Source organism: Flindersiella endophytica, assembly GCF_054779015.1.
This window is the reverse complement of record NZ_BAAGYY010000002.1, coordinates 1-57,671: the sequence shown is the minus strand read 5'-3', so window position 1 is coordinate 57,671 and position 57,671 is coordinate 1. Positions and strand designations below refer to the sequence as shown.

The following is a 57,671-nucleotide window of genomic DNA, read 5'->3' as shown; positions in this document are numbered from 1 at the left end:
CGCGTGGACAGCCGATGCCTGGAGTAGGTACGCCGAAACGGCCTGGTGTGACATGGCACGAGCCAGACGCGACGCCGACCGGCGTCCCCCATCCGTCATCCACAGGGCCGAAAATCCGGACATACCGACCATAGGATTCGGCCCCGGATGGCCCGTTTGCCCTGGTCAGAGAGGGTAGGGCGGGCGGGACTCGAACCCGCGACCAAGGGATTATGAGGAATCCCTACCGGGTGCTCAGTGGCGCTGACGTGCAGCGATACAGACGCCACTACCGCCACAAGCGGTCAGAAACGCCACCGCTCTCCCCCATTTCGCACCACGATTGGTTCCACGGGCGCGCCTCCAAATACCCCGACGCTGGTACGGAACCAGGCGTCCGGTCTGGTTTGGCGCCGCTCGGCTCCGCGCCAACCTCATGTGAGGGAGCGGCGTGTGACTGGGACACTGACAGCCGCTTGGACGTGGGAGTCGCCGCCGATCCACGTCCTAGCATCTGACGAGTCCGGCTTCACCGTGGGCCACGACCTCGTGAGAGACGGCGGTGTGGCGCTCTGACCGTAAGGGGGTAGCGTCAGGGCCGAGAGGACGGCTGCCAACCATGAGCACTTACGGCGAACACCTACGCTCTAATTACACGGCTGCCAGCCCAGGCGAGGGCACCAAGGACCCCAGGCGATTCACGGGGCCACCGGACCAGTGCCGCAAGGGTGGGTCCCACCGTTGGAACAACAACGCGGAGCAGCCCGAAGCGCGGTTGAAGACCAGCAAGCCCGAACAGGACCTTCGGGTCCGGCTGGGCTCCTGCGTACGCTGCGGTGACACGTTGCTGGCCATCAGCTCCCACGCCGACCCGCGTTGGGCCGTGCACGAGCAGCTCACCAGCTTCCGTCCGGCCGAGGACAGGTTAGGAGATACGTCCTAGATCGCCAGGGCAGCACCCCCGGGTCCGGGCGACCGCCACGCCAACGCGACCATTCCCCACCGCCACGCCGAGGAACCCTCGGCCACTTCGACTATGAACCAACTCGTGAGCACACCCCGAAGAACGGCGGCGCCGGGAGTTGGAGCCCGCGATCGTCCGGCTCCGCTACTCCATCGAAATCCCGACAAGACCCGCCCATCCCAGCACGACACGGGCGGCGGCGACCACTGCGGCCGCGTCGTGGTGGGCTGGCGTCAGCACATGTCGGTTCCGGCAGATCAATGAGAGACCGCGCCGCTAGTTACCTCTGGGGTTCTCCACGGTGAACCACCGGACCTCGTTGTTATCTGCGAGCCTGTAATGACCCAGGATGTAACGCCGGGTCAGAGCGTATGGCTCGATCAAGCACCGTCAGGCCGTCCGCTGTACGTCCGGGCTGCCTGCCGCCAATGCCATTCCGATCGGCGTGGTCGAGTACCCGCCCTGGAGGCAACCGCAGTCGTAGGTAGAGCGGCACGTGTTCAGGTGCGGATGATGCGCGTGAGACGGGTGATGAAGAGGCTGCCGAGGAGCCAGCCAACTGCGATGGCGATCACCCTGGCGGCTTCGAGCCAGCCATGGGCCTGCCATCTGTCTGCGACCTTGAAGTCGACGAGGGGCAGGAAGGTGTCGATGGCGTAGGCGACAGCTGTCCAGATGTCGAGGCTTGCCGATGTTCCGGCTGGAATTTGGCGTTGCGCTGTTGGCCTCGCACTGGGAAGCGGGGTGGCTGTGGGTCTGCTGCACGAGTAGGTGACACCTGATCTGTGGTGCCGGAAGGCGCCGCTGAGAGGATGTGCACCGTGCCCAGACCGCATCCCAAGGAGTTCCGTGATGACGTCGTGGCTGTTGCCCGGCGTGGGGAGGCTCCGATCGCGCAGATCGCGAAGGACGTCGGGATCAGCGAGTCCTGTCTGCGTAACTGGTTGCATGCCGCGGATGTGGAGGACGGCCACCGTCCGGGTGTAACCGCGTCGGAGTCGGCTGGGCTGCGCGAGCTCAAGCGCCGCAACCGGCAGCTGGAGCAGGAGAATGAGATCCTGCGGCGCGCGGCGGCGTACTTCGCTCAGGCGCAGCTGCCGGGAAATGATCTACCCGCTGGTCCGTGACCTTGCCTGTCGTAGGCCGCTGACGGGGTGCCCGTCGCGGTGACCTGCCGGGTCCTAAAGCTCGCCCGCCAGCCCTACTACCGGTGGCTCGCGCAGCCGATCACTGCCCACGAGCTCGCGCAGGCGTATCTGGCAAACGCGTTGTTCGACGCCCACCGCGACGACCCGGAGTTCGGTTACCGGTTGTTGGGTGATGAGGCCCGCGACGCGGGTCATGTCGCGTGCGACCGGACGATATGGCGGATCTGCACCGCGAACAGCTGGTGGAGCGTGTTCGGCAAGAAACGCGGCAAGGACGGCAAGCGACCCGGGCCACCGGCTCACGACGATCTCGTGCGTCAGGTCTTCACCGCCTCAGCACCCAACAAGCTGTGGCTGACCGATATCACCGAGCACCCCACCGGCCAGGGCAGGCTCTACCCGTGCCCGATCATGCGCACGGTCAAGGACGTGTACTCCAACGCCGATCCTGGGGTACTCGATCAGCGACCATATGAAGTCTCGCCTCGCGGTCAACGCACTGGCCTCAGCGGTGTCCCGCCGTGGTGGTGACGTCGCCGGCTGCCGGGTGCACTCCGACCGCGGGTCGCAATTCCGGTCCCGGAAATTCCTGCGCGAACTGACCCGCCACGACCTGGTCGGGGCCATGGGGCAAGTCGCTTCCGCCGGCGACAACGCTGCCATGGAGAGTTTCTTCGCCCTGCCGCAAAACAACGTCCTGGACCGCCGCCGCTGGGCCACCCGCCACCAGCTACGCCTAGCGATCATCACCTGGATCGAACGCACCTACCACCGCCGACGCCGCCAGACCCGCCTCGGTCGACTGACCCCCATCGAATACGAGACAATCAACACCACTCAGGTCGCACTCGCCGCCTGAGAACCGCTGTCACCTGTCCGTGCAGCAGACCCGATCGACCTTAGTACGAACACAACCCGCCAGCACACGTTGCCCGGTCAACCACAGCGGGTCAACTGGACGCCGGGCTGCCGCCAGGTTTGGTGCACTCATATTCGGAGGGTTATCCCTACCGCGAAGACAGCATTCTCCTCGACGCCGCGACGGGTTCCTGGCGGCCAGTTCCCTAGAACGCGAGCCGCCCTTCGTACACACCTGATGGCACGGCGGTCGAGGCGTTGCCGTACACGCTGAGTCGCTTCACGCCCAAGGAAAGCAGGGCATCGGCACGCACAGAGGTCAACGTGTTCGGTGACACCGGAAGCCAGCGTCGCCGCCGGCAGCGATACGGTCGCCGTCATGCGTAACGTCATCGTGTCGCATCACCTGAACAAGCGCGGAGATGGCCGGGGCCGACCATTCTTGACATCGACAGCGGCCGAGCGCTGGCCCAGCTGCCGATCGAGAACGACGTCGCGATGCACCAAGCCGCCCCCCTCGGCTGGATCGATGACGACACCGTGCTCCTTCGGCTCGGCGCCTACGTCGTGGCCTGGACTACCGGACCGGTGAACTGCGTCGAGTCATCGAAGTTGTCGCCACCAACGACAGCTTCGCAGCCACCGTCACCGTGCCCGCGAAACCACAGAAGACGGCAACTGAGACCGCAGACTCGCCCTCGAGTGTCCACGCACCGTGGAGCGGAGCCGCCGATGGGGGACCTGGGGCCCCGAGTTCCCAGATCCCCTTCCATGCGTTGCTGCTCAGCCGCCGAGGACGTCGAACAGGTCGGTGTGGTCGTTGGTGCCAAGGATGGATTCGGCTCCTGGCCCGTTGCCCCAGTCGGGGACCACGGCGCCGGTGTGCTGCTGGCTGGGCGGGGTGGCGACCGGCTTGTTGCCTTCGCCGCCGAAGCCGGCGGTGCCGAAGGTCAGGGTGAGGGTCCGGCCGTCCTTGGTGGTCAGGTTGGTGGAGTATCCAGTGGGCAGGCCGCCGCCGGAGGCGTCCTCGGACACGATCTAACCGCCGTCGGGGCAGTGCGCAGCCTTCCTCGATCCGTGCCGCACTGGCCGCCGACAAGGTGCAGGTCCAGGTGGAGCGCCCGCAGCGGAGCGAGGACGAACGACCTTTCCGGGCCCCGCGCGGCGGCCAGACTCGGCAGCGAGGAAGGCCACCGGATGGGGCCAGAACTCGTTCTTACAGCCAGCCGCGATCCCTGAGGGAGAAGCACCCGAGCGTGGTACGCGGCGCCCCCCGGCTTCCACCCAGCCTCGAGGGCGCCGCCCATCACGTAAGACATGACGGTGCAGGTCTCGTCTGTTGATACGCGGGTCTTTGGCCGATGGTCGATCTAGTCGGCGGCGGGTGGGTCGAGGTGACGGAGTTTTGCGCGTACGTCGTCGGCGTCGGGATGGTCGAGTTGTTGGAAGATGTCCAGCGCGTGCTGCCAGGTGGTGCGGTCGGCGCCGTGGTCACCGATGGCGTGTTGGGTGTATCCGAGGTGGGCGAGTATTACTGCCTCCTGGTAACGGTTTCCAGTCCTTTGAAACAACTCAAGGGCGTGTCGGTAGCAGACGATGGCCTCTTGGTAGTGGCCAAGGTGGTGGTGGGCATAGCCGAGGCCGTCCCAGGTGGCCGCCTCTGTGGTGGGATCGTCGAGCGGCTCCAGAAGTCCGAGGGCCTGCTGGCAGTAGGTGAGTGCCCGCTGGTGGTGCCCGAGCAGCGCGTAGTACCAGCCGACGGTGTTGAGCGCATATGCCTGTCCCATCCGGTGGCCGGCGGCTCGGAACAGGCATAACGCCTGCTCGGAGTGGTGGAGCCCTTCAGCGTTGCGGCCTTGCGCCTCAAGCATCCGCGCGAAGATGAGATGGGAATGGGCTTGGCCACTGTGGTCGCCAAGCTCGCCGTACAGGTCTAGGGCCCGCCGTATGTGAGTGTGGGTGTCGCCGAAGCGTGCGAGCTGGTGGTAGGCGACGGCGAGGCTGTGATGGGTGCGGGCTTGTGCGTCCCGGTCACCCAGCCGCCCCGCTGCGCGCAAGGCGACCTCCGCGATGGCGGCAAACTCACGCCAGTGCCCCCGGCGATTGCAGTAGTCAGACAGGGTCCAGGCCAGTTGCCAGGTGTGGGTGTCGAACCCTTCCCTGGCAGCCTGGTCGAAGACGGTCAGCAGGATGGCGTGTTCGGTGCTGAACCAGGCCATGGCCTGCCCGTAGTCGGCGAGGTATTCGGGTGTCACGCCGGATCGGGGCGGAGAAATGATGATCGGATCTCGGTGCGGGCGGAGGAGCAGCGCTGCTCGGCGGCCGGTGTGCAGGTAGTGGTCGAGGATCCGATGCACTGCGGCGGCGCGTTCGATCTGGGTGTCGCGGGTGTGGGCGAGTTCGGCTGCGTAGGCGCGTAGCAGGTCGTGGAAGGTGTACCGGCCGGGCATGTGCTCGCTGATCAGGTGCGTCTGAGTCAGCTCGGCCAGAACGGGGCGCACCTGTTTCGGCGGGACGCCGGCCAGGCTCGCGGCTGCCGGTGCGGAGATGTCCGGGCCGGCGTGCAGGCCGAGGAACCGGAACAGCCGGGCTGCCGCCGGGTTGAGTTGCCGGTAGGACCAGGAGAACACGGCCCGTACGTCAGTCCCGGCGTCTGTGGCGGTGAAGGCGTCCAATCCGGCTTGGGTGTCGCGAAGGCCAGCGGCGAGCGCGGCCAGCGGGAATGCCGGGTAGGTGGCGGCGCGGGCGGCCACGATCGCCAACGCGAGTGGCAACCGGGCACAGGAGTCGATGATGTCGTCCACCGCCTTGGGCTCGGCCGCGGTACGTGCCGGGCCGAGGCGGCCGGCCATCAGCTGCCCGGCCTCGGTGGGAGTGAACAGATCCAGGGTCAGCGGCTGGGCGCTCTCGGCCACGATGAGGCCGGTGAGCTGATTGCGGCTGGTCAACACCACCAGACAACCCGCGCCACCGGGCAGCAGCGGGCGGATCTGGTCGGTGTCACGGGCATTGTCCAACACCAACAGAACCCGTTGCCCATCCAACAGACTCCGATACAGCGCAGCCTGAGCGGAGGGATCGGCCGGGATCCGTTCCGGCGGTATTCCGAAGGCGTCGAGGAATCGGCGGATTGCGTCGGCGGGATCCATCACCTGATCATCCGGGTCGAAGCCGCGCAGGTTGACATAGAGTTGGCCGTCGGGAAACCGGTCGCGTACGCGATGCGCCCAGTGCACCGCGAGTGTGGTTTTGCCCACCCCTGCTGTTCCCGAGACTGTCGAGATGGTGACGGCGGTCGAGTGCTTCTGGCCGGCGATGAGGATCTCGTCGAGTGTGCGCACCTGCGGCTCGCGGCCGGTGAAGGCGTAGGCGTCGGGGGGCAGTTGCGCGGGCACAGCCAGGTGGCTGGTTGTGGCTGCGAGCTGGTCGGGCAGCAACGGCGGGAGCTCGCCACGCAGGATCGACTGGTGCAGCGTGGCCAGCTCGGCGCCGGGGTCGGTGCCGAGTTGTTCGGCGAGCCGCGACCGTACGGCGGTGTATCGATCGATCGCTTCGGCGTCGCGGTCCTCGGCGTGTAGGGCGCGCATGAGCAAGCCCTCGAGCGGTTCCACGTAGGGGTACTCCGCGATGACTTCTGGGAGAGCGGCGATCACTGTGGCGGTGCGGCCGAGGCGGAGCTGGGCTTGGGCCCACTGCAGTGTCGTGTCCAGGCGCATGCGGCGCCAGTTCTCGCGCACCTGCGTCACCCATTCACCCTGCACGCCGGCCAGCGGAGTGCCGCGCCACAGCCGCAGCGCCTCGGTCAGCGCGTCCGCCCGCTCGGCGTCGGAACGCCGCGGATCGCGACAGGTCTCGACCAGAGACCGGAACTGATGCAGGTCGACGGCAGCGGGATCGACGTTGAGAACGTAACCGGCATACCGGCGTTCCAGGAGTACCGGCGGCTCGCCGGTGAGCTTGGCCGCCTGCTTCAGCACCCGGCGAATCCGGCTCAGGTATGAATAGAGGACATTGCGGGCCTCGGCGGGCGGATCGTCGTCCCAGATGCGGTCGATCAGCGTCTCGGTCGTGACGGGACGGCCGGCGTCGACGATCAGCGCGGCCAGCACCGCCTGCTGCCGCGGCGTCCCGAGGTCCAGTCGCCGCCCGGCAACAGTGAACTCCATTTCGCCGAAAAGCCGGATCCGCATATCCCCCCACTCCTGAACTGACTGAGTGGCTGATTGACCTGCTTGGCCTGATTGTGGGCGGCTGTCACCGGTTCTGCAAGGTCCGTGCAAGGTGTGGGACCAGGGTGCGGGCGGAACCTGTTCTGGCCGGGCCGACCGGTCCGGCGACAACAGATGAACCAACTCTCGGAGAGACATGCGCGTTATCGCGTAGGCAACTCTGCTCCTCGCCGCTCTCGGCGCTGGCACGGTCACTGCGCCGGCACATGCAGCCGACAAGCCGCAGCACTGCGTGGTGGACATGTCAGCCGCCAGTTCGCAGATGTGCGAGCGTAATACGCCGACCTGAAAGGATCGAGCATGACTGTTTCGAGCACGGCGACCGTCGCGGCAATGCAAGCCATTCCGGTGCAACCCGTGCCTCCGGCTCCCGCGCCTCCTGACCCGCAGACCGATGACGTTGTTGAGGTCGCGGGTTACGGCTCGCGCTATGACGGCGGGGGCGGGGCCTTCTTCTTCGAGACCACCCACATCACCGGCGCGACAGTCCGCTCGGTCAATATCACGGGCGCCACCACCTTTAATCCCGATCCCGGCGTCCCCTCGCCGATCGTGCTCACCGCAGCAGCGCACGACTTCGTGAACGGCCAGGCAGTCCTCGTGGAAGGAAACCCTCATGCCAACGGTGCTTGGTGGGTCGAGCGCCTCGATAGGGACCGGTTCGCGTTGCTGGGGTCGCAGGGCAACCCCGCACTCACCTCGGCAGGCACAGCCAAGAGCCTAACCGTGACGACCTCGGGTCCGCACGGGCTGGCTCTGGGCGGCCGCGCGGTCATCGACCGGGTCGCCTGGGACGGCGAGTTCTCGCTCAACGGTACCTGGATGAACATCGGAATGGGCAAGACATCGGAGTCGTTCACCCTCGCCCAGGCCCCGACGGGCTCCTACCAGTCCGGTGGGGTGGTCGGCGACGGCGGACTGACATTCCACTCCACGAAGATCGCCGGCCGGTGGGTGCGACGTCGCGACGACACCGAACTCAACGTCAAGTGGTTCGGCGCCGTCGGAGATGGCCAGACCGACGACACCGAGGCCATCCTCGCCACGATCCGCGCCGCGAGGACGACCCGAACGGGGGTCTATCTTCCCCGTGGGGACTTCAAGGTAACCGCGGAGATCAAGCTTCAGACCCATGGTGCCCTCCCCGCAGGTGTGTTCACCGATCTCGGGCTGTCGATCCGCGGTGAAGGGTCCGAGCAGAATGTGCACAACGGCACCATGCTCAGGGCTGGTCGGGCCGGAATGCGGTCGATCCTTTCGATCGACGCCCACCAGGTGACCGTCAACGGTATCCGCTTCAACTGCGCCGGCAACGCCGACCATGGGCTCTACCTCCAAGGTGCCTCGGGCCTGCACCTCGACGACGTGCACGTCACGTTTGCGGTCAAGGACGCCTACCGCGCCGTCAGAACCAAGGACTCCAAAGACGTCATCGCGGGAGACGCGAACAACGACAATGTGTACGCACGCGGGATTTACGCCGAGAGGTGCGGGACGATGTACTGCTCCCCCTCGGTGGCCTCCCGATACGGCAGTAAGCTGCCGGACGGCAGTATTCGGCCTAATCTGCGGGCGATCGTGCCAGCCGAGGGCACGGTGTCCTGCACGAAGGGCGACACGACGATCACCGGATCGGGGACCGACTTCACGTCGATTCCCGCCCGAGACGGGGATTTCATCCTCATCGGCGCCAACGATGACTCGACACTCCAGCGCCTGGAGATCGCCGAGATCGTTGGTCCGGGGGAACTCCGAGTCCACAGATTCGGCAAGCCATCGCTGAGCCTTAGCGGTCAGCCGTTCGCCATCGGGGTCGGTGATGGCTGGAGCGAAGAGACTCACCACGACAACAACCGGACCCGCATGGACGTCGGGCGAATCACCTACTGCGCGGGAAGCGGAGTCGTGTGCCGCGGTTCGTACGGCCCGATCATCGAAAACATGGATTTCCACGGAGGCGGATTTGCCGGCATCGTGATCGGAACCCTCGACAGCGGGCGCACCGTCTTTTTCAACACGCGGATCTCGAGCCCCTACTTCGAAGAAACGAAGTTCTTCGGGGGGTGCATCTTCCTTGCGCAGGCACGGGGAATCACCATCGATCAGCCAATGTGGCTCCGTCAGCCCGACCATCGCCGGCTGGTTATCAGCGACCAGGCCAGCGCCCTTTCCGGCATTATTGGCTTCCTGGCCGAGTACCCTCCCCTCGTGAGCTCCTCCGCACCCGGGGGTGGGGCCGGACTCCATCCCATCGGATCGACCACGAGCATCGACGTACCCGCCACGCAAGGCATAAACTTCACCAACGCCAAGACGTTCAGGCTGCCGAGTTCCGGGGCGCTCGACATCAATTCGACCCCGTGGACCGAGACGATCAAGATCCCGGACAGAACCAACAACGTCGCGGTGAATCGTGGGAGCCCCGCCGCGCCCGCGGACATCAGGGCAACCCCGACGTTCCCCGCAGGAGCCGACGGACAAGAACTCGCCATCTGCAACACCGGCATCCACCCGGTGACCTTCCACGACGGCCGAAAGCCCGCACTGCCAACCGGGCTCGTCCTGGACTGCGAACCTGGCGGGTCCGTGTCCCTCGCCAAAGGTCAGATCCTGGTGCTCTACTACTCGATCCACGGCTCCATGAACGGGATGTGGACCCAGCAAGGCGCGATCGGTATCTCGGTGCCGATCCTGTCCTCGCTCGATTGCAACGTGGCAGACCCAGCGGGCGGCGACTTGATCACCATTACGGGTGCCAACCTTGCCGACGCGACGAGCGTCCACGTCGGTGCCGTGCCGGTGCCGGCGTCGTTCTTCACGGCCAACACAGCAACGTCGCTCACGTTCCCGATGCCGGTGACGAGCGTCGGCACCCACAATGTGCTGGTAACGACCGGCCGGGGAGTGAGCAACATCCTGCCGATCGAGGCGTGGAGCCCCAGCCAAATTAACGGCATCGACGGCTACTTCGACTCGCGCAAGGGTGTCACAGTCACTGGCTCGGACGTCATCACCTGGACCGAACAATCGCGCGGCGCGGGCCACATGAGCTTCGAAGACCGCCGTCCCACCAGGGTCAACCGTGTCTTCGGCTCGCAGCCAGCGATCCGGTTTGCCAAGCCGGGGACGCCCCACAACGCTCAGTGCGTCAAGGCGCCCGCCGTCCGGGCACTGGACAGTGGGAGCAGCGTCTTCTGGGTCGGCAAGTGGACCAGCACCGACACAACCGCGACGCAGACCCCGAATGCGCCGCTCACCGTCGTTGGTGACCTGTCGGCAGTGGGGTACACGATGGCGGGCGCTAAGGGCGGGGAGTTGCGGCACTCGCAGTACACGGGTGCTGCCTACACCTTTACCGACCGCGGCAGCGGCCTGAACGACGGCACGACCCGGCTTGTCGGATGGACGCATGCAACCAGCGGCGATCTGAAGGCCTACGTCGGAACGACGCAGCGGGGCGCGACTGCCACCGGCATCTCCTACTTTACGCAGTTCAATGGTTGGAATGCGGTCGGCGGTGGCCACGGCGGCGACAACACCCGCGCAGATGATGGTTTTGAGGGGGATCTTGGTGCGGTGGTCATCGTCAACGGCGTGATCACTGGCACGGACATGACGAAGTTGCATACCTGGTCGCGAGCCGGCTTCCGAGCGGCTTAGCCTTGGCCCTTCGAATAGCGGCGGCCCGCGCTGCCGGGTCGTGAACGTGAAAGGGCCTTCTGATCTGGGAAGATCCGACTTGTCTCGGGGCAGATCGCCCTTCACGGAAGGCTGTGCGCTTCACTCCGTAGCCCAACACCTTGGTCACATCGTCAACGGTAGACGAGATCGGCTGGCTGGTCGGTCAGCTGATCAGCCGTGGTGGGTGGTGCTGGCCGGCTCGGTAGTCGTGCCAGTTGCGAGATAGTCAGTCCAACTGGCTGAGCGAAGTTTGCCCACACATAAGCCGTTCAGGGAGGGATGCCGAATAGGTCGGCGACCACGATCGGCGGCAGCCCGCTGACAGCCTCAATCATCGCCGTGTTGCGGCGGCGAGCGGCCTGCGTGCTGATCACGCCGGGTCGGGCGTCGCAGTTGAAGGTAGGGAATAGCGCTGCCCGGATTGCCTTCTCTGGACAACCCCCTCCCCTGCAGTGATGGCAGGCCTAGGCTTGAAGCCTTGGATCTGACCGGATGTTTCTGGGAGCTTCGATGGCTGACTCGTGGTTGGTATGTGATTCACACCGGCGAGAGTGAAGAGGTATGTCGCGATGGCCCGGTTGGCGTTGTTCGTGTCCTCGTCCAGTTATGCTGACGGCGGTCTGGCTGCGTTGCCGTCGGCGGCGCGTGATGCGGTCGAGCTTGGGGAATTGTTCGCCGATCCGCAGGTAGGGCCGTTTGTGGTGTCGACGCTGGAAAGCCCTAGTGCCCAGGAGATGCGGCTGGCGTTGGAGGATTTGTTTGTCGACGCTGCACGCGAGGACGTGGTGGTGTTGTACCTGTCGGGGCACGGTTTGAAGGACGTACAGGGCAACCTGTACTTCGCTGCGCACGACACGCGGGCAGACCGGCTGCGGTCGACCGCTGTATCGGCGGATCTGCTGTGTTCGTTGCTGAATTCCAGTCGGGCCGCAGGCGCAGTTGTGTTCCTCGACTGCTGTTATGGTGGCGCGTTCGCGCGCGGGATGGTGGCGCGGGCAGCTGGAGACCCCGATGTTGGTGAGGCGTTCGCCGCGTTGGGCGGCGGCGCCCGGGCGCGGGCGGTGATCACGGCCTCGAGTGCGATCGAGTACGCCTTTGAAGGCGAACGACTGGCCGACTCCCATGTCGAGCCATCGGTGTTCGCCTCGGCGATGCGCGACGGGATCGTCGGCGGCGACGCCGATCAAGATGGCGACGGCTGGGTCGGTCTGAACGAGTTGTTCGACTACATCGGTCAGCGGATCCGCCGGCTTGGTAAGCCGCAGACGCCGCATCTGTGGACGTTCGGCGCCAGCGGCGATCTGCGGCTGGCCCGCAGTCCACGCGGTCCACGCGCGTCGGTTGCCGCGCTGCCGGCCGAGATCCGAGACCTGCTGACCAGCCCAATCTCGGCGGCAAGGCTGGGCGCGGTGTCCGACTTGCAGCAGCGCGCCGAGGGCGAAGACCTGAGCATGGCCAGAGCCGCCATCTCGGCCCTCAATCAACTCGCCGACGACGACAGCCTGCGGGTACGGGCTGCAGCCTCCGCCGCGCTGGACGCGTGCACCCCGCGCGTCGACCCGCCCAGGCCGAGCGTCACCGTGGGAGGGACCCAGACCGTACGCGTCACCATGACCGGTCCACCTGTCGCGCTGGACGCCTTCATCGAGTCGCCGCCCGAAGGCGTGACGATTTCCACCGTTGGCAACGAGCTTGTCTTCCAAGCAAGCCCCGACGCGACGCCCGGCCAGGTCCAGCTCCAGCTGCGTTGGGCTGGCGGCACGGTACCTGTACAGCTGGAAGTCCAGCCACCACACGGATCGCCCGCTCCAGCAGGCAAACCCGCCCGAGCGAAGAATAGGGTCCCCGCCAAGGCCTCTCGCGCCACTGCACCGCACGAACCCAATCAGCCGACTGGCAAGTCTCCGGCGGTCAAACCCGTACCGGACGCGCCAACACTCGAGTCAGAGTTGCCGTCCACGCACTCCCAGAGCGACCTTCCTGCATTGCTGATCGCAGCCGGTGCGGTGTGGCTGATGGGCCTGTTCCTACCGATCACCAACGGCGGGTTCGACGGCTCACTCACCATGACAGGCTGGCCGGCCTGGCTGGTCGCCCTCTTCATCGGCATCGGAGTCGCTGCGATCGGGGCAGGCCTGGTTCGCACACTGCGCGCGGCGCTGCCGGTCTTCGTTGCCGCGGCCAAGGTAATCGCCGTCATCATGCTCGCGCTGTCGCTCTTCATACTCATCAAACTCGCCTACTACACCGAGTTCCCAGCAATGGGTTTCGCCGCCGTGCTGAACGCCGGGAGCACGCTGGTATACCTGCTGAACCTGGCCTGGCGCGCAAACCACCTGCATCCGGCCTCACGCCACGGCGACAGCCCCGACTGGCTGATCGCTTCCGGCGGACTGTGGATCCTGACCCTCCTCCTGCCCACTAACGACTACTACGGCAGCCCAACGCCACTGACCCACCTGCCAGGCGGATACCAGGCAGCGGTCCTGGCCGCCGGATTCGCAGCCGCAGGCATCGGCATCTACCGGCGCCGCCGGACCACCGGCCAGCTCAGCCTCGCCCTAGCCGCATCGCTCAGCCTGCCCCTCATAGCACTGCCATTCGTCGTACCCCGCGCACTCATCCCCGAAGACGTGGGCTTTTGGCTCGCAGCCATCGCCGCAACGCTGAGCCTCACCTGCGCACTGCTCTACCTGACCGACAGCGCACTCCAAATGCTCCACCGACACCAACACCCAACCCGGCCGGCGCCGTCAGGCGGAGAGAGCAAGTAACCGAACGGCGCGCCGGTCGTCGATCCGGGCCGACCTGTGATGCGAGCATGCCTGGCCTGTGCTCACCGCCCGACCACCACTGGAAGCCGCCCGTAACCCTGAGCCGTCTGCAGGCAAGAGCACATGACCTCTCGCCTCACCGGCGAGGCGGCACTTCGAATGTCCGACATTGCAGGTCAGGCCTCGGGAATGCGTCACGAAGCAGGGTGAACGAGTGAATGCTGTGGCGGCCAAGCTTGACGCGAGGTCGTCCTGTCGGCTCGGCCCCGGGACATCACCGGCGCAGGTGAGGATGCTCCGATGTCACTCGCTTGCGTGTCGTCGACCCTGGCCGCCTTGCCCCAGTGGTGCATGGAGCATCTGGGCAGCCCGCCAGCGGAGGAGATATTCAGATCCGGAACCTGTCTGCCGTCATCGGGCTTCGGCTGGCTGACGGCCGCGAGGTCGTGGTCAAGGTGCGTCCAGACTCGCCGCGAATAGCGGCCCGCGTCGAGGTCCAGCGCCGCATGTTCGTGGCAGGTTACCCGGGCCCCCAGCCGCTCACCGGCACCACCGCTTTCGGTGCCGACGCCGCGGCCGCGGATGCCTATGTCCCTGGCGGTGCGATGCTCCCGAGCGCCGCCTACGCCGACCGACATGCCGACAACGGCGGCGCGGTGGGTGTCAAACCGACCGGCGAGGACGCTCTCCACCTTCGCCGCGGCCGAGGTAGGTGAGGGCCGAGCTGAGATCGCGGGCCTTCACCGCCGCCAGATGTTCGCCCAGCCGATAGCCGTGTACTGCCGTTGTATCCCCGCCGACCGCCTGCCCTTCTTCAGGAACCCGGTGTCGTCGACGATCAGCACAGCATCCGGCTGTCCCAGATGCTCGACCACGTAGTCCCGCAGATCATCACGCACACCATCGACATCCCAGTCCGCACGCCGCAGCAACCGCTGCATCCCATCCGGACCGACTTCACCAGCCTGCACAGCAAGCGTCCAGCCGTTCCTCCGCTCCATACCCGCGACCAGCCCAGCCACATACTCCCGCGCCCTCATCCGAGGCTCAGCCCGCCCAAACCGAGCCGAGATCCGTGCATGCGCCTGGTCCAACTCCGCCATCACAAGATTAGTCACCACACGCAGAATCATCCACCACAGCACACAAGTGCCGTTGCAGTACTAGGTCGTGAATTCCAGGCGTATCGCATCGTTGTCTGTGAGCACGATTGTCTTGCCCTCCTCGAAGTTCCATTCCGCGGGGAGCAGGAAGTACTTGTCTCCTGACTTCTGGAGGAGCCGGAGCCCTTCGTATCGGTAGCCGTACGTCGATGCCTTTTCGGTGAACCGGGTTTCGTGGATTCCGGCCGCGTCGAGCTGCAGGTCTTTGACGGCGTAGACGATGACGCCCGTACGGTCAGGGAGCCCGGCCACGACCTGTTGCGCATAACCGCGCCCCACCACGCCGGCGTAGTTCGTCAGTTCCCAGAACAGCGTGAGCGTGATGAGAAGACCAATGAGCACTCTCGCCAAAGGTCGGTGCCAGCTCGCCAACGTCGCGGTCTCGTTGTGGGTTCCAAGGGCGGCGGAGATACGCCGGCGCATGGTGATGCCGTAGGTCGTGGCGAGGATGCCGACGGTGATGCTGAGCGGAAGAACCAGCTCTCCCCAAGCCGGCCAGATCCGGCTTGCCGCGACTCCGAGCAGAGGGAACGCGACCAAGCCGTAGGTCAGACCGCGAACGAGCAACCGCAGTCCAGTAAGGTGTTTCGCCTGGATGGCGGCGACAGCGCGCTCGTGCAGGAGCAGCCAGCCAACACCGATGGCAGCCACGATCAGTAGTGGCAACCACAACGTACTGACGCTGCCGAGCACATAGTCCTGCGTGGTCAAGTCGAAGACGGTCGCGTCCAGACCTAGAATCCGTGTCCCCACATAGACTCGTGCCCAGCCGAAGTACACCAGCGCCGCCGTGGCGATGGTCAGAGGCGGGCCGAACGCCGCTACCAGGCTGAGCGCCGAGCCCAGCACGCTACTGGCAGCCGGCACGTCCGGGACCGACGGCGACCTCGCCCTGGGCGAGTTCTGCCGTGACACCCCGATCGGTGTCCTGGCAGAACGTGTCCGCGGGTTTTGCGTACTCATCCCGTTTCTCCGGTCGTGTCAGAGGACGTAGGGGTCGGGTCCGCTTCGGACGGCGGCGGCTCCTCAGAGTCGCTGTCATCGGTCTTGCCGTCAGGTGCTTCGCTGCCGTCGAGGTATTCGAAAAGTACATCGCTGCTGCGGCTTCCCGCAGGGCCGCGGACGGTGATCTGCACTTCTCCCGGACTGGTCATCGGCGGTGAGACGACCAGAATGGAGTCATCTCGCGTGTCGCGCTCGAGGATCTTCGCGCTTACCCCACGGAAAAGGACTTCGGTCGCGGTGTAAAGGCCATTGCCGTAGCCATAGATCTTGAGCTCCGTGCCACCTTCAAGCGGGCCCTCGGTCGGCCCGATGTCCTCGATTCCCCACTCGCACACCGTTCCCGGTGTGGACGTGACCCGCACCCTGGGCAGACGATCGGGGAACTCGAGGAGCCGCCTCGCCAGTGCGACAGCGGCGAGATTGTGACACTCGAGGTCGTTGCCGGCGAGCTGGTCGAGTGCGCGGGTCAGCTCTTGCTGAGCGTTGTCCCAACGTTGCGTCTGGTTCTGGAACAGTGCCGCGCAGGCATTTCCCAGTCCTCGATAGAGCAACTCCTTGTCCTTGGCGGTTCCGGTCGAGTCCCGGCCCACTTGGTCACATCGATGATCGACCAGCGCCACGTACCACTTCTGGTCGTCGGGGATGTCCGGCGAGGCGGGTCCGATCGGCACCCAGGCCAGTTCTGCACCGCCTTTGCCGTTTCCTCGGGAGTCGTTACTGCCGGAGTTGTCGTCGCCGTCAGATTCGTTGCCGTTGGCGTCATCGTCCCTGGGCGGGTCGGGCCCGGCTGTCGCGGATGTGGTTTGCGCGTCGGTATCGGTCGCGTTGTCGGGATCGTCTTGTCCGCAGTTGACGAGCGTGACCGCCACCACAGCGGCGACGAGCAGGGTCCGCCAGGTAGATATCGTCTTCATGTTGCTCTCCTCGGGTGTGGTCGGGTTTCGATTGAGCTCTGGATCACCAGTGGGTACCGATTCGGGTGCCGGAGTTCGGGTGCCAGCCCTGCGTGCCGGTGACGTCGGCCTCGCCCTGACCGGTGTAGCGATACCAGCGGAGGTCGCCAACCTGATCGACGGCGAAGATGACGTGGCCGAATCCTCCGAGATCGGTGACACCGCCGAATACGTGCCGCATGTTCTGCCAGCCCCGGCCCACCGGGTTTCCGGAGTTGGGATGCCAGCCGAGCGCTCCTGACGGGTCGTTCTCGCCCTGGCCGCTGTAGGAGTACCAGAGCAGGTTGCCGTTGGTGTGGACGACGAAGACCACGTTGCCCGACCCGTGGACGTGCCTGGCGTTCTGCCAGCCGTTTCCTACGCGGTTTCCCGAGTTGGGGTGCCAACCCAGGCTTCCGGACGGGTCATGTTCGCCGTTGCCGCTGTAGGAGTACCAGTACAGATCGCCGTTCACATGGATGGCGAGCATCTTCATCCGGCTCGTGGATCGTCCCGCCTGCGGGAAGACGAATATCTTACGGAGATTCTGGGCCCCGTTGCCGATCACGTTGCCGGAGTTGGGATGCCAGCCGAGTGTTCCGGTGACGTCGCTTTCACCGTTGCCGGCGTAGGAGTACCAGTGCAGGTTGCCGTTGGGGTGAACCATCATGAGGACACCGTCGCCGCATCCGAACACGTGTTTCATGTGGCCGGCGCCGCGACCGATCAGGTTTCCGGTATTGGCGTGCCAGTTCTGCGCACTCGCCGGGTCGCCGACCGGTTCGCCGCGACCGTTGTAGCGGTTCCATTCCAAGTTGCCGTCCGCGGTGATGCCGTAGAAGATTCCCTGCATCGGCAGCCCGCTGTCGACCGGCGTGGTTCCGTTGCCGCCATGGGTCAGCATGAGGTGCCTGCTGCTGTCCTGGGTGGCTTGCTGGCGCCAGGCGACCTGAACCGCTCCGTCCGCACCGCCGGTGACCGTGACGTCCACGCCGGTGGACTGGCCGTCGCTCCAGGTCAGCGTCGGCGTCTGCTGCCCCGCTCGCCACACTCCCGCGCCGCCCGGAGCCAGATCTGGAGCGCCGAGATGCGCGACGCCGTTGCCCACTCCTTGCTGCACCCGCCAGATCAGCACACCGTCGTCGGGAAAGCCGGCGTCGTACTGCAGCCTTGGAGAGTTCGGGCTGCGACGCTCGATGATGAAGTACTCGGTCGCCTGTCTGGTCTCGTCCCACAGCAGAATGGCGCCGTCCACGCCGGTCGTGACGGGCGCGCTTCCACTGGCCGAGAGTGGGAATCGCCGTGGTTCGGCCCAGCCGAGCACGAGTTTGTGCCAGATGTCGAGGTGCACAATGCCTTGGTCGTTGCCGAAGAACGAGTAGGTGCCCATCAACGTCAGAAGGTTGTTGCCCAGGCCCGTGTTGTACATGTCCACGGTGCCCAGCGAGTGCGAGAGTTCATGGGCGATCTGATAGAACGGCGTCAACGGGCCGGCGCCCGCGACGTGTACCCGGATCGTCTCGTCCCATGGAGTCAGCGGGAACCGCTCGATGGTGAAGTGGACCGGATTGTTGTCCCGGTTCGCCGGCCACGCTCCGGTGATGTTCTCGACGAGCACGACGCACAGCTCATCGAATGCCACCTGATGATCGAGGTTCGTGTCGGCGTTGACGAAGAACTCAGGAGCCTGCGCGGCGACGCGACTCAGGATTCCGGCACTGCGGGCTTCCGGCCCCGGGTCGTCGGCGTAGGGCCCGAGTGAGATCGGTCCGGCAACCGCGACGCGATCGAACCAGAATCTGCCGTTGCTGATCTCGCGGAAGTATTCGCGGAGGCTCGCAGGGTTGACGGGGTCGTCGGTCGAGAACGGAGACGTCGGAGTTCCGAACCCCAGACGCTCGTAGTACTCCAGAGGATGCACGGTGCTGAAAGCAGGAAAGTTGCTGTACTCGCCTAGCACGATCAGCAGCGGCCGCCCGCCAGAGGCCTTGCGACCCAACTGCGTGACAGATCCGTGCCCGAAGGCCTCGAGGGTTGGAGCGGTAACCATGATGACTCCTGACGGCTGGTGCAATTGATTCATTGGTTCCACGATCCGGCATCGACCTGCTTGTGAACCTTGCAGCGACCTTGCGGACAGGCCAGGATTGAGCCGGAGCTGCCGTAGGTGAAGCGGTCAGCTGGGGGTGGGCTTATGGAGTTCCGGCTTTTCGGTGAGGTCGAACTGCGGGCCGCGGGGCAGTTGCTGGACCTGGGGACCCGCGGCAGCAGGCGGGGCTGGCGGCGCTGGTGGTGGACGCGGGACGTCCGGTCCCAGTCGAGCTGCTGGTCGATCGGGTCTGGGGTGACAGTCCGCCGGTTGGCGCCCGCAATGTGCTGTATTCGCATCTCAGCCGGATCCGGCAGCTACTGAAGCGGGCGGCCGCTCTCACCGGCGAGGCAGAGGCGCGGATCGAGCGGCGGCATTCCGGCTACGTCCTGGACATCGACCCGGATCTGGTCGACTTGCACCGATTCGGCCGGCTGGTCGAACACGGCCGCGACCCGCGGCGCACCGGCCCCGGGCGAGCGGGTGCGCTCGCCCAGGCGCTGGGCTTGTGGCGGGGCACCCCGCTGGCGGGCATCGAAAGCGAATGGGTCGCACAGGTACACGGCAGCTGGCATCGGCTCAGGCTGGACGCGGTCATGCACTGGGCACAGCTCGAGCTCGGACTCGGCCACCCCACCGCCGTGATCGCCACACTGCCCGACCTGATCGCCAAGTACCCACTGGTCGAACCGCTGGAAGACCTGCTCATGCGGGCCCTGCACGCGGCCGGGCGCGACGCCGAAGCCCTGGACCGCTACGCCCTCGTCCGGCAACGCCTGGCCGACGACCTCGGCACCGAACTACGCACACTGCACCAGGCCATCCTGCGCGGCCAGCTGCCACCACCCACACAACCGCCACCGGTCCTGCCGTCCGCAACGGGCCGGAGCCTGGCCACGCCGGCGCAACTTCCACTAGACCTGCACGGCTTCACCGGACGCGACAACGAACTCCACCAACTGGACGACCTGCTCACCATCACCACCGGCCAGCCGACGGCAGTGGTCGTCTCCGCCGTGTCGGGCACCGCGGGAGTCGGCAAGACCGCCCTCGCAGTGCACTGGGCCTACCGCGTACGCGATCAGTTCCCCGACGGTCAGCTGTACGTCAACCTCCGCGGATTCGACCCGATCGGACAGCCGGTCACACCGGCTGAGGCGGTACGCGGATTCCTCGATGCGTTCGAGGTACCACCGCAGCGGATCCCGGCCAGTTCGAGGCACAGGTCGGTCTCTACCGCAGCCTGCTGGCAAACCGACAGGTCCTGGTCGTTCCTGGACAACGCCCGCGACGCCGAACAGGCCCGGCCCCTGCTCCCCCGGGACATCCGGCTGCCTGGCAGTCGTGATCAACCGCAGCCAGCTCACCGGCCTGGTCACGATGGCCGGTGCCCAGCCGCTGACCCTGGACCTGCTTACGGTCGCAGAGGCAAGCGACCTGCTGTCACGGCGCCTCGGACAGGAGCGGGTGGCCTCCGAACCCCGGGCCGCTGACGACATCATCGGCTCATGCGTCCGGCTCCCCCTGGCCCTGGCCATCGTGGCCGCCCGTGCCGCCACCCATCCCGATTTCCCGCTCGCCGCTCTCGCGGCTGAACTACGCGAGGCGGGAAGCAGCCTGAACCAGTTCGCCAGCCCTGACCCGGCCACCGATGCACGTGCGGTGTTCTCCTGGTCGTACCGGCAACTCGAACCCGAGGCCGCCCGGCTGTTCCGGCTACTCGGCCTGCACCCCGGCCCGGACATCTCTCCGCTCGCTGCCGCAAGCCTCGTCGGCGTCCCGCCCCAGCGGGCCCGCCCGATCCTGGCGGAGCTGGCCCTGGCGCATCTGGTCACCAAACACACGCCCGGCCGGTACGGCTTCCACGACCTGCTCCGCGCCTACGCGGGTGAACTCGTCCACGTCCACGACACGCCGGTCGACCGCCAGGCCGCGGTGCATCGGATCCTCGACTGCTACCTGCACACCTCCCACGCCGCCGCCAGGCTGCTCAACCCGCAGCGGGACCCGCCTGCCCTTGCCCTCCCCCAGGACGGCGTGACACCCGACGACCTCACCGACCATGCGCAGGCGATGGCCTGGTTCGCCACCGAACATCCCGTCCTGCTTGCCGCTCTCGACCAAGCGGTGCGGGCCGGGTTGGACACCCACGCATGGCAGTTGGCCTGGTCGCTCGCTGACTTCTTCGAGCGGCTTGGACGCTGGCACGACTGGGCAGCCACCCAGCGCGTCGCTCTGGAGGCCGCCCGGCGGCTGGACGACCGGTTCGCGCAAGCGCGGGTGCACCGCATCGCCGCCCACGCGTACCTCCGGTTGGGCGGCTACGACGACGCGCACGCCCACCTCGGCCACGCCCTCGACCTGTGCACCGACCTCGGCGACCGTACCAACCAGGCTCACACCCATCTCAGCCTGAGCTGGGTGTTCGCGCGGGAAGGCAACGACGCCGAGGCACTCCGCCACACCCAATACGCCCTCGACCTGTTCCGTGCGGTCGGCCACCGAGCCGGGGAGGCCAACACACTCACGGCGCTCGGGTGGCACTACGACCAACTCGGGAACCACCAGCAGGCGCTCACCTACTGCCGGCAAGCCCTCGAACTGCACCAGCAACTCCACGACCGCGACGGCGAGGCCCACACCTGGGACATCCTCGGCTACGCCAACGACCACCTCGGCGATCACCCGCATGCCATCGCTTGCTACCAGCACGCCCTCGACCTGTACCGAGACCTCGGGGACCGCTACAACGAAGCCGGCACACTCACCACCCCCGCCACCACCCAACACGCCACCGGCGACCACCCCGCGGCCCGTACCACGTGGCAGCAGGCCCTGAATATCCTCGACGAACTCCACGGCCACGACGCCGAACAACTTCGGAGCAGACTTCGCGACATCGAGAACGCCTGACAACGCAAAGACATCCGGGCGCGTCGACCCTTCCGGGCCAATCCGCAACGGCATCCAAGACAGCCGATGGCAGGAGCCGCTGCCACCGCGCAGACCCGCCGCTCTCGCCAACGCCACATCCGTGCCTGTGAGTAAGTCCGCACCGGCGGCACAACCATCTCCGGAACCACCGACGCCGGCCGGCTTCCGGATCACGGAGTGGGTCGTGGATCCCTTACTGGAAAGGGACCTGATCAACCAAGACGAGACCAGGACCCACCCGACGGCCACGAACGTCAAGCTTGCCCACGCCAACTCGTCGATGTTCGTGGTCATCTCACCGCTGGATATTCCAGCCCACCCCTGCTGACCGAGCCAGAGGAGAACCTGGAGCCAACGACATCCCCTCGCAACACGCCGCCCGACCCAAAGGGCATAGAAACCGGATTACCCACTGGTTGCACGTTCCTGGTTATGACTCCAGACGCCGCTCCCGGTGTGCTCCCGATCGGCATCATCAAGATTCAAAAAGGCAGGTCAGGTGGTGTGCGTTCGACAGTCAGTAAAACCGTCGGCTTCGCCTACACTGGTTCGAACCCAGTACCTGCCACCACCAGTGGAAACGGCCGCTGACTGCGCGTTCAGGTCAGCGGCCCGTTCGTTTGCCGACTGGATCGTACCCGGCCGGCACCGGCCAAACTCGGCTGTCTACGGCTGTCTGTGCCTAATACCTGCCGAAATCCGGCGTTGGCCGCGGGCGGCCTACCGGCGTTCGTACGCCACGCACGGTTCGGCGGTTAGGTGCGTCGGTCCGGGATGTGCAGCAACGGAGGCGGCCCGCCGGGCAACAGCGAGGTAACCAGCAGTGAATGCCGGGCTGCTCCAAGGACAATTGAACGCAAGCGGGACGTCGACGCCGGGGGAAGAAGGGTGGGGCGTACCGCATCCAGGAGAGGGCGAACTCCGCGGCGACCAAGGCGCGACCCGCTGCCGCCAAGTCCAGCAGCAGCGCCACCGTCACCAATGAGTTACATGACAGGCCGAGCGCCTCGAGAAGAGCACTGCGGCAGCCGGTGGCTCATGGCCCAGACTCCCGGCTCGGCGGCTCGGCGTCGCCACATCACCACCGGCTGGCTGGCGAGTTGGAGAGCGCGAAGTGGATGAGGACGATGACGTCGAACTGCCGATCAGGCCGGCGATTTCAGATGCCCGACCTGACTCCGTGCTTCGATGGACCGGTTGCCGTCTCCGAGCTGGATACCTGAGCGGCTGTAACCGCGGCCTGCCTCGGCCGACGTTAGCTGCATGGCGAGATGGACCTTGCCTGTGACCAGGCGCCAGTTTGTAGCGGCGGTCGCCGTCTGCTATGTCGTCGGATTTCTCATCTGCATGGGCATGTCAGGCGACCTGTCGCTGCACATTGCTTTCCCGCACATCGCAGACGGCTACGACGTGGGGGCATGGATCGTCGGGCCGCTGTTCATCGGTTTCTGGGTGGCCTTCCCGTTGGCCTATCTGGTGGATTTCGTCCGCGATCCGTACGTCAGGGCGCGAGCGCGCGCGGATGGCGCTGAGCGGCAGGCCGAGCTTGCCGAGCGCCGGGCCGACATCCTCGACGAGAGGCTGCGCGGGCTCGGCCAGCAGCCTTGATGCGACGCGGCAAGGTGACCAGTGTGAGTTGACTTTCTGGCCGTTATGATCGAAGAGACGTGGCGATCGTTTCACTATCCTCCTCGACGTCGTCGGGACCTTCTGGTACGACAGGCGGATGACAGCGGAAGGCCCGGCAAGGAAGAGGATCGCCCATCCCCTTCATGGCATTCCACCTTGATCGAGGACGCGGTGGGCGGCGGTGCGGTCAATGCCTAGATGCGTCAGCAGTTGCCTCACTGGATCGGGGTACTCGCGATCAAGCAGTGCGCGGAGGAGATGTTCGGGGGCGGTACGCCGGGTCCTGGTCGTGGTCGCGTTCACCGCCTGCTTCACCACGGCCCTGGCGTTGGAGGTCAACGCGCTCACCGGCACCGGCGGGTGCTTGCGCGCGATGGGTTCCGCCGGTCGCCGGTCGACGATGAGCCCGATCGCGGCCAGGGCCTCCTCGTCGAGCGCGTCGAGGGCCGCGCGTGCGGTGTCGAGGTCGACGCCGAGCGCACGTGCCGGCAGCGAGCCGGGGTCGTGCAGCAGGCCGAGCAGGAGGTGCTGGGTGCCCATCCGCCGCTCGCCTCGCCGGCGGGCTTCCTCGATGGCCGCGGTGATGACGACCGCGAACGGGCTCTGCTTGGTCAGTCGCTGGAACACCAGACCTCACTTTCCGTATTTTGTGTGCACGGACTGGCGTGACATGCCGAGCGCGTCGCCGATCTGCTCCCATGTCCAGCCCTGCTCCCGGGCCAGCGCCACCGAGGTCGCCTCCACCTGTTCGGCCAACTGGTGCAGCGCGCCCACGGCTCGGAGCCCGATCGCGGGGTCGTGGGTTCTGATGCGCTCCAGTAGTTCATCAACCTCCATGCCTGTCAGTTTAGCTTGACAAACGGGCCTGTCAGTCTAGGCTGACAGGCATGGTGATGACTGATGTGGTGGTGGCCGGCGCCGGGCCGGTCGGCCTGATGCTCGCGTGCGAGCTGCGGTTGGCCGGCGTGCGGCCGGTGGTGCTGGAACGACGAGCCGAACCAGCCGAGATCCCGAAGGCCAACGGCCTGGGAGGGCAAATCATTGAGCTGCTGGACTACCGCGGCCTGCTGGACCGTTTCCGAGCCGAGGCCTCGTTCACCGGCAGATTCCCAGGCTTCCCGTTCGGATCGGTGCCGCTGAACTTCGCGCAGCTGGAACAAAGCCCGCTCATCGGAATGGCGATCCAGCAGCCACGCATCGAGGCGCTGCTCGACCGCCGTGCCGTCGAGCTCGACACCGAGATCCGGCGCGGGCACGAACTGCTCGCCTTCGCCCAGGATGACACCGGCGTCACCATCGACGTCCGCAGCCCTGAAGGGGAGTACCGGCTGCGTACCCGTTACCTGGTGGGCTGTGACGGTGCCCGCAGCCCGGTGCGGGAGCAGGCCGGCATCGGCTTCCCCGGCACCACCGACCCGGAAGTGTTGCGCCTCGGGCACTTTGCCGCGCCCGATGCGGGCGGCATCTTCGACGACCCTGAGATCGAAGTCCCCCGTATCGGGCGCCTTCGACCGGGCTGGAACCGAACCCCGACCGGCCGGTTGATCGTCACCACACTCCGGCCGGGCGCACACATCGTCGGCGTCCGCGAGACCGGCCACCTGCCCACCGACACGACACCGATCTCACAGGAGGAGTTCCGGGCCAGCGTCCGCCGGGTACTCGGCGCCGATCTACCGCTCGGCGAACCGATCTGGCTGTCCCGAACGGTCAGCCAGGCCAGGCTTGTGGAGACCTACCGCGCCGGCCGCGTACTGCTCGCCGGGGACGCCGCGCACCTGTTCCCCGCCGGCGGCTCCGCGCTCAACGTCGGCATGCTGGACACGGTCAACCTTGGCTGGAAACTGGCCGCCCAGATCCACGGCTGGGCACCACCACATCTGCTGGACACCTACCACACCGAACGACACCCAGTCGCCGCGCGGACCCTCATGCAGACCCGCGCCCAGGCGGCCCTCGACCGTGCTGCCGGCGAGGAAGGCGAAGCGCTCCGAGCTCTGCTCACCGAACTAGTCCAGTTCGAAGAACCCCTACGCCACCTGGGAAACCTGCTCCACGGCGCCGACACCCGCTACCCCATGCCCGGCGGCGGCAGCCACCCCCTCATCGGCCAGCTCACCCCCGACCTCCTCCTGACCGCTGCCGACGGTTCGCCCATCCAAATGGCCGAACTCCTGCACACGACCAAGTCGATACTCATCGACCTGACCGGCCATGATCTCGGCGAAGCCAACAGCTGGACCAACCGCATCACCATCTACCGCGCCCACAGCACACAACCCCCGGCCAAGGCGCTACTGGTCCGCCCAGACGGCCACGTAGCATGGGCCCACTCCAGCGACGCCAGCCTAACCGAAGCGCTCACCCATTGGCTCGGCCCAGCAACCGCGACCACCCGATAAGCACCATCGAACAGTGGTGTCCAAAACCGATCACCCAAACCGCAGCCCGGTTCGGACTGTCGCGCGTCAGAAACCGGCGCAGCCACCCGCAGGCAGCCCACACGCACCAACCCACATGAAGCTATTCCGGGACCTTGAATATCCAACTCCGCCGGTAAACCGTCGGAGGTAGGTCTACGTCGAGGCGCTAGGCGTGTGTGTAACTAGGGCTGGAATGAGCACAGCTAGTTGAGGGTGTGCCGTAACGCGTTGAGCCACTAGGCCAGCCCAATCGCCTAGGCCGTCGTAGCTAAGCTGCAACGCCGCCTTGGCGAGTTCGACCGCCTGTTCGTTTTGTTCAGCCTCTAGTGAGTCAGACTTTCTGGCATGGTCCGATGTGAGCGCGTCAGGAAGGATTGACGGCTATGACCAGGAAGAAGACGTCGCCGGTGCCGGTGGAGGAACGACTGCGGGTGGTGCTGTCGGTGCTGAGCGGGCAGATGACGATGGCCGAGGCTGCTCGGCGACATGGTGTGGCGGATGCGACGGTGGCCAAGTGGCGGGACCGGTTCGTCGAGGCGGGCAAGGCTGGCCTGGCCGACGGCATCCCAGGGCCGGGCACTGCTCAGGCGGTGGCCGAGCGGCGGCTGCGGGCGGAGAACGAGCAGTTGAAGCTGGCGCTGGCCGAGTAGATGGTGCAGCTGCGGATTTGGCAGAAGGGAGCCGAGCATGTTGGTGAGGTCCCTTCGCCGGCCTCGAAGCCCTAAGGGGGCAGGCTGGATGCCGGTTTCGAGGTTCGCGCGGTTGGCTGGCATTCCCTGAGCGTTCATATCGGCGGCGGCTGGCCCGGCTGCGCCGCGGCGCCGCGCCCAAGGGGCCGTGGCCGGCGCCGAAAGTGGATGCGGTGGAGGCGGTGGCCGCGAAATACGCCGCGGACTGGCCGGCCTGGGGTCACCGCAAGATCGCGGCGATGATACGCGTCGACGGCCATCACGTGTCCACGTCGACGGTGCAGCGGGCGCTACGGCGGCGCGGCCTGCTGCTGCCGCAGGGGTTCCGCGCCGATCGGAAGTCGTGGGCACAGGTGCGGCAGAAGGTGTTCCGGGACCCGCCGACGCAGCGGAACCGGGTCTGGCAGACCGACTTCCGCGAGTTCGAGACCAGCACCGGAGGGATCTGGCGGATCTGCGCCATCATCGACTACGCCACCAAGTACTGCCTGGCCATCACGATTTCCACGACCGGCCGTGGCGGTGATGCCGTGGACTGTCTGCGAAAGGCGATCGCGGAAGCTGTACGGCTGCTCGACCTCGACGATCTGCGCGCCGATCGGGGTGTCATGGACGTCGTGGACGCCGCGGGGGAGATCCTCGGTCAAGTGCCGGCACCGATCGCCATCGTGTCCGACAATGGGTCCTGCTTTCGTGGCCAGGTATTTGCGCAGGAGCTCGCGGACCAGAACCGCACCGAGGACGGCGAGGACCCGCTGCTGCGGCACGTGCGCACCAGAGTGAAGAGCCCGCAGACCAACGGCGTGGTCGAGCGGTTCTTCGGCACCCTGAAGTATGAGCACCTGTTCCGCTGCGAGATCCCCGACGGCGACGCCCTCGCCGTCGAGACCAACCTGTTCCGACAGACCTACAACTCCGTTCGGCCACACCAGGCGCTCGGTGACCGCACTCCACGCCAGGCCTACCTCGACGGAACGGGCTGCGCGGGGTAGCCGTCGAGCAAACGAGGAGAACGCTCAACGGCTCCCCTCTCGGCATCCCGCCGCCATGATAGGCGTGCGGCTCACGCGCTAAGGGCGGCCGTGAGGGCTCGGTCGAAGGCTTCGGGGTCGTCGATCCAGGAGTAGTGTCCGGCGCGGTCGATGACAGTGACGTCGACGTCCGGGTGTTCGTGGCTGAGCCGCACCCACTGGTGCCCTCCGGGATCGAGGTAGTCGTGGTCGCCCTGGATCACCCTGATCGGCACTGGATGCGTGCGTAAGGTGGGCCGGATGTCGTAGCTGTCAGGCACCACCACGGGCGGCCCCGAACCCAGCCCGGTCACACGCCACCCTCGCGCGCAGAAGAAGGTCGCGGTCGCGCCATTGGGGGAGCGCCTGCGTGTGGTGCTGGCCGCCTTGTCGGGCGAGTTGTCGATGGCGGAGGCTGCCCGCCGGCATGAGGTTGCGGATGCGGGATCGGTTTGTCGAGGCGGGCAAGGCAGCCTGGCCGACGGCATCCCCGGACCGCCGAACGACGGCCTGCGGGCAGAGAACGAGCAGCTCAAGGCCCTTGGCCGGCGCTTGGGGTTGTCGGCATCAAGGCGACCGCTGCCAAGTACGCCGCCGGTTGGCCGGCCTGAGGACACCGCAAGATCGCTGCGATGATGACGTTGACGGTCACCAGGTCTCCACGTCCACGGTCCAGCGGACGTTGCGGGCGGAGTGGCTTGCTGCTGCCGCAGGGGTATCGGGCGGGCCGCAAGGCGTTGGCACACGTGCGGCCGATGGTGTTCATGGCCTCGGCGAACGGTGATCGCGGTGGCACCAACCTCCACGAGCCCAACAGCTCTGCGACACGTTCGTAGTGAAGGTGGACGGAACTGTTACCTGAAGGATCGTCCACGTACCGACGACGCCATTGCCACGCCATTGCCACGCCAGTGCCCTCCGACAGGCTCCCCGGATGGCCTGGTTGGACTCTGAGGAAACCGCCCCACCTGGCGTCGGATCGCCACACACCAAGCGCAGTGGTGCACGTCGCCCATTCAAAATTACGCCGAACCGGCTGGCTGTCGCATTTGTCTGCCTGCTGTCGGCTACTGCTTATGCGGTTCTCGGCTTGGTCAAGCTGCGAAACTTTGAAGCCAGCACGTTCGATCTGGTCATTTTCGACCAAGCCGTTCGTGGGTACGCGCACTTCGGCCCGCCGATCACACCTGCGCGCGGCATGTCTCTCGGCCAGGGCATGGACTTCCCCCAGCTTGCTGACCACTTCTCTCCCATCCTTGCCCTTCTTGCGCCGCTGTACTGGATTCACGACAAGCCGGCAACCCTGATCGTCGCCCAGTCCGTCCTCTTCGCGCTGGCGATTCCCTTCATCTGGCGCTACACCAGACGCAAGCTGGGAACCGCTCCGGCGTACTTCGTCGTCCTTGCGTACGCGACGTCCTCGGCAGTCGCTCAGGCCGCCGGCTTCGACATCCACGAGGTGGCTTTCGTCCCGGTCCTCACCGCCATCATGATCGAACGGTTCGACGCCATGAAGCCGCTTGTCGGCTCGGCCGCAGCCTTCGGACTCCTGTTAGTGAAGGAGGACTTGGGCCTCATGGTCGCCGGGTTCGGCTGCTACTTGCTGTTAACCCGCCGCTATACGTACGGCCTCGCGTTCATCGCGGGCGGGGGCGGGGCCATCGCCTTGATTCGTGGTGTCCTGATTCCCGCGATGGGCGGTGATCCGGCGACGTTCTGGGCCTACGATCATCTGGGCCGGAACGTTCCGGAACTCCTGCTCACGTTCGTCATCGATCCGGGCCGGGTTCTGAGCACCCTTGTCGCCCCCGAGATCAAGGTCGACACCATGCTGGGCCTCGTGGCGCCCTTGTTGTTCGCCTGCCTGTTTTCCCTGCTCATACTTCCGGCCGTGCCGATGGTCCTGGAACGGATGCTGTCCGATCAGCCGTTCTGGTGGGATGACCATTACCAGTACAACGCGTTCGTCATCGTCATCCTGATCTGCGCCGCCGTCGACGGCGTGGCCCGGATCCGACGCTGGCTCGATGGGCACGCCGAGTTCGAAGCCGTACTATCTCGACACGGTCTCGGATCGTTGCCAGTCATGTGGGCGCTGGCCATGTGCGCCATCTCGCTGGCGCTGATTCCACAGCACTATCTTGGCTTGCTCCGCTTGCCATCCTTCTACCGCGGGGACCCAAGTGTCGTCGCAGCGGAGCAGGCCGCGGCAGCAGTTCCGTCCGGCGTGGTCGTGGATGCGGCGAACAACGTCGGTCCTGCGTTGACCGACCGCACAACGGTCCTCCAGTGGGAACCCAAGGTTCACGACGATGCACGCTGGGTGTTGGCGAATCTCCGACAACAGATCCCACCGTTCGGCACTGTGGAAGAGCAGCGGGCCCAAGTTGATGAGCTCGTCGCGAATGGATACCGCGTTGTCTTCGATCGTGACGGCTATGTTGTCCTGCATCGCCCGGACCGCCCTTAGTTCAGCGTTGCTTGTGCCAACGCCGCGTTGTCCGAGGCGTTGAGCCTGATCGTGGTCCTCACCGCGCTCCCGGCCAGGCTGGCCGGCATCCCGCTGCCCGACCTCACGCCGCACTGGCCGACCGTGGTGAACATCCTCCCCGCCCTGCTACTGGCCTCGGCGATCAAGGTCCGGAGCACAACTAAGGAGATCCCCGCAACTCACCGAAAACCGCACGCAACCCTGCCAAAAGCTTGACTCATGACAAGCCTCAGCGGCCGCAATCGCCAGACAGACCATCGGCGCTGTCGGCACCACCGGCACCTCCACCGGACCCCACCTCCACTTCGAAGTCCGCCGCGACGGCACCCCCATCGACCCCGAACAATGGCTACAAGATCACGGAGTGAAGCCAGAGTCGGCCCGAACGGTGACAGGATTTCCCAGCCATGGAAGGTAGGGCTGCGACCACGGATCTGAACTACAGCCCTTTGTCCAAGAAGCCGACGAACTCAAGGACAGAGTAAAGTCGCTTTACCCCAGCTCCGATGGGCGCTTTGCGTCCCGGAAGTCAGCGCCCGTAGCACTTGCGCAGGAGCTCATCTCGATCGGGTGCTCCCTTCAATCTGTCAAGCACGGTCTGTGTGGCTTCGGCTTGCTCACGAAGAGACTTCTCCAGAGAGTGTCGTGTCAATGCGGCCTGGCCGATACGTTGTGCCGGTCCCAGGCCGCACTCGACGAAAAGGCAAGAGAGCTCTGCCCTCACATACGTCTCGCCGATGTTGCGGCAGACGAACGTCAGAACGTACCTCTCGCGCTCATCGAGGATGACATCCAGAGAGACCTCGGAACCGTGGTAGAAGACTCCACTCTCATGAACCTCCGGACCGACGAAGCCAAGATCCGTTGCCAGGAAGCCAAACCAATGCCTGGCACGCTCGCGGAAGTCGGCGAGTCTGACTCTGCTCGACATGTGCCGCTCCATGTGCGTGTGGTCGTTCTTACGCTGAAATGTCGTAGGCACATTCTAGCGGGCACGAATCACTGCCCAGTAGTCGCCTCGCCGCTCGAACGTATAGCCCTTGTCGCGAAGGTACTTCAGCTCCCGTTGATAGACGTTGCCACCTCGGTACATCGGTTTTGTCGGGTCGGTGACGAGCCTTATCTCCTGTCCTTCCTTAAGGGCCTCGTCGATGAAGCGCTTGTTGCGCGTCCAGTTCCACTTTCCTGCACCTTGAACGGCAAGTCCAGGACGCGATACCCAGGACGACCAAGGAACGTATCCACGCCTCCCCTGAACCGGCCAAGTACGGTGACGCAGGGCGATGGGCCTGTGTTCCCGCCTAGGCTCACTGAGCCGCCGCTGCTTCCGCCGCCAGGGCCGCCGAGGCCGCTGCAGCCTTCTGGGCCCTTGCAGACACCGATCTGGCCGCTGGGATCGACGAAGACGGTGGGTTGGTTGTTGGCGTAGGCGTAGGTGGAAATGTAGGGGTCGTCGAAGCTGGGGGCGAGTGGGTCTTTGGCGGTGAATTGGCCGAGGGTGGGGTTGTAGTCGCGGGCTCGGAGGTGGATGAGTCCGAGGCGTGGGTCGTGGTATTCGCCTACGTAGCCGAGGCGGGTGTCTAGGGCGTTGGGGTCGAGTTTGGCGGTGTTGGGGGTGCCGTAGGGCTCGTAGGTGACCTTCGCCTGGGCGATGCCGGTGGGGTTGCTGGTGTCGGTGATGGAGCCATGCCAGTCGTGGTGGAGCCAGTTGGCGCCGGTGGCGGGGGTTGTGGTGGTGCCGGCGATGACTTCGCGTGGTGTGCCGTCGTCCAGGTAGCGCCAGGTCAGGGTGTTGGGCGAGGCTCGTGGCGTCGGCAGGCTTCGTCATCCAAGCCATCCCATACCTGGGCAACATCGAAACCGCGCGCCTGTGCTACCAGAACTTCACCGCAGACTGCGCGCTGATGTTCGTGCCAGGCGGTGGCCTCGCCCGCGCCGGCGAACGAACCGCACTACGCGCACTGCGCGAAGGCGACGAAGCCGCAGAAGTCGGCAAATACATCGGCAAGAGCTGCGCCACAGGCAAAATGAGCTTCGCCGCCGACACCCGAGTCCTCATGGCAGACGGCACCACCACGCCCATCAAGAACATCAAACCCGGCGACGAAGTACTCGCCACCGACCCCGAAACCGGCGAGCGTGCCGCCAAGACCGTCACCGCCGTCTGGGTTCACAAGGACAAGCTGGTCGACCTGGAGCTCCGCGCCGGCAGCGACAAGGACGGCAACCCCGACCACATCACCACCACCGAAGACCACCCCTTCTGGAACGCCACCGACCACCAATGGCAGCAAGCCCAGTCCATCAAACCCGGCGAACCCTCCTCACCGCAGACGGACACCTCGTACCCGTCGCCAGCATCGTCTGGTCTACCGCGCACGAAGCGACCGCGTACAACCTCACCGTCGCCGACCTCCACACCTACTACGTGCTCGCAGGCTCGATGTCCGTCCTTGCCCACAACGTCAACTGCGGCATGGTGGCGGCTGGAGATCTTGGAGAATTCAAGCCCGTTCATGGGCTTGACCCAGACAACGCTGCGAAACTTCGCAAGCTGAGCAATAGAGTTGTTTGACTCATTCAATAACCCTAAGATGGTGGATACGCTCTTGTTACGCGGGATGGTCGAATCATGAATGGGCACCATCGAATCGCCGAACTACAGCGCCGGGTTCAGAATGGAGAGATCTCGCCAGATGCTCGGGTTAGGATTGACGAATATGCGCCGGAGCTTCCGACAAGCGGATTCTGGGACTAGTGGGATGCTCCAATGAACTCGGAAGGCGTCATCCGACCAGAGCACAGAATTTCAGCCGGAGAGACCGTGTTCAGCGTGCGCCTGGCGGGCTTCAGCGACCTTGAGCGGATCACAAATGAGGCAAGATCGGCTCAGCTGTCGGCGACTTGGTCCTCCGTCACCGCGCTACGAGAGCAGGTGCATCCTGATACCAGGGCTGTGATCTGTCCACTGTTTCGCAATGGCGGGCCAGCTGATCACCCCGAATCATACCGATGCCACATATGGTTTGTGAATCGGTCTGACCATAGGCCCACAGTGTCATTAGTCGACATTAGGAAGGAAACGTTCCTAGGTTTGGCGGAGGCCGCAGAGCCGTCTGAGCTTAGGAGGACAGTCCGTCTCCTGCTCGACGGATATGTGCTCGACCGGCTTGCATGAAGTGATACCAAATCGCTCGACTGAATCGCCGGAATGAGTTGCGTTGACGCGTGCGGACACCAACGTCCTCAGTTGGTGGCCTGATCGCATACTGAATGTGGCCTGGCTGAAACGGGGATAACAGGTCGATGCTCGTGTCCTAACTCGGGACCGAGGACGACAGATGGACGGCGGATTCGGTTCCCGGGCAATACAGGTTGATCAACGCGTCAATTCAGTCGATGAAATGTTGCGCATATTGGGTGGTAGGTAGTGGTAGGCAAGAGACACGTGACAGAGAGCTCCAGCGAGCTCGACGCGATCCACGCCCGATGGATCCAGACCCGGAACCGTCGCACAGACGACCCGAATATCGGGAGTCCTGGTACGACGAACAGTGCGGAGGCTGTCGGTTCTGGATTCCACTGGCCGGTTCGATGGGGTCAGATTACGGCGCATGCGCGAATTCAGCTTCCCCCTTCGACGGAACCATCCGATTCGAACACGACGGCTGTGACGTATTCGAGCAGCCAGGGCGATGGGCCACGCCAGATGACGTATGACTGCCGCCGTTGTAGTCGTGAAAGCGCCATGAACGGCAAGCGCACGGGGCCACAGACCCCTAGGGCAAACGACGAGGAGTAGCGACCAGATGTCCATGATTCGGTCCTCCGACCCCGACTTCCGCGTGTCTCAGATCAGCTTCGCCACTCTGCTCGAGATTCAACTGGAGGCCGAGAGCCGAGGCTGGGCGACCCGGTGGACCTCGGTGGACGCACTTCGCAGCCAGGTCAAGGAGGAAGTCGTTGTCCCTCCAGTCGCTGATGCGAGAGGAGAGAGGGGAGGCTGTGCAGGCATATCGATGCCTCGTACTGTTCTCGACCGTGGACGGCAAAGATGCTGGCGGACTTGCCACGATCGATATTGATCCGGCGAGGTACGAATCGCTCGAGCGACTCGATCGAGACCCGGATGTTCGGAGCGCGGTCGTTCGGATGTTCTCCCTTGCGACGGGAGGAATTACGATGGTCTCGAAAAAGTAGCGGCATTGGTGGCCGCACACATGCGCACCAGAGTCGTAGATCCGAGCCGAATAAATTCATGCTCCCAACGCACTCCCCGCGAACATCGCCGATTGGCATAACTGCACGTCAGGACGGACGCTGCGGTGGTCTGTAAAACCGTCGGCTTCGCCTACGCTGGTTCGAACCCAGTACCTGCCACCACCAGCGTAAACGGCCCTTGACCTGCGCGTTCAGGTCGAGGGCCGGGTCATCTCCGAGCCTGCCTCGTACCCGGTTGTTCCCGGCCCGATCCGGCCGTACCCGGACGTCCGCTCCCCCATAAGCTCCCAAGACCGTCCGCCGGCTATGGGCGGCATGGCAGTGGTCGTCAGCCACATGATGCGGACGTCGGCGCGCCCAGCAAGTCGAGCGCCGCTCGTACGACCCGCTCAGCAGGCCGGCGTCGGCTCTGATATCAGCCACGTTGCCCCACGGTCGTGCTGATTCTCACAGCGCTCAGCTTGCTCGTCATCGCACCAGAGCAGCTACGCGAACGCTGACGCGATCTTGGCTGCCGGGGGGCTTCGCCGGCCGGCGAAGCCCCCGTCTCCTAGTTGATCGCCAGGCTGGGCGCGCGGTTCTCCGGGACTGGTTCGGTGGCCAGCTCGCAGCGGCCGCTCTCGACGACGCAGCGGACGATTGCTGAACGACCACCGCTGAACCGGGACTCGATGAGCACCGCCCCACCGGGTTCACTGCTCCACACCATCGGCAACCCCACCCTCTCGATACGCAGCAGGAGGTGTCCGGTCTTCGCTTCCACGACCACACCCATGGACGTGGACGGCTGGAAGAGGCCATCGATCATCGTGTAGCGTCCGTCGGCCGAGAGACCGTCGGTGGCCCCGGAGCCGCAGCGTTCCCAAAGGGCCTTCTGCTTGGTGAACGAGTACACACCTGTGCAGCCTTTGCCGGTCCGGACCGGCACCAGGTCCCGGCCATCGGTGGCCATGGTGTCCATCTGAGGCCTGATGTGCAGGCTCTTGGTCGACGCGGACGAAGGATCCCACAGCACCGACGTCGACTGCCCTCCCAGGAGAACCTTGTCTCCGACGAAGCCGGCGGGCTCGACCTGCACCGGCATCCGTTTCCGCTCCAGCACCTGACCCCTCGCGTCGGACAAAACAGCGGTTTTCCCGTCGCCCTCTATCCATGCCAGGCGTTTCCCATCAGGAGAAACCACCGGCGCCGTTGTCGGATTCTCCGTCAGGACGTCGATCCTCCGACCTTCAGCATCGATCAACGTGATCGCAAGGTCGGGGTTGGGGCTGGGATCCCAGACACGCTGAATCCAGTAGCCGCCGTCGATCCGACCGAACTGGTGGCCTTTCCCGACCCGCACCCGCTTCGAGCCGTCGTGGATGTACTCGCCGTCGTACCACGGGATCTTCGGAGCCTCACCAAGGCGCAGCATCCTCGGATCCCCGGGAAGCTTCACGGCCTTGTCAGCAACGGGCGCGGTGGGCGCCGCGGGCTGGATGTCGTCCAACGGCAGCTCCGGAACGGCTCTGACGCCAAGCGAGACCACCGCGACCAGCGCAGCCGCCATGGCCAGGCCCGCGACCCGGCGGTGCCGCCGGATCCGCGTGGCCAAGGGGACTGCCCGCCCCTCCAGGCCATCGAACGGCCCGGAACGCTCTGCGTTGGCCCGCAGGGACGCCGTGATCCGGTCTTCGAGGTCATTCATGGGGTGAACTCCTCCTTTGTGACAGGGGTTTCCGTCCGATTCGCGGAGAGATCGGCGCGCAGTCTGGTGAACGCGCGACTCGTCTGGCTCTTCACCGTTCCGACCGTCACGTCGAGAACGTTGGCGGTCTCGACCTCGGTGAGGTCCTCGTAGTAGCGCAGCACGATCACCGCGCGCTGTTTCGGCGACAGCCTGCGGATCGCCTGCCAGATCTCATCGCGTTCGCCGTAGTCGTCGTCGCACGCCGGCCGCTCGGGCAGCTCGTCGGTCACCTGCTCGCGTCGTCGCCAGGTACGCCGCCACCAGGACGTGTACTCGTTGACGATGATGCGGCGCACGTACGCCTCGGTGGCATCCTTCGCCCGGATGCGGTCCCAGGCGAGATATGCCTTGGCCAGTGCGATCTGTACGAGATCCTCAGCGGCGTGATGCTCACCGGTGAGCAGGAACGCCATCCGTCCCAACGCCTGCTGCCGGGCAGCGGCAAACGCCGTGAACTCCTCCAACGCATCGCTCACGACACCCTCCAGGTCTCGGCCTTGTTCCTCCTCAGACGCCACCCCCACCGCCCACGGTTGTCACCTCAACCCGAACACACCAACAACCAGCCGCCAACCAGAACAGCCAACACCGAAGAACACCCCGCCACAGCACCCCCTGCGCACCCAACCACTCCCCAAACAGACCGCGAGGTACTGTCTTCGTAGCCTGACAGCGAGGACAGTCCCGGCAAGCACCGTGAGCGCGGCGCTTCGCCACGGTGCGGATCGGAGCGTCATCGCTTCGGTACGTTCTCCCGTCAGATCCGCGGCTGGACCATCTGCTCGGCCAGGACTCGTGTCAGTAGCGCCCAGAAACGTGCCTTGTCCGGCTACTGCAGGGCTCCAACCGTCACGGGCAAAGGTCGTTCGTTCACCACTTGCTTCATTACGAGCGTAGAGGTGAGTCGCTGAACGCCAGGCAAGGCTGCAAGCACATCATCCTCCAAGGCGGCATATGCCTTGAGATCCGTCGTGACGATTCGTAGCAGGTAGTCCGGATCGCCGAAGAGGCGCTGCGCCTGCACGACGTTCGGGACGAGCGCTACCTGTCGCTCGAAGCTCAGCAACGTGTCACGGTCCTCTTGATGCATGGTGACGAACACGATTGCCTCGAAGGCAAGGCCTACGGATTCGGGATCGACGACCGCGTGGTAGCCCGCGATCACTCCGGCTCGCTCGAGCTCGCGTAGCCGTCGGTGGCACGGCGACAGACTCAATCCGACCTTACTCGCGAGCTCGGTAATCGTGAGGCGTCCATCCCGTTGTAGCTCCGCAAGGATTTTTCTGTCCACCTGGTCCATGTAAGCAATTCTTCCACGAAAGCTTCGCTTCGGGTCAAAGTTGAAAACATCTTCCGCAGAGTTCGCAATAACCTTGTCCGCATGACGAAGGAATGGATCCAGGACCACGCGGACGAGATGGCCGATCTCCTGATTCGGTTGGTCGCCTGCCGAACGGAGAACCCACCTGGAAATCAGCTGGCCGAGTGCGGAAGTCTGCTGAGCGAGGCAATGGAGAGGCTTGGCCTCAGTCCAGAAGTCCTGGAGCTCGATCCGGCAGGCACGCTCGAAGCGCCTCGGATCGTCCGCGGGACGGTAGGTGAAGGGCCGGCCCTGGTCTACTTTCATGGGCACTTCGATGTCGTCCCTGCCCAGAACCAGGCCCAGTTCGTAGCAACACGCGGCAATGGTCGTATTAGCGGTCGCGGCACTGCTGATATGAAGGGAGGGATTGTCAGCATGCTCTACGGCGCCGCGGCCGCCCAAGCCTCGGGCTCGCTGCGCTCCGGGCGTATCGTCATCCATCTCGTCTGTGATGAGGAGACTGGGAGCACAGTCGGCTCCGGCCACCTGCACACCCAGAATCTGATCGATTCTTCAGCCCTGGCGATGCTCACAGCCGAACAGAGCGGTGAAGTCATCTGGCTCGCTGCCAAGAGCGCACTCACCCTGAAAGTGACCGTGCACGGCCGACCCAGTCATGTTGGTGAGGCCTTCAAAGGGATCAACTCATTCCTCCACATGCTCAAAGTAGCTGCACCGCTCGAAGCCTACGCGCACGAAATGAGCGAAAGGTACACGAGCTACCCCGTCGGCCCGGCTGATGCTCACGGATCGATGGTCGTGGTCGGCGGCAGATCCGCCGGCGGCTCGAACTTCAATGTCGTTCCAGGCGCAAGCTACTTCACCGTCGACGCTCGCTACAATCCCGAGGAAGACGTCAACACTGAGCTAACGAGGATCACAAACCTTGTCGAGGACGCGGCAAGCGCTGTCGGCGCCGACGTCACGATCGACACTATGCAGGTCGCCCAACAGGCGAGCACGCCCAGAACACACCCAACCGCTTCACTGCTGGGCGAATGTGTAACCGAGATCAACGCGGCACCTGCCCGCTACCAGCTCTGCCCAGGCTGCCTGGATACTCGGTGGTACACACAACTGGGTATCCCTGCCTTCGGTTACGGCCCAGGACGCTTCGAAGTCTCACACGGACCGCACGAATACGTTGACGAAGATGCCCTGCATCGGACTGCTGCAGTCTACGCGCGTTTCGCCAGCCAGCTCCTCACCCGAAAGTGAAGAGCGGCGATGCCTGCCGGTTCGACACAGCCACATGTCACGCGCGAAGCATCAGAGGCGGGTGAAATCCTCGTCCGTTACGACGGTTATTGCCGTGTCGCTCGGGGTGAGTTGCTCATAAAGGTCATAGATCCACTCCGCGAAGGGGTTGCCGTAGTCATGGACGGGGATCGCAGTTCGCGGATGGACCGTGCGCAACCAGTCGACGACCTCTGACACCTTCATCCACGCGGCCGACACCGGAACAGCAAGGATCTCGACAGGACTGTCTGGCACGGTGAGCGCATCTCCGGCGAAGAAGAAGCGATCTGCCAGCAGATACCCGACGTTTGGCAGGTTGGGCAGGTCAGGATGGATGACCGCATGCTCTCGACCGTAGACGCCAACGGCCATGCCCACGTCGAACGAATCGCCCGAGTGCGCTGTCGTTGCGGTCACTCCACACTCGTGTAGTACGTCGGCGCTTGCCTTGTCACAAATTACCCGCGCGTCCGGATTGGCATCGAGGACCATGCGCAGCCGAGCAGGGTCAAGGTGATCCTCATGATTGTGCGTGACGAGAATGCCTGATAGTCCCTCGAGGCCCTCCAGGCCTTCGGAAAAGCATCCGGGATCGAAGAGAATCCTTGAATCTGACTCCTCGACAAGCAAGCAGCTGTGCCCAAGCTTCCGGAGCCGCATACCTCACTCCTCAGATAGGTCTACGCATACAGGTCGTCCCCCGGCGGGTGGTCCCGTCCAGCGGCCGTATCACCGAGCGCGTCGATTCGCCGTTGAACATCGTCGGCTTCGCTGATTCTGTGCTGCGATCGGTACAGCTCGCGCGCCTCCCGCAGTCGGCGGGCCGCTTCGACTCGCTGATCCATGGCCAGGTGGACTTCCGCGAGCTGAGACAGTGTTTCGGCTTCGTTGTAGACGTTTCCAATCTCATGCAATCGCGCGAGACACTCGCTGTAGTACGACAGTGCCTGCTCGTGGCGACCCGTATGAAGGGCGATGTAGCCAAGGCTATCGAGGGTCACGGCTTCGCCATGATGATTGCCTTGCCTGCGATAGAGCGCGAGTGCCCGCTCGCAGGCCGGTCGAGCTTCGTCGTATCTGCCGAGGAGTGCCTGGCACCAACCCACGGCGTTATAACCGGAAGCCTCGCCCTCCATATCGTCGAGTGTCCGAAACAGCCGGAGGGCTTCGGTCGCTTGCGCCAGCGCCGCTTGGTAGTCGTCCTCGATCAGAACGATTGCCGCGATTGTCTGGTGGGCGTCGGCATTTCGATACGTATCTCCGATCTCCTCGTACAGAGCCGCTGCCCGCCACGCATGGACCAATGCCGCTTCCTGATTGCCGGTTCGTGCACATGCGGGTCCGAGTCGAAGGTGGGCCTCGGCCTGACCAGCCTTGTCCTGCAGTCTTTCCGCCGCCGTAAGACCGGCGGACCAGACAACTACGGCGTCGTCGAACCGTCCGCGCCACCGATGGAAGTGGCTTAGAGCCTGTGCCAGCCGCCAGACGTGCTGGTCCCACCCACGCTCAGCGGCCGCCTCCTGAATGGCCAGCAAGTTCGAATGCTCTGCGCTGAACCACGCTCGAGCTGCGACCCGGCCCATCTCCGAGGACGGCCCGCCTGCGTGCTTGCTCGAGTCTGACGTCTTCGATTCACCGAGAGCAGCGATGACGCTGTCAGCGGTCTGGGCCGCTTCCACGTAGAATTCGACCAGTCGCCTGACAGCAGCGTCTCGCTCAGCCTGCGTCAACTTGTCGACCGAGAGTTCACCGGCAAACTGTCGCACGAGGTCGTGCATCCGATAACGATCGGAGCCATGCTGCGGCATGAGGTTGGCGTTGGCGAGTCGCCGCAGTCTCTCCCTCGTTTCGGCAAGGGAGTACCCGAGCAGCTGGGACGCGGCTGTGAGGCTGATATCGAATCCCGGGACCAGGCCAAGGATCCGAAAGTCTTTCGCGGCTTCGCTCTCCAGTGCATCGTACGATGTTGCAAAGGCCGCTCGGAGATTGACTGAGATGTGCTCATCGCTCAATGCGTCCAACGGACCTGCGGCGTCCTCCAACTCCTTCGAGAGCATCGCCAGCGTTAGTTGTTGATCGGTACTCGCGCGGGCTGCCGCCAACACCAAGGCGAGTGGCAGTCGCCCGCATCGCGAGATGATTTCCTCGACGGCGGCCGGCTCGGCCTGGACTCGACGCGCGCCGATCCTGTACCGAAGGAGTGCGCGAGCCTCGTCTGTCGACAACGGGCTGATCGGGATGGACTTGGCCTCTTCGGCAGCGACCAGACCTGTCAGCCTGTTGCGGCTCGTGACCACGACGACGCTTCCGTTGCCACCAGCGATGAGAGGACGCACCTGCTCGGCTGTACGGGCGTTGTCCAGCACGAGTAGCAGGCGTTTCGAAGCGAGCTGGCTTCTGTAAAGTCCAACCTGGGCGTCCAAGTCCGCAGGCAAGTGCTGTTGGGAGAAGCCGAAGGCCTCCAGAAGGAGACCTATGGCATCGGATCGGCTCATCGGACTCTGCGAAGGCTCATAGCCGCGGAGATTCACATACAGCTGGCCATCGGGAAACCTCTCCGCAGCGTGGTGCGCCCAGTGCAGCGCGAGTGTGGTCTTACCGACGCCCGCCATTCCTGACAAGACGGCGACGCCGATCGCATGGTCGTTGTGTCTCGCCGAATCAAGGACATGGTCGAGTTGGGCAAGTTCGTCGACGCGACCCGCAAGCGCCGAAACCGGATTCGGCAGCTGAGCCGGCGCCGTCGACGCGGCTCCACCGGTCGCCAGCACCGGGCGAGGATGTCTGGTCGGAGGGCGTACCACCAAGTTGAGGTCGCCGGACAGGATGGCGCGATGAATCTCCCGCAGCTCCGGTCCAGGATCGGTGCCGAGGTCCTCGGCGAGATGCCTGCTCAACTCTGCATAGTGATCCAACGCCTGCGCCGGCCGACCGACCGAGCAGAGGGCCCTGATGAAGACTGTACTGAGGGGCTCAGCCAAAGGATACTCGGTCAGATAGTCGGACAATCGGACGAGAACCAACTCGTGGTTACCGAGGTACAGCTCCGCATGTGCCCACGCGATCACTGCCTCCAACCGAGCTTGTCGCCAGCCTTGACGGACTCGCCCTGCCCACGGTCCGTCGACACCTGCCAACGGCTCACCACGCCAAAGCTCCAGAGCTTCTCGCAGCAAGCCAGCTCGTTCCACATCGCGCACCCCAGCCTGGCTCGCCTTGTCGATGAGACCGCGGAACCTGATGTGATCGACATCATCGGGCGCAACGCGGAGCAGATACCCGCTGCTGTGACGCTCCAGTCGTGGAAGCGCATCGTTTCGGCCGGCCACCTTGGATAGGAGGAGCCGAATTCGACTCAGGTGAGCATAGATCGCATCGCGGGCACTCGGAGGGGCATCCTTCCACACTCGGCCGATGATGGTGTCCATCGGCACTGGCTGATTAGCGTCGACGGCCAAAGCCGCGAACACAGCACGACGCTGGGCAGGCCCAACCATGTATGCCCTGTCAGCACCCCGGATTTCGACAGTGCCGAGCAGGCGTAGCTCCGTCATCTTACTCCGAACGTAGCTCACATCCTGATGCGCATATGAGCATCTTACAAGGAGGTTCGCGGCCCTGCGCGACGTTGGCACCGGCGGCCGTGGGCCGTAGTTCACATACGGCTAGACGGACGGCCACCCGAGTTGGTTCAGTGGCCCAAGGCAAAGTTTCGTCCATGTCTGGACGGGGTGGGCTCCGCTCCTTGGTGCGTTGGTCGCCAACTCATTTACCCACCCGACTTCGGCAAGCGTAGCCCGGCGCATCGACCATCCACATCGCCGTTGGCGGCGAACGCCACAGACAAGATTTCGGCAAGGTCACCGGCTCGAACCCGAGCTAGTATCGCGGCGATTCAGCCGGGACGGCCGGCCTAAACAAATAGTTGCAGGGTGGCTAGATGGAGTTCCATATCCTGGGAAGACTTGCGGTCTATCACCAGGGTTACAGCTTGGATCTCGGAACGCCGAAGCAGCGGGCGGTTCTCACCGCGTTGCTGTTTGACGCCAACGAGATCGTCCCCAGTGACCGGCTGATACGTTCCGTGTGGACAGAGCCGCCGGAGGCGGCACGTTCCAACCTTCGCGCGTACGTTACGGGTCTGCGGCGCGGGCTGCGAGTTCCCTCCGAACGGCGTTCGCGTTTGCATACCGCGCGCGCGGGCGGCTATCGGCTCAGCGTGTTTCCACACGAGCTCGACTTGGACCAGTTCGAGGACCTGGCCCTGCAGGCTGATCGGGATACCCGCCAAGGACTCCTCGAGCCGGCTGCCGGCAAGCTCACCAGCGCGCTGCAACTGTGGCGTGGGCCAGCGCTCGAAGGTCTCCTGCGCTACGGGCCTGTGCTGCAGACCAAAGCGATAGTGCTGGAGGAGCAGCGCCTTGCCACCGTTGAGCGGTGGTCACGGCTCAAGTTGCATCTGCGGCAGCCAGAGCCGGTGCTTCCAGAGCTTCGTGCGTTGGTGAAGGAGCATCCGCTCCGGGAGCCGTTGTGGGGACTGTTGATGCTCGCTCTTTGTGAGTCTGGCCGTCCCAGCGAGGCACTCTCAGCCTACGTGGAGCTCCGCGCACTCCTGGCCCACGAGTTGGGCGCGGATCCCAGTGAAGAACTCCAGCGCCTACACGAGGCGATACTGCGCGATGACGACCTGACAGCTCACCTCACCTTCGTCGATGCGCCTTCCGACCAGAACCAGGCTGGCTTGCCGGGCGGACCTCCTGTAGCGATTCCCACAACCGCTCAGGTCACGAAGCCGCAGCAATTGCCCGCCGGTGCAAGCGGCTTCACCGGCCGGCAGGTCGAACTGGCTGAAGTGCTCTCGCTACTTCGGGGCTCTGGTGATCGAACCGGATCCAAAGTCGTGAAGATCGATGGAGGCGCGGGAGTTGGCAAATCGGCGTTCGCAGTGCGGGTTGCGCACGCGGCCTCCAGCATGTTCCCCGACGGCCAGTTCTATGTCGATCTCCAAGGCACGTCGGGCGGCCTGGCTCCACGAAATGCAGCCGATGTCCTCGGCCAGTTCCTTCGTGGACTCGGAGTCCACCCGGCAGACGTCCCCCACGATGTCGCCGAGGCCGCCGCCTTGTTTCGTTCGCTGACCGCACAGGGTAGTTTCCTCTTTGTACTCGACAACGCTGGATCGCTGGAACAGGTCCGGCCTCTGATCCCAGGCAGCTCTGGCTCCGCGGCGCTTGTCATCAGCCGCCAGCACCTCATGGGCTTGGAGGAGGCGGCGCGGTTCCCGCTCGGTCTGCTTCCGACGACCGACGCTGTGGCTTTGCTTGGCTCGCTCTGCGGCGTGAGCCGCGTCTTGGCGGATCCCATCGCAGCGACCCGGCTTGCGGTCCTTTGCGGACAGCTTCCCCTCGCGTTGCGTATCGTAGGTGCAAGACTCGCATCGACGCCCGGTTGGTCGCTGGGCGCATTCGCAGACCGCCTGGAGGCCGCGCAGTCACTCCTGGACGAACTGGCATCCGCCGACTTGGCCATTCGCCCCAGCCTCGAGTTGACGTACAACAGCCTGGCCGAGCCGGCACGGCAAGCCTTTCGCAGGCTCGGCCTGCTCCGCACACGTGATTTCTCGTCGTGGACAGTTGCCGCCCTTGTCGATACCTCCATTGCGCAGGCCGAGCAGTTGCTCGAGGAGCTCTTGCGCGTTCATTTCCTCGAGTCGTCTGGATCGGCCGAACGCCGCTTCCATATGCATGATCTCGTCCGGCTCTACGCACAGGAGCAGGCCCTGACCGAGCCCGAACACACGCGCACAGCCGCAGTCCGGCGCCTGGTGGGCGCCTGCCTGAGCCTGACCGAACGGGCGAACCTACGCCTGTCGGCCGACTTCCTCGGCATCTCCAAGTACCGCGTTGCGCGCTGGAGCCCACCGCGGGAAGAACTCGAGAGGCTCACCGCACGTCCGCAGGCATGGCTTGACCAAGAGCATGCCCTCCTCCTAGCCGCTGTAGAAGATGGGCTCGATACCGGCGCTGGCCGCTTGGCCGGATGCCTCGCTGCGTCATTGTCGGCACACCTGAGGACCGGCGGCCATCTTCTCGACTGGCGCCGGCTGCAGACCCGGGCGCTACAAACGGCGATCGACGCCAACGACATGTTCACCGCGGCCAAGTTGCATCGCGAGCTCGCCGAGCTGGACACCCTCTGCGACAGATATCCAGACGCCATCCGTCACTTCGAGGCGGCGTACGCTGTCTGTGAGGGCCGCGATCGATGGTACGAAGCGGCTTGCAGCGCAGGGCTCGGCTACCTACACCGACTCCTGGGCTCCTATGACCTGGCACTCAAGTACTACCACGTCGCTGGCCAACTTGCGCTGGACACCGGGAATGTGAACGGTGTCATCTACGCAATCAACGGCATGGGGGTCGTACTCCTCGAGTGCGACGAGCTTCCTGCAGCAGCCAGTCGATTCGACGAGTGCCTACGGCTCAGTAGGCAAGTGGGCTACCTGCCGGGTGAGGCGCAGGGACTACGTTGCCTCGGCTACGTCGCCCGACGGCGTGGCAACTTGGCACAGTCTGGACGATATTTCTTGGCAGCCAAAGAGATCAGCGAGAGGACTGGTGACCGACTGGAGTCGGCACATGCCGCCTGTTGGCTGGGCGAGATCCGTGTTCGTGAGGGGCGACCATTCGAAGGGCGCCGGCTGCTCGCGGAGTCGCTATGGGCGGAGCGCAAATACGGCAACGCCTGGGGCGAAGCCGCGGCGATGCTCGGGCTGGCGCACGCCCAACTTGCCGCCAGTCGACCAGCGTTGGCATTGCGGCGCGCGCAAGCCGCGGCGCAGATCTGGACTCGCCTTGGTTCTCCATACTGGCTGGCGACTGCGCTCGACATCGTCGCCGACGCGGAGGAAGCGTTGGGTGACCAGGCTGCGGCACACGCGAGCCGGTCCGGTGCGGCGCAGATACGGTCCCGGCTCCGCACACTGCAGCCCTTTGAAGTAGCGACAGCTGCGGCGGCACTCAGGATCGAGGACTCGATCGAAGTCCCGAGCCATGGACCTACGGCTGACCAGCCCGGACAACCACGCGCCGCCAGCGGTTGAGCGGCTCAGCCCTTCGAGATCTGAGGCCAACGGGACTGTCCGGGCCGTGATCTCCCACCAGGCCGGTCGCAGCTGGCCGACGACGCGGGTCGGGCTCCGGGCACCGAGGAGCCCGTTCTACGTGACGTCGGGCTCGCGGATCCGATCGTGATGGACGACCGCGTTCCGAGGTTCGGTGGCATTCGGTCGGGACAGAAGGAGCCCAAGGAGCGCTCCGACGAACGCCAACCCCGCAGCAGTGCCGATCGCGGCCGCGAAGCCGTTGCTGAACGTTATTGCCGAGTCAAGACCACCTCGGGCCGCGAAAACGGCCGTAGTGATCGCAATCCCGAAGGCGCCGCCCAGCTGTCGGACGGTGCTGAACGTACCCGAGGCTGCGCCGATCGACGCCACGGGCACGGCGGCGATAACAGCGCTCTGTGCGGACGGAATCGCCATCGAGAGACCGGCCCCGGATATGACGAACGGGAGGATGAGAGCGACGTAGGGCAAGCCGGGCCTGGCGATCATCGCAATCCACGAGAATCCGACAGCCTGCAGTAGCAAACCGGTCACCACGAGCGGCCGTGCACCGAGCTTACCTACCTGCTTCCCCGCGAACGGTGCGATCACGAAGAGTACGACTGTCCACGGCAGTAGCAGCAGTCCGGTCGCCATCGGGCCATGCCGCAGTACGACTTGCAGAAACTGCGCGAAGAAGAACGCGCCACTGTAGATGGATGCGAACAAGAGGAAGCCGGCCGTATTGCCGACGGAGAAGGCACGCCTGGCGAAGAAGTGCATCGGCATCAGCGGAGAGTCGGTCCGCAGCTCCCAACCGACGAATACGGCCAGGGCGACCAGGCCGCCGGCGAACGTCCCGAGAACCTCCGCGCTGCCCCAGCCCGACTCGTTGCCCCGAATCAATCCCCAGATAAACCCAAAGGACGCGGCACTTGCCAAGCCGATCCCAACGATATCGATGCGACGCGGGAGGCCCTCGTTCCTTTCGAGCCGCACCAGAATCAGGGGGATCAGGACGGCGGCGATAGGCACGTTGATCCAGAAGATCCACTGCCAAGTCAAGTTCTGCACGATGGCCCCGCCGACGACCGGTCCTGCGGCGGTGGCCAGTCCTGTGATCGATGCGAACAAGCCCAGTGCACGTGGCCGTTCAGCAGCTCCGAACGCCGCCGACAGAATCGACAGCGCCACTGGAGCGACCGCGGCCGCTCCGACGCCCTGCATTGCCCGTGCCGCGACAAGCCAGCCGAGGCCAGGCGCAAGAGCACAACCTGCGGAGGCGACCACGAACGTGACCAGTCCGCCCACAAGAATCCGCCTGCGACCATATTGCTCGCCGAGCGCCGCACCTGCCATGAGAAGTACGGCGAACGGCAACGCGTAGGCGTTCACGATCCATTCCAGATCGGCAATGGAGGCATGCAGATCGCGCGCAATCGCGTGCAGTGCGGTCGTCACGACCAGTGCGTCGAGCATTATCATGAGCGAGGCCACTGATGTCAGCACAAGCACCCAGCGTTGGCCCTTCGACATGGTCATTGGTTATCCTTTCGAGCCATTCGTGACTCCGGCCGTAGTGCCGGCTCAAGCCTGCCGATCCTGGGCGCTGAGCTACTCCGATGCACAACCTCACCGCCCAGTCTCGACGGGGATCGCTAGACCTCGTGGACGGGCCTGTAGGTCAGAAGGGCCAGGCTGTCGCCGACCGTGCTGGTTTCGACCAGACGCAAGGGCTTCACACCGCTGGTCTCACCGAAGAGCCGTCCGCCTTCGCCGACCACGAAGGGGTAGACCATCAACCGCAGCTCGTCGACAAGGTCATGCTCGATCAGTGCGTGCACGAGCCTGCCGCTTCCGTAGACGACGATCTCCCCGTTCACCTGTTGCTTCAGCTTCGCGACTTCCGTCAGTACGTCGCCATGCAGCACAGTCGAGTTGATCCACTCAGGGCCCTCCAAGGTGGCGGAAGAGACCACGTACTTGGGCAGGCTTCGCAACCTGTCCGCCCACTGGCCGTCACGGGTGTGCCAGCCCCGCCGGAGGAACCACTCGTAGGTGTGTCGGCCCATGAGTAGCGCCTCGGCGACTACCGCTTCCTCTACCTCGACCTTCGCCCACGCGTCACGGTCGGTGTCCCCCATCTGGTTGAACCATCCTCCGCGCCCGCGCTTGTCGTCACCGGTCGGGTCCTGGATCACTCCGTCGAGTGACGTGTTCTCGCTGACCACGATCTTTCCCATGTGGGGCGCTCCTTCGTTGTCGTTGTGACCATCGCTGATTTTGACGCCCTGACGCTGGGAAACGAGGCGCTCGTCGACCGCCCCTTTTCTCCGTCGGACGGCGTCTGTACGAAGATGGAAGACTGGACGGCCGCACGAAAGGTGGCGGGAGTGGAGTTGATGGGCGCTGACTTGATCAGCCGGGCGCGGGCTGGGGACGGCGAGGCGTTCCGTGCACTGACCGAGCCGCACCGCCGTGAGCTTCAGGTGCACTGCTATCGCATGCTCGGATCGCTCCAGGACGCCGAGGACGCCCTCCAGGACACCCTGCTGTCCGCCTGGCAAGGGCTCAGGGGATTCGACGGTCGAGCCTCGATCCGTACCTGGCTCTACCGGATCGCCACCAACAGGTGCCTCAGCGTGCTTCGCTCGGCGAGCCGACGCCCGGCCAAGGCCTGGGACATCCCCGGAGTCGAGCCGCCCACGCCGAGCCGCCTCGGCGAAGTCGTCTGGCTCGAGCCCTATCCCGATGCTCTCCTCGATGGCGCGATCGACGTGCCACTAGGGCCGGAGGCTCGCTACGAGCAGACCGAATCGATCTCTCTGGCCTTCGTGACCGCCCTCCAAAGCCTGCCGCCCCGCCAGCTCGCCGTTCTGATTCTGCGCGACGTTCTCGGATTCCATACAGCCGAAGTGGCGAACATGCTGGACACGACCGTCGAGTCGGCCAAGAGTGCGCTCAAGCGGGCGCGCTCCACCTTGGAGCGCCGACGTCTGGAGGGTGCTCGGCATGACCCTCCTCCCGCCGCCGGCTCGGCCGCCGAGGACGCGATCGTCGCGAAGTTCGTCAGTGCATACGAAGCCGCTGACCTCGATGCGCTGCTGGCCGTCCTCACCGATGACGTCTTCGTGTCCATGCCGCCGCTACCTCTCGAGTACGAAGGCCGAGACGTCGTGGAAAACTTCTTTGCGATGATCTTCGGCGCTGGTCGGAGGTTCGACCTCGTGCCGACTCGAGCCAACGGTCAGCCGGCGTTCGGCGCATATTTGCGCACACCTGCGGGCGTCAGGCACGGGACAGGTGTGTACGTCATCACCCTCGCCGGGGATCGAGTCTGCGCGATGAGCCGCTTCGAGAACAGTCTGCTCGCATCGTTCGGTCTGCCACGATCACTCCCGAGCCGGTAGCCCAGCTTCCGCCGAGACCGCATCCTGTGGTACGGCGTCGTTGACCGTAACGCGCAGGTTGCCTTCGCTGGTTTCACTCAGGCCGCACGCCCGAGGAACGCCAGCCATCGCGTCTGCAGGTCAGCGCCCTGTTGGGGTTGGAGTTCTGGTCCGAAGAACCCCGGCGTTCGCGGGGCATACCTGCGTGCCCAGTCGAACGATTCTGCGACCAGCTCGTCATCAAGTCGCAGGGTGGGTACGAAGGAGTGCCCAATGTCCCAGGCGTGAACAAGAGTGTCGGTCACGTATGCGGTGACCACGCCAACCAACGGAATCTCGACCTGTGCCGGCACGACCACGGTCCGAAGAGCCGCGCCCGTGAGTGTCCCGGCTGTCGCGGCTCGCGCCGCTCGCCAGTTGTCCAGAGGATCATCGCCTGCCATCTCGGCTGGGTGGATGGATCCGGGGGCTCCTACCGTGTTTTGGTACACCCGCTCCGTTGCCCAGTGTCCCAGCGCGTGCTGACCCCAGATGACATGACCTGCGACATCCCGGACCGTCCACCCGGGACACTCCGATGCCTTCTCCCATCCATCCGAAGGTACGGTGGCCAGGACCCTGTCGAGGACGTCCTGCGAACGTCCGTAAGACTCCAGCACGCTCATGCTCATCGCATCGAAACTATCCATACTTCACAGACGATTGGCGAACGCTCGAGCACGACATGGGATCCAATCTTCCTCGAAGAAAACCCATCGAGGACAGGGCACTCACGTACGGATCCATCCGCATGCGGCAGCCATCGATCTCGCGTAGCTGTGCCCGGCCGGCCAACGTCGCGTCAGTCGGTGTCGACACCTCGCTGCCGTCGTTTTCGGTGCTCTGACAGTGTCTGACGCGTCACACGAACGAATTCGCGGAGTCGAGGTGCCGTGTCTCGGCGGCGCCAGACGAGCCCGGACTTGCGGTGCGGCATGTCGTCGATGGGTATGTACGTAATGCCAGGCTGTCCGAAGTACCGGGCAAACGATGGCACCGTTGGATGAACGATACGCCCGCGGGCGATCAAAGTCGTTACCTCATGAGGAGTCTTCGGCCGACGGGTCAATCGACGGATCGGGCGTCCACTTGCCGTTCGACGCGGCATGGCGGCATCGATCAACTCCTTGGGGGCATCTGTGATGGGGGCGACGTGGAAGCTCGCGATGTCCTCGGTCGAGACGTGGTCACGGTCGGCGAGAGGATGGTCCAGGGCGACCGCGAGCACCATCGGCTCACGACACAACGTCGGGCCCGTGGTGAGGTCTGATTGCTCGATGGGAAGCGGTGTGGCCATCGCGTCGATCTCACCGCGGCGCAGTGGTCCCAACGCATCTGCGAAGAAGATCTCACTCACAACGACCTCGCACTCCGGATGGAGGCGCTCGAACTCTTCGATGATCTCCGTGAGATAGGGACCGCCCGAGTTGGCCGCCAGCAGTCCGAGGCGCAATGTACCCAGCAGACTCCGGTTGGCCGCGCTCGCACGTTCGAGTGCGGCAAGCAGCTCACCGTATGGGGATCGAATCTCAGCGAGGAATCGCTCGCCGAACTGGTTCAGCGAGACACTACGGCTGGTGCGGTTGACCAGCTCTCCACCAAGCTTCCGTTCCAGGTCACGCAACATCTGGCTCACCCGGGACGGCGTGACGCCAAGGCGCTCAGCGGAACGTCCGAAGTGTAGTTCTTCAGCAATGGTGAGGAAGAGTTCGATCTCCCGCAACTCGAAGACCGGTGAAACCATGTAGCGATCCTACACGGTCGTCAGCGTTGGCAGCCGACAACCATTCCCATCAGCGGACATCACCTATAACGGACTCCGCCCCATATCGTTACCTGACGCAGCTAGAAACTCGCATCCTTGCCGACGTTGTCGCCTGGGTGGTAGGGCGGCTTGGGAACTCTGGCGTTGGAGCGCAACACTCGTTGTGGATAGGGCAAAGGACGGTCGCTGGCATCGGTCAGCGTACGCATGGACTCCTCGTCGAGGGTCCAACCGACCGCACCGAGGTTGTCCACCAGGTGGCGGTGCGTCCGGGGTCCGATGATCGGCGCGGTGACCACTGGCTGTTGGGACAGCCAGCGCAACGCAACCTGCGCCGGGCTTCTACCGACCTGTTCGGCAACAGCAACGAGCGCGTCGATGGTCGCCCAGTTGGCCTCGGTCGCCTGGCTCCCCCATCCGAGCATGTGGCTGTCCCTGGTGTGCTCCGCGATACGGGTTCCGTCTGGCGGGCCGGTCATTCCCCGTCGGAATCGTCCCGAGAGCCAACCAGCATTGAGCGGGCTGTACGGGAGTAGTCCGAGGCCTTCGTTCTCGCAGATGGGAGCCAGCTCCCACTCGACATCGCGAATCATGAGGTTGTACTGCGGCTGCAGACTTGCGTACGCCTCCCAACGGTTTGCCCGCGCCAGCTCGATCGACTTCTGCAATGCTCATGCGGGATAGTTGCTCGCTCCGATGAACCGGATCTTTCCGCTCTGGACCAGGGCGGAAAGCGTCGAGAGAATCTCCTCCTCCGGCGTGTACGGGTCGAAGACGTGGATTTGGAACAGGTCGATGTAGTCGGTATTCAATCGTCGGAGACTGTTCTCGACAGCAGTGATGAGGACCTTCCGGCCGTTGCGAACTGCTCGGGGATCCCAGATCTTGGTCGCGATCACCAAACTCTCGCGATCCTTGGCCTTCAACCAACGGCCAAGAATCTCCTCCGACGCACCGTGACCGTACACACCTGCGGTATCGACGAATGTCCCACCTACCTCGACGAACGTGTCGAGGATCCGATGGCTTTCCTCTTCGCTTGTCCGCAAACCGAAGCTCATCGCGCCAAGACACAACTCGCTGACTTCGATACTTGCCTTGCCCAGAAATCGGTACTCCATGGCTCAGACGCTACAGACTGGTTCCATCGATCTCCATGCCAACCGGGCCTGGTGATCCCGTACCAATTCCACCCAGCGTCGATCGTTCCAAACAGATCCGAGCAGCCGAGACCGCCCACAGCGTCGATGGGGTCGGCTGGTTTCGGGTCGCGGGCGATCTGCGGTGCCGGCTGCAAGACAGTCGTGGGTCGCGCGGCGTGGCCTGAAAACTAGCCGTCGATCACGTCCCCGTCCCAGACCGATCCGCGTCGACGATTCCAGACCAATCACACGAGGATGCTCTCGGTGGCTGGACTTCAGGCTCAACCTCTGCCAACTCTCGCTCCTTGAGATGAGTGGGCGGTCGGAGGAAACGGGTAGCAATCGTCGCCGGCAACGCGATCAGGCTGATCAGCGCAGCCGCGAGGGCGACGGAGCGAACGCCCTGGTGGGCAAGTACCTGTCCACCTGTCAACGCGCCGACGGCGATGCCGGCGTTGGCAGCGGATGCGCCCAGCGTCGCAGCGAGGTCGCCTCCTGGACCGGCGAGGCTGATGACTCGAACCTGAACGGCGGCGGAGAGGAGGCCGAAGCCGACGACACCCCAGACCGCGAGCGTGATCGCGGTCGGTATCGCCTGCGGTCCTACCAGGTAAAGGGCGGCAAGGACGACGACATGACATACGTTGGCGAGGAGCAGCGTCAGTGCCGCGCCGTGGTCCGCAGCCCAGCCGCCAACGAACACGCCAATAGCGATGGCCATGCCGTAGATCAGGAGAAATACGCTGATCGCACTACCCGTGATCCCTGTGACGCTGCCGAGGAATGGTGCCAAGTATGTCAGAGCTGTAAATTGTGCCCCGATGAGCAGGAAGCCGACACCAAGCGCAGCCAGCACCCGGGGCGCGAAAGCGGATCTGACGTCAGCCATCTCGCCATTGCCTCGAGCTCGCACGGATGGAACAAAGGCCGTGACCAGGACGAAGGCGACCACTCCTAATGCAACGATTGCGGCAAATCCATCCCGCCAACCAAACGACTGGCCGACAAGCGTGCCAACAGGCACACCTAGCACCGTGGAGATCGCTATCCCACCGAACACCACCGCGATTCCACGGCCCTCATGGCCCGGAGCAACAATTCCGGCTGCCGCCACTGATGCTATGCCAATGAAGAGCCCGTGTAACGAACCCGTCACCACTCTGCTCGCAGCGAGCAATCCGAAGGTCGGGGAGACGGCAGTCAGAACAGTAGCGACGACATAAGCCGCCAGGGCGAGCTTGAGCGTGAACAGACGAGCCCACCGACCGGTAAGAGCTGTCAAGAGCGGTCCACCGACCGCGATTCCCAGAGCATAGGCGGTAACCAGTCCTCCTGCACGACTGATCGATACGTCAACGTCGCGTGCAACCGGCTCGAGCACACCGACAACGACAAGCTCCGATGTTCCAAGTACGAAGGCGGACACTCCCAGAGCCATCAGCCCGAGACGGGCGCGTAGCTGTGATACAGCCGATGACGATGCGATCGCCATGCCGTTGTCCTCTCTGCACGCCGGATGCGACAACACAACAGGCTGCACCTGCTCAGAGCAGTGGAACAAGGATCGATCTCTTAACGCTTCATGCAGGGACACTTCATGATGGCCCCTGCCTGCACTTCCCGGACTTCCCGCCGGACTCGCAGGACCTCCTCGTCCACCTGCTCGTCCTTCCGAAGGCTGGGAGAAGGTCCATGTGCGTTTCGTGTGCACTCCGCCCCGCATGCTGTCATACAGCTGGCGTCTCGCACGCCCGACTGTAACGATGCCACCGCGCTTGTGATCTGCCGCGGTGAGGCCATAGGGACTGGGCTGGACAGGTGTTCGGATACATTGCGGGCAGGGTTGCCTCAGGCACAGTTGTGTTGTTGATGATCGCCGTGTCGACGTTCGCGTTGTTCATCCTGGGTCCGGCGGATCCTGCGGCGGCGATGTGCGGGGATGCGAACTGCCCACCCGAGCGTTACACGCGGATCCGGCACAGCCTCAATCTGGATCGGCCGATAGTAGAACAGTTCGCTGAGTACATGGGCGGCATCGTCACCGGCCGCGAACTCAGGGCCGGCGCCTGGGTGAAGCCCTGTCCGGCGCCGTGCTTCGGCTACTCCTTCCGGCGGGACCGTCCGGTAACCGAGATCATGCTCGAGCACCTGCCCGTCACCGTATCGATCGCGCTCGGCGGTGCGTTGATCTGCGTGGTCGCCGGTGTGCTGATCGGAACCTGTGCGGCAATCTACCGCGGAACCTTCATAGACAAAGGTGTGGTGGCTCTGTCGCTCCTGTTCGGCTCGATCCCCTACTACGTGTTCGCGGTCACCGCGTTCCTCTTCCTGGCCGTGCAACATCCGATCTTCCCACGGACGGGGTACCAGCCCCTCCTGGAGAAAGGGCCGATCGCATGGGCGAGTGGACTCCTACTGGCTTGGATCGTGCTCGGGCTCACCCGCTCGATCGACTACTCGCGGTACGTCCGGTCCGCAATGGTTGAAGCACTGGAGGAGGACTTCATACGCACAGCGCGGGCCAAGGGACTGCCGCCGTGGAAGGTGAACATCCGGCACGGGCTACGCGCTGGGCTCGCACCGATAGCGACCATCTTCGGCCTGGACCTGGCCGGCTACTTCTCCGGCTCGGTCTTCACCGAGCGGATCTTCGACCTCAAGGGCCTCGGAGCCGTCGCCCTCGATGCCGAGCGCACCTTCGATCTACCAGTCATCATGGGCACTGTGCTGTACACGACGATGCTCATCGTCGTGGCGAACCTCCTGACAGACCTCGCCTACGGCTGGATCGACCCCAGAGTTCGCGTCTCCCAGAACTCGTAGGGGACCTGATCCGCCACACACGTTGGTCAAATGGCGCACCGTGCCAAGAAACGCCACTAGCACAGAGCCATCGACTGCTGCACCCGCCTGATCAGGTCGTCATCCCAACACCACGCCCGTCGCCTCGCCCGCACTCGTCGCACCTCCGCCCCACTGTCGGCGAACCAAGATCCGAACTGGGCAGCCGACAAGCGCCCCGTTTCCAGACGTCGCGGCGTCTAGCTCATTGGCAACAAGCAACGCCAACAGGCCAGGCCGACAAAGGAGCACCGACATGGAAACCAGTCATCATCAGCGAGGACCTCGCATGACCGTCATGCCACAGGACGGGCCGAACTCGCCAGAGCAGCAGCCTCGTCACGGGTTGACGTTTGTCCTGGTACACGGTGCCTCCCAGACCGGAGCCACCTGGGAATACGTGGCGGCCGAGCTACGCCGCCGCGGCCACACGGTGTACGCGCCAACGATCGCCGGGCACGGCCCAGACGCGCCGAGAGACCTCACCCATGCCGACGGGACGGCCTCACTTGTTGCCTACCTACGCCAGCACGACCTGTCAGATATCGTCCTTGTCGCGCACTCGATTGCCGGGACTTTCATCGCCAAGGCCGCAGAACAGGTCCCAGAGCTGATCAAGAGACTGGTGTTCTACAGCGCCTTCGTGACCGCGGATGGGGGTGCACTGGTCGACGAGTTCTCACCCGAGCTGGCTGCTCTCTTCAGCGAGATGGATCCCGCCCAGGGAATTCTTCTCCCGTTCGACGTGTGGCGGGAGCTCGCTTGCAACGACATCGACCTGGCCACTGTCAACGCGATGTATGCGGCGATGACGCCCATCCCTATCGCCTACCTCACGGACAAACTCGACCTCGGGGTCTTCTACGAACTGGTGCACACGAGAAGGATCAAAACCAGTTACGTGAACCCTGTCAATGACATCGCCCTGGGTGTGAACACGGATTGGTTTCCGCGATTCGCCCAGCGGCTCGGGCCCCTGTGCCGGATCCTGCAGCTTCAAGGCGGCCACGAGGCCAAGACCACCCACCCCAGCGAACTCGCTTTCACACTCATCCAGGCCGGCCGTGACTGATGACCAGCTCGAACCGTCGAGCTCGCCGAGCCGCGGCCGAATCGAGAATCGAAGCGGGCCTGCCTGACGAGACACCGGCTACAGAAGCCTGTCACCAGGTCGACGTAGCTACGAGTACAGGTCCGCCCACTACCCAATCCGCACTGGTTGGTGGGCGGACAATGAACAACCTGAAGTGAATGGGAGCAGCTCCGCACCAACCCCCGGTATGCGAGTGGCGGTCGAGCCCTGGGCGAATCAGCACCCGGCATCGTGAAGTCTTGCTGCACGTTGCCTTGATTGATCGGACCTTGATCGAGGTCAGCTTCAGGCTGAGGCTGGTGCTGATGCCAAGTAGCACCTGATCGGCGCGTGCCGCCTTGGCTTGGAAGGAGATTGACGATGCATGTGTTCGTAGCCGGAGCAACCGGAGCGGTTGGGAGCCGGCTCATACCCGCGCTCGTCGGGGCGGGCCACCAGGTAACCGCGACCACCCGTACCGCTGACAAGACCACCCGACTACGCGAGTTGGGTGCCGACACGGTTGTCGTCGACGGGTTGGACGCGACCGCGCTCACACGGGCTGTCGTCGCAGCCGAACCCAACGCGATTGTCCATCAGATGACCGCCCTCTCCGGCAGGGCGGACCTTCGGCGCTTCGACCGATGGTTCGCCGTTACCAACCGCCTGAGGACAAGAGGCACCGATATTCTGCTGGCCGCGGCTCGCGAGGCCGGTGTAGAGCGGGTCGTCGTACAGAGCTACACAGGTTGGTCGAACCCACGCACGGGTGGGCCGGTGAAGACCGAGGCTGACGGATTGGATCCACATCCGTTGAAGTGGCAAAGCGAAAGTCTGGCCGCGATCCGTCACATCGAGGACACAGTTCCAATGACATCGGCCAAGGGGATCGTGCTGCGCTACGGCAACTTCTACGGTCCGGGCGCGACAGAGGCGCTGGTCTCGATGATCCGCAAGCGCCAGTTCCCCATCATCGGCGACGGTGCCGGCATCTGGTCCTGGGTCCATCTCGACGACGTTGCGACCGCCACAGTGGCGGCCCTCGAGCGCGGCAGCCGAGGTGTCTACAACATCGTGGATGACGAACCGGCCCCAGTCTCGGAATGGCTTCCCTACCTGGCGGACATCGTCGGCGCGAAGCCGCCCATGCAAGTCCCGACGTGGCTTGGCCGCCTCCTGGCCGGGTCGGTCGCCGTGCGCTGGATGACCGAAGGTCGAGGTGCCTCCAACTCCAAATCCAAGCGTGATCTCGGTTGGGAGCCCGCGTGGCCGAGCTGGCGTCAAGGTTTCCGGGAAGGACTCCACGATCCCGTGCACCGATCACGCAAGGCCTCGTAAGCGAAAAATGTGCGAACGGTTGGAAGACTGTGCCGGCAGTTATGGGTCTGCGCGGTTATCTCTGTACTGCATCCTGCTGGTACGCCGAGCAGGCGAGAGGATGGACTGTGGGTTCGACCCGGCGAGGGTTTCTGGCTGCGACGGGTGGCTTGGCGGTACCGGTGGTGGTGGGTGCTGTGGGTACTGCCCGTGCGGCGCAGGCGGCCAACGTGTCTGATGGGCATGGCTTCTCGGCCCGGCAGGCGTGGGGATCGGGTACGCCAGGCGCGCCCGGTGTTGGTGATGAGGTCTATCCCGGCCCGGGTAACGGTGGCTACACCGCCGAGGCCTATGCCCTGGACCTGACCTACACCGCGGCCGGTCAGCCGGTTGACGCCTTGGTGGAGGGCAGGGTCACGATGACGGCCAAGGCCACGCAGAGCCTCAGCCGTTT

39 protein-coding genes, 1 tRNA gene and 4 pseudogenes are annotated in these 57,671 nt (G+C 64.7%); 22 read left to right on the top strand and 22 right to left on the bottom strand.

Features of this window, described 5'->3' with window-relative positions:
- Positions 1 to 1,764 precede the first annotated feature (1,764 nt).
- Positions 1,765 to 2,950: pseudogene (locus ACYVF6_RS00695) on the top strand (IS3 family transposase).
- Between the two features lie 782 nt (positions 2,951 to 3,732).
- Here the strand turns inward: ACYVF6_RS00695 and ACYVF6_RS00690 are convergent.
- The gene (locus tag ACYVF6_RS00690) at positions 3,733 to 3,984 is read right to left on the bottom strand and encodes a hypothetical protein (protein WP_460514578.1); all 252 of its coding nucleotides are present in this window, start codon (positions 3,982 to 3,984) and stop codon (positions 3,733 to 3,735) included.
- Between the two features lie 335 nt (positions 3,985 to 4,319).
- Entirely contained in the window at positions 4,320 to 7,517 is a 3,198-nt protein-coding gene (locus ACYVF6_RS00685) for an AfsR/SARP family transcriptional regulator (protein WP_460514576.1), read from the bottom strand.
- Here ACYVF6_RS00685 and ACYVF6_RS00680 point away from each other — a divergent pair.
- The gene (locus ACYVF6_RS00680; protein ID WP_460514574.1) at positions 7,479 to 10,838 is read left to right on the top strand and encodes an IPT/TIG domain-containing protein; all 3,360 of its coding nucleotides are present in this window, start codon (positions 7,479 to 7,481) and stop codon (positions 10,836 to 10,838) included. The genes ACYVF6_RS00685 and ACYVF6_RS00680 overlap by 39 nt on opposite strands.
- 572 nt (positions 10,839 to 11,410) lie before the next feature.
- Entirely contained in the window at positions 11,411 to 13,633 is a 2,223-nt protein-coding gene (locus ACYVF6_RS00675; RefSeq protein WP_460514572.1) for a caspase family protein, read from the top strand.
- Positions 13,634 to 14,406: 773 nt separating this feature from the next.
- On the opposite strand, the pseudogene ACYVF6_RS00670 reads toward ACYVF6_RS00675, so the two are convergent.
- From ACYVF6_RS00670 to ACYVF6_RS00655, 4 genes and pseudogenes are all read right to left on the bottom strand, one after another.
- Positions 14,407 to 14,754, bottom strand: a pseudogene (locus tag ACYVF6_RS00670) (transposase); the annotation flags it as partial.
- A 42-nt stretch (positions 14,755 to 14,796) separates the two neighbouring features.
- Positions 14,797 to 15,645 (bottom strand): hypothetical protein, encoded by an 849-nt coding sequence (locus ACYVF6_RS00665; protein ID WP_460514569.1) that lies wholly within the window; start codon positions 15,643 to 15,645, stop codon positions 14,797 to 14,799.
- 110 nt (positions 15,646 to 15,755) lie between these two features.
- The gene (locus tag ACYVF6_RS00660) at positions 15,756 to 16,673 is read right to left on the bottom strand and encodes an IPT/TIG domain-containing protein (protein WP_460514567.1); all 918 of its coding nucleotides are present in this window, start codon (positions 16,671 to 16,673) and stop codon (positions 15,756 to 15,758) included.
- 85 nt (positions 16,674 to 16,758) lie between these two features.
- Positions 16,759 to 18,783 carry a tachylectin-related carbohydrate-binding protein gene (locus ACYVF6_RS00655; RefSeq protein WP_460514565.1) on the bottom strand — a complete coding sequence of 675 codons (2,025 nt, stop codon included), beginning with the start codon at positions 18,781 to 18,783 and terminating at the stop codon, positions 16,759 to 16,761.
- A 242-nt stretch (positions 18,784 to 19,025) separates the two neighbouring features.
- On the opposite strand from ACYVF6_RS00655, the gene ACYVF6_RS00650 reads away from it, so the two are divergent.
- The 4 genes from ACYVF6_RS00650 (at position 19,026) to ACYVF6_RS00635 (ending at position 23,364) form a co-directional block, all read left to right on the top strand.
- Entirely contained in the window at positions 19,026 to 20,315 is a 1,290-nt protein-coding gene (locus ACYVF6_RS00650) for an AfsR/SARP family transcriptional regulator (protein WP_460514563.1), read from the top strand.
- Positions 20,203 to 21,735 (top strand): tetratricopeptide repeat protein, encoded by a 1,533-nt coding sequence (locus tag ACYVF6_RS00645; protein WP_460514780.1) that lies wholly within the window; start codon positions 20,203 to 20,205, stop codon positions 21,733 to 21,735. The genes ACYVF6_RS00650 and ACYVF6_RS00645 overlap by 113 nt, the downstream gene beginning before the upstream one ends.
- A 510-nt stretch (positions 21,736 to 22,245) precedes the next feature.
- Positions 22,246 to 22,327: transfer RNA gene (locus ACYVF6_RS00640), tRNA-Tyr, on the top strand.
- A gap of 713 nt (positions 22,328 to 23,040) precedes the next feature.
- Entirely contained in the window at positions 23,041 to 23,364 is a 324-nt protein-coding gene (locus tag ACYVF6_RS00635; RefSeq protein ID WP_460514561.1) for a hypothetical protein, read from the top strand.
- A 162-nt stretch (positions 23,365 to 23,526) separates the two neighbouring features.
- Here ACYVF6_RS00635 and ACYVF6_RS00630 read toward each other — a convergent pair whose 3' ends face one another.
- On the bottom strand, positions 23,527 to 24,012 hold the full coding sequence (locus ACYVF6_RS00630; protein ID WP_460514559.1) for a Clp protease N-terminal domain-containing protein: 486 nt from the start codon (positions 24,010 to 24,012) through the stop codon (positions 23,527 to 23,529).
- Between the two features lie 6 nt (positions 24,013 to 24,018).
- A complete protein-coding gene (locus ACYVF6_RS00625) occupies positions 24,019 to 24,222 on the bottom strand; it encodes an RNA polymerase subunit sigma-70 (RefSeq protein ID WP_460514557.1) in 204 nt (67 codons plus the stop codon).
- A gap of 50 nt (positions 24,223 to 24,272) precedes the next feature.
- Here ACYVF6_RS00625 and ACYVF6_RS00620 point away from each other — a divergent pair, with 50 nt between their 5' ends.
- The 3 genes from ACYVF6_RS00620 (at position 24,273) to ACYVF6_RS00610 (ending at position 27,489) form a co-directional block, all read left to right on the top strand.
- Positions 24,273 to 25,787, top strand: a complete 1,515-nt coding sequence (locus ACYVF6_RS00620; protein ID WP_460514555.1) for an FAD-dependent monooxygenase family protein — start codon at positions 24,273 to 24,275, stop codon at positions 25,785 to 25,787.
- A gap of 404 nt (positions 25,788 to 26,191) precedes the next feature.
- Complete coding sequence (locus ACYVF6_RS00615) at positions 26,192 to 26,458, top strand: helix-turn-helix domain-containing protein (RefSeq protein ID WP_460514553.1); 267 nt, start codon at positions 26,192 to 26,194, stop codon at positions 26,456 to 26,458.
- Positions 26,459 to 26,670: 212 nt separating this feature from the next.
- Positions 26,671 to 27,489: a transposase gene (locus ACYVF6_RS00610; protein WP_460514551.1), complete on the top strand. Its 819-nt coding sequence runs from the start codon at positions 26,671 to 26,673 to the stop codon at positions 27,487 to 27,489.
- 71 nt (positions 27,490 to 27,560) lie between these two features.
- Here the strand turns inward: ACYVF6_RS00610 and ACYVF6_RS00605 are convergent, their stop codons facing one another.
- Positions 27,561 to 27,821, bottom strand: coding sequence for an alpha/beta fold hydrolase (locus ACYVF6_RS00605; RefSeq protein ID WP_460514549.1), 261 nt, complete (start codon positions 27,819 to 27,821; stop codon positions 27,561 to 27,563).
- Positions 27,822 to 28,441: 620 nt separating this feature from the next.
- On the opposite strand from ACYVF6_RS00605, the gene ACYVF6_RS00600 reads away from it, so the two are divergent.
- Genes ACYVF6_RS00600 through ACYVF6_RS00590 form a run of 3 tightly spaced genes read left to right on the top strand, consistent with a single transcriptional unit; the run spans position 28,442 to position 30,416 of the window.
- Complete coding sequence (locus ACYVF6_RS00600; protein WP_460514548.1) at positions 28,442 to 29,977, top strand: DUF2079 domain-containing protein; 1,536 nt, start codon at positions 28,442 to 28,444, stop codon at positions 29,975 to 29,977.
- Positions 29,978 to 30,016: 39 nt separating this feature from the next.
- The gene (locus ACYVF6_RS00595; protein WP_460514546.1) at positions 30,017 to 30,214 is read left to right on the top strand and encodes a hypothetical protein; all 198 of its coding nucleotides are present in this window, start codon (positions 30,017 to 30,019) and stop codon (positions 30,212 to 30,214) included.
- Positions 30,215 to 30,239: 25 nt separating this feature from the next.
- The gene (locus tag ACYVF6_RS00590) at positions 30,240 to 30,416 is read left to right on the top strand and encodes a M23 family metallopeptidase (protein ID WP_460514778.1); all 177 of its coding nucleotides are present in this window, start codon (positions 30,240 to 30,242) and stop codon (positions 30,414 to 30,416) included.
- Positions 30,417 to 30,527: 111 nt separating this feature from the next.
- Here ACYVF6_RS00590 and ACYVF6_RS00585 read toward each other — a convergent pair whose 3' ends face one another.
- Together ACYVF6_RS00585 and ACYVF6_RS00580 are read right to left on the bottom strand one after the other, a co-directional pair.
- Positions 30,528 to 30,929, bottom strand: coding sequence for a hypothetical protein (locus ACYVF6_RS00585; protein WP_460514544.1), 402 nt, complete (start codon positions 30,927 to 30,929; stop codon positions 30,528 to 30,530).
- Between the two features lie 188 nt (positions 30,930 to 31,117).
- Positions 31,118 to 31,651, bottom strand: coding sequence for an RHS repeat-associated core domain-containing protein (locus ACYVF6_RS00580; RefSeq protein ID WP_460514776.1), 534 nt, complete (start codon positions 31,649 to 31,651; stop codon positions 31,118 to 31,120).
- Between the two features lie 152 nt (positions 31,652 to 31,803).
- On the opposite strand from ACYVF6_RS00580, the gene ACYVF6_RS00575 reads away from it, so the two are divergent.
- Positions 31,804 to 32,556 (top strand): Hint domain-containing protein, encoded by a 753-nt coding sequence (locus ACYVF6_RS00575; protein ID WP_460514542.1) that lies wholly within the window; start codon positions 31,804 to 31,806, stop codon positions 32,554 to 32,556.
- An 841-nt stretch (positions 32,557 to 33,397) separates the two neighbouring features.
- A complete protein-coding gene (locus tag ACYVF6_RS00570; RefSeq protein WP_460514774.1) occupies positions 33,398 to 33,718 on the top strand; it encodes a DUF3027 domain-containing protein in 321 nt (106 codons plus the stop codon).
- Between the two features lie 1,051 nt (positions 33,719 to 34,769).
- Here ACYVF6_RS00570 and ACYVF6_RS00565 read toward each other — a convergent pair.
- The 3 genes from ACYVF6_RS00565 to ACYVF6_RS00555 all read right to left on the bottom strand — a co-directional run bounded on the left by ACYVF6_RS00565 (position 34,770) and on the right by ACYVF6_RS00555 (position 37,248).
- Positions 34,770 to 35,708, bottom strand: coding sequence for a hypothetical protein (locus tag ACYVF6_RS00565; protein WP_460514540.1), 939 nt, complete (start codon positions 35,706 to 35,708; stop codon positions 34,770 to 34,772).
- A gap of 194 nt (positions 35,709 to 35,902) precedes the next feature.
- Positions 35,903 to 36,424 (bottom strand): SigE family RNA polymerase sigma factor, encoded by a 522-nt coding sequence (locus tag ACYVF6_RS00560; RefSeq protein WP_460514538.1) that lies wholly within the window; start codon positions 36,422 to 36,424, stop codon positions 35,903 to 35,905.
- 353 nt (positions 36,425 to 36,777) lie between these two features.
- Positions 36,778 to 37,248, bottom strand: coding sequence for an Lrp/AsnC family transcriptional regulator (locus ACYVF6_RS00555; RefSeq protein ID WP_460514536.1), 471 nt, complete (start codon positions 37,246 to 37,248; stop codon positions 36,778 to 36,780).
- Between the two features lie 81 nt (positions 37,249 to 37,329).
- Here ACYVF6_RS00555 and ACYVF6_RS00550 point away from each other — a divergent pair, with 81 nt between their 5' ends.
- Complete coding sequence (locus ACYVF6_RS00550; protein WP_460514534.1) at positions 37,330 to 38,529, top strand: zinc-binding metallopeptidase family protein; 1,200 nt, start codon at positions 37,330 to 37,332, stop codon at positions 38,527 to 38,529.
- A 51-nt stretch (positions 38,530 to 38,580) separates the two neighbouring features.
- Here ACYVF6_RS00550 and ACYVF6_RS00545 read toward each other — a convergent pair whose 3' ends face one another.
- On the bottom strand, positions 38,581 to 39,210 hold the full coding sequence (locus ACYVF6_RS00545; RefSeq protein WP_460514532.1) for an MBL fold metallo-hydrolase: 630 nt from the start codon (positions 39,208 to 39,210) through the stop codon (positions 38,581 to 38,583).
- Positions 39,211 to 39,230: 20 nt separating this feature from the next.
- Complete coding sequence (locus tag ACYVF6_RS00540; protein WP_460514530.1) at positions 39,231 to 42,104, bottom strand: AfsR/SARP family transcriptional regulator; 2,874 nt, start codon at positions 42,102 to 42,104, stop codon at positions 39,231 to 39,233.
- A gap of 386 nt (positions 42,105 to 42,490) precedes the next feature.
- Here ACYVF6_RS00540 and ACYVF6_RS00535 point away from each other — a divergent pair, with 386 nt between their 5' ends.
- Positions 42,491 to 45,652 (top strand): AfsR/SARP family transcriptional regulator, encoded by a 3,162-nt coding sequence (locus ACYVF6_RS00535; RefSeq protein ID WP_460514528.1) that lies wholly within the window; start codon positions 42,491 to 42,493, stop codon positions 45,650 to 45,652.
- Between the two features lie 117 nt (positions 45,653 to 45,769).
- Here ACYVF6_RS00535 and ACYVF6_RS00530 read toward each other — a convergent pair whose 3' ends face one another.
- Complete coding sequence (locus ACYVF6_RS00530) at positions 45,770 to 47,194, bottom strand: MFS transporter (protein WP_460514526.1); 1,425 nt, start codon at positions 47,192 to 47,194, stop codon at positions 45,770 to 45,772.
- Between the two features lie 116 nt (positions 47,195 to 47,310).
- Entirely contained in the window at positions 47,311 to 47,895 is a 585-nt protein-coding gene (locus ACYVF6_RS00525) for a dihydrofolate reductase family protein (protein WP_460514524.1), read from the bottom strand.
- On the opposite strand from ACYVF6_RS00525, the gene ACYVF6_RS00520 reads away from it, so the two are divergent.
- Entirely contained in the window at positions 47,896 to 49,062 is a 1,167-nt protein-coding gene (locus tag ACYVF6_RS00520; RefSeq protein WP_460514522.1) for a sigma-70 family RNA polymerase sigma factor, read from the top strand.
- Between the two features lie 77 nt (positions 49,063 to 49,139).
- Here ACYVF6_RS00520 and ACYVF6_RS00515 read toward each other — a convergent pair whose 3' ends face one another.
- The 4 genes and pseudogenes from ACYVF6_RS00515 to ACYVF6_RS00500 form a co-directional block, all read right to left on the bottom strand.
- Positions 49,140 to 49,706, bottom strand: coding sequence for a TIGR03086 family metal-binding protein (locus ACYVF6_RS00515; protein WP_460514772.1), 567 nt, complete (start codon positions 49,704 to 49,706; stop codon positions 49,140 to 49,142).
- A 176-nt stretch (positions 49,707 to 49,882) separates the two neighbouring features.
- Positions 49,883 to 50,824, bottom strand: a complete 942-nt coding sequence (locus ACYVF6_RS00510; RefSeq protein ID WP_460514520.1) for a LysR family transcriptional regulator — start codon at positions 50,822 to 50,824, stop codon at positions 49,883 to 49,885.
- A 101-nt stretch (positions 50,825 to 50,925) separates the two neighbouring features.
- A pseudogene (locus ACYVF6_RS00505) lies at positions 50,926 to 51,966 on the bottom strand (aldo/keto reductase).
- A gap of 220 nt (positions 51,967 to 52,186) precedes the next feature.
- The gene (locus ACYVF6_RS00500; protein WP_460514518.1) at positions 52,187 to 53,479 is read right to left on the bottom strand and encodes an MFS transporter; all 1,293 of its coding nucleotides are present in this window, start codon (positions 53,477 to 53,479) and stop codon (positions 52,187 to 52,189) included.
- 326 nt (positions 53,480 to 53,805) lie between these two features.
- Here ACYVF6_RS00500 and ACYVF6_RS00495 point away from each other — a divergent pair, with 326 nt between their 5' ends.
- The 4 genes and pseudogenes from ACYVF6_RS00495 to ACYVF6_RS00480 all read left to right on the top strand — a co-directional run.
- The gene (locus ACYVF6_RS00495) at positions 53,806 to 54,810 is read left to right on the top strand and encodes an ABC transporter permease (protein ID WP_460514516.1); all 1,005 of its coding nucleotides are present in this window, start codon (positions 53,806 to 53,808) and stop codon (positions 54,808 to 54,810) included.
- Positions 54,811 to 55,117: 307 nt separating this feature from the next.
- The gene (locus ACYVF6_RS00490; protein ID WP_460514514.1) at positions 55,118 to 55,900 is read left to right on the top strand and encodes an alpha/beta hydrolase; all 783 of its coding nucleotides are present in this window, start codon (positions 55,118 to 55,120) and stop codon (positions 55,898 to 55,900) included.
- A 381-nt stretch (positions 55,901 to 56,281) separates the two neighbouring features.
- Positions 56,282 to 57,238: an NAD-dependent epimerase/dehydratase family protein gene (locus tag ACYVF6_RS00485; protein WP_460514771.1), complete on the top strand. Its 957-nt coding sequence runs from the start codon at positions 56,282 to 56,284 to the stop codon at positions 57,236 to 57,238.
- A gap of 176 nt (positions 57,239 to 57,414) precedes the next feature.
- A pseudogene (locus ACYVF6_RS00480) lies at positions 57,415 to 57,671 on the top strand (hypothetical protein); the annotation flags it as partial.

Coding starts and splice junctions, on each gene's coding strand:
- ACYVF6_RS00615 (WP_460514553.1), top strand. CDS start 26,192: ATGACCAGGAAGAAGACGTCGCCGGTGCCGGTGGAGGAACGACTGCGG.
- ACYVF6_RS00625 (WP_460514557.1), bottom strand. CDS start 24,222: ATGGAGGTTGATGAACTACTGGAGCGCATCAGAACCCACGACCCCGCG.
- ACYVF6_RS00535 (WP_460514528.1), top strand. CDS start 42,491: ATGGAGTTCCATATCCTGGGAAGACTTGCGGTCTATCACCAGGGTTAC.
- ACYVF6_RS00680 (WP_460514574.1), top strand. CDS start 7,479: ATGACTGTTTCGAGCACGGCGACCGTCGCGGCAATGCAAGCCATTCCG.
- ACYVF6_RS00500 (WP_460514518.1), bottom strand. CDS start 53,479: ATGGCGATCGCATCGTCATCGGCTGTATCACAGCTACGCGCCCGTCTC.
- ACYVF6_RS00585 (WP_460514544.1), bottom strand. CDS start 30,929: ATGTCGAGCAGAGTCAGACTCGCCGACTTCCGCGAGCGTGCCAGGCAT.
- ACYVF6_RS00540 (WP_460514530.1), bottom strand. CDS start 42,104: ATGACGGAGCTACGCCTGCTCGGCACTGTCGAAATCCGGGGTGCTGAC.
- ACYVF6_RS00655 (WP_460514565.1), bottom strand. CDS start 18,783: ATGGTTACCGCTCCAACCCTCGAGGCCTTCGGGCACGGATCTGTCACG.
- ACYVF6_RS00490 (WP_460514514.1), top strand. CDS start 55,118: ATGACCGTCATGCCACAGGACGGGCCGAACTCGCCAGAGCAGCAGCCT.
- ACYVF6_RS00545 (WP_460514532.1), bottom strand. CDS start 39,210: ATGCGGCTCCGGAAGCTTGGGCACAGCTGCTTGCTTGTCGAGGAGTCA.
- ACYVF6_RS00510 (WP_460514520.1), bottom strand. CDS start 50,824: ATGGTTTCACCGGTCTTCGAGTTGCGGGAGATCGAACTCTTCCTCACC.
- ACYVF6_RS00485 (WP_460514771.1), top strand. CDS start 56,282: ATGCATGTGTTCGTAGCCGGAGCAACCGGAGCGGTTGGGAGCCGGCTC.
- ACYVF6_RS00620 (WP_460514555.1), top strand. CDS start 24,273: ATGGTGATGACTGATGTGGTGGTGGCCGGCGCCGGGCCGGTCGGCCTG.
- ACYVF6_RS00530 (WP_460514526.1), bottom strand. CDS start 47,194: ATGACCATGTCGAAGGGCCAACGCTGGGTGCTTGTGCTGACATCAGTG.
- ACYVF6_RS00515 (WP_460514772.1), bottom strand. CDS start 49,706: ATGAGCGTGCTGGAGTCTTACGGACGTTCGCAGGACGTCCTCGACAGG.
- ACYVF6_RS00525 (WP_460514524.1), bottom strand. CDS start 47,895: ATGGGAAAGATCGTGGTCAGCGAGAACACGTCACTCGACGGAGTGATC.
- ACYVF6_RS00550 (WP_460514534.1), top strand. CDS start 37,330: ATGACGAAGGAATGGATCCAGGACCACGCGGACGAGATGGCCGATCTC.
- ACYVF6_RS00555 (WP_460514536.1), bottom strand. CDS start 37,248: ATGGACCAGGTGGACAGAAAAATCCTTGCGGAGCTACAACGGGATGGA.
- ACYVF6_RS00645 (WP_460514780.1), top strand. CDS start 20,203: ATGGCCGGTGCCCAGCCGCTGACCCTGGACCTGCTTACGGTCGCAGAG.
- ACYVF6_RS00600 (WP_460514548.1), top strand. CDS start 28,442: ATGGCCTGGTTGGACTCTGAGGAAACCGCCCCACCTGGCGTCGGATCG.
- ACYVF6_RS00570 (WP_460514774.1), top strand. CDS start 33,398: ATGAAATGTTGCGCATATTGGGTGGTAGGTAGTGGTAGGCAAGAGACA.